The sequence below is a fragment of the Kitasatospora sp. NPDC048545 genome, assembly GCF_040651155.1.
Lineage (GTDB): Bacteria > Actinomycetota > Actinomycetes > Streptomycetales > Streptomycetaceae > Kitasatospora.
The window spans coordinates 1-51,191 of sequence record NZ_JBEZIQ010000066.1 but is presented as its reverse complement, the minus strand read 5'-3'; the positions used below and the strand labels follow the sequence as shown (position 1 = coordinate 51,191).

At 73.4% G+C, this 51,191-nt stretch carries 31 protein-coding genes; 7 read left to right on the top strand and 24 right to left on the bottom strand.

The window, feature by feature from the left end:
- Positions 1-543, top strand: a 543-nt coding sequence (locus AB0D10_RS39225; protein WP_360265558.1) for an Hsp70 family protein, incomplete at its 5' end; no start/stop codon positions are given.
- A gap of 249 nt (positions 544-792) precedes the next feature.
- Here the strand turns inward: AB0D10_RS39225 and AB0D10_RS39220 are convergent.
- The 7 genes from AB0D10_RS39220 to AB0D10_RS39190 form a co-directional block, all read right to left on the bottom strand.
- Entirely contained in the window at positions 793-1,002 is a 210-nt protein-coding gene (locus AB0D10_RS39220; protein ID WP_360265555.1) for a hypothetical protein, read from the bottom strand.
- Positions 1,003-1,240: 238 nt separating this feature from the next.
- The gene (locus AB0D10_RS39215) at positions 1,241-3,109 is read right to left on the bottom strand and encodes an APC family permease (protein WP_360265564.1); all 1,869 of its coding nucleotides are present in this window, start codon (positions 3,107-3,109) and stop codon (positions 1,241-1,243) included.
- A gap of 650 nt (positions 3,110-3,759) precedes the next feature.
- Positions 3,760-3,927 carry a hypothetical protein gene (locus AB0D10_RS39210; protein ID WP_360265552.1) on the bottom strand — a complete coding sequence of 56 codons (168 nt, stop codon included), beginning with the start codon at positions 3,925-3,927 and terminating at the stop codon, positions 3,760-3,762.
- 1,357 nt (positions 3,928-5,284) lie between these two features.
- Entirely contained in the window at positions 5,285-5,461 is a 177-nt protein-coding gene (locus AB0D10_RS39205; protein ID WP_360265561.1) for a threonine/serine exporter family protein, read from the bottom strand.
- 21 nt (positions 5,462-5,482) lie between these two features.
- Positions 5,483-5,629 carry a hypothetical protein gene (locus AB0D10_RS39200; RefSeq protein ID WP_360265550.1) on the bottom strand — a complete coding sequence of 49 codons (147 nt, stop codon included), beginning with the start codon at positions 5,627-5,629 and terminating at the stop codon, positions 5,483-5,485.
- A gap of 341 nt (positions 5,630-5,970) precedes the next feature.
- On the bottom strand, positions 5,971-7,893 hold the full coding sequence (locus AB0D10_RS39195) for an aminotransferase class V-fold PLP-dependent enzyme (RefSeq protein ID WP_360265548.1): 1,923 nt from the start codon (positions 7,891-7,893) through the stop codon (positions 5,971-5,973).
- 33 nt (positions 7,894-7,926) lie between these two features.
- The gene (locus AB0D10_RS39190) at positions 7,927-10,803 is read right to left on the bottom strand and encodes a BREX system ATP-binding domain-containing protein (protein ID WP_360265546.1); all 2,877 of its coding nucleotides are present in this window, start codon (positions 10,801-10,803) and stop codon (positions 7,927-7,929) included.
- A 194-nt stretch (positions 10,804-10,997) separates the two neighbouring features.
- Between AB0D10_RS39190 and AB0D10_RS39185 the strand changes: the two genes are divergently transcribed.
- Positions 10,998-13,796, top strand: coding sequence for an AAA family ATPase (locus tag AB0D10_RS39185; protein ID WP_360265544.1), 2,799 nt, complete (start codon positions 10,998-11,000; stop codon positions 13,794-13,796).
- Between the two features lie 135 nt (positions 13,797-13,931).
- Here the strand turns inward: AB0D10_RS39185 and AB0D10_RS39180 are convergent, their stop codons facing one another.
- The 3 genes from AB0D10_RS39180 to AB0D10_RS39170 all read right to left on the bottom strand — a co-directional run bounded on the left by AB0D10_RS39180 (position 13,932) and on the right by AB0D10_RS39170 (position 17,279).
- Positions 13,932-16,142, bottom strand: a complete 2,211-nt coding sequence (locus AB0D10_RS39180) for an MMPL family transporter (RefSeq protein WP_360265541.1) — start codon at positions 16,140-16,142, stop codon at positions 13,932-13,934.
- Between the two features lie 112 nt (positions 16,143-16,254).
- Positions 16,255-16,833: a sigma-70 family RNA polymerase sigma factor gene (locus AB0D10_RS39175; protein ID WP_360265538.1), complete on the bottom strand. Its 579-nt coding sequence runs from the start codon at positions 16,831-16,833 to the stop codon at positions 16,255-16,257.
- 302 nt (positions 16,834-17,135) lie between these two features.
- Positions 17,136-17,279 (bottom strand): hypothetical protein, encoded by a 144-nt coding sequence (locus AB0D10_RS39170; RefSeq protein WP_360265535.1) that lies wholly within the window; start codon positions 17,277-17,279, stop codon positions 17,136-17,138.
- Between the two features lie 56 nt (positions 17,280-17,335).
- Between AB0D10_RS39170 and AB0D10_RS39165 the strand changes: the two genes are divergently transcribed.
- From AB0D10_RS39165 to rocD, 3 genes are all read left to right on the top strand, one after another.
- Positions 17,336-17,839, top strand: a complete 504-nt coding sequence (locus AB0D10_RS39165; RefSeq protein ID WP_360265532.1) for an Lrp/AsnC family transcriptional regulator — start codon at positions 17,336-17,338, stop codon at positions 17,837-17,839.
- A 124-nt stretch (positions 17,840-17,963) separates the two neighbouring features.
- Positions 17,964-18,791, top strand: coding sequence for a dimethylargininase (ddaH, locus tag AB0D10_RS39160; RefSeq protein WP_360265529.1), 828 nt, complete (start codon positions 17,964-17,966; stop codon positions 18,789-18,791).
- On the top strand, positions 18,788-20,035 hold the full coding sequence (gene rocD, locus AB0D10_RS39155) for an ornithine--oxo-acid transaminase (RefSeq protein ID WP_360265526.1): 1,248 nt from the start codon (positions 18,788-18,790) through the stop codon (positions 20,033-20,035). Before ddaH ends, rocD begins: the two co-directional genes overlap by 4 nt.
- Before the next feature lie 130 nt (positions 20,036-20,165).
- On the opposite strand, the gene AB0D10_RS39150 is transcribed toward rocD, so the two are convergent.
- The 3 genes from AB0D10_RS39150 to AB0D10_RS39140 form a co-directional block, all read right to left on the bottom strand.
- Positions 20,166-21,815 carry a protein kinase gene (locus AB0D10_RS39150; RefSeq protein ID WP_360265523.1) on the bottom strand — a complete coding sequence of 550 codons (1,650 nt, stop codon included), beginning with the start codon at positions 21,813-21,815 and terminating at the stop codon, positions 20,166-20,168.
- A 559-nt stretch (positions 21,816-22,374) separates the two neighbouring features.
- Complete coding sequence (locus AB0D10_RS39145) at positions 22,375-23,703, bottom strand: HAMP domain-containing sensor histidine kinase (protein ID WP_360265520.1); 1,329 nt, start codon at positions 23,701-23,703, stop codon at positions 22,375-22,377.
- Positions 23,700-24,386 (bottom strand): response regulator transcription factor, encoded by a 687-nt coding sequence (locus AB0D10_RS39140; protein WP_360265517.1) that lies wholly within the window; start codon positions 24,384-24,386, stop codon positions 23,700-23,702. The genes AB0D10_RS39145 and AB0D10_RS39140 overlap by 4 nt, the downstream gene beginning before the upstream one ends.
- A gap of 317 nt (positions 24,387-24,703) precedes the next feature.
- Between AB0D10_RS39140 and AB0D10_RS39135 the strand changes: the two genes are divergently transcribed.
- Complete coding sequence (locus AB0D10_RS39135; RefSeq protein WP_360265514.1) at positions 24,704-26,554, top strand: alpha/beta hydrolase; 1,851 nt, start codon at positions 24,704-24,706, stop codon at positions 26,552-26,554.
- 382 nt (positions 26,555-26,936) lie between these two features.
- Here AB0D10_RS39135 and AB0D10_RS39130 read toward each other — a convergent pair whose 3' ends face one another.
- The 11 genes from AB0D10_RS39130 to AB0D10_RS39080 all read right to left on the bottom strand — a co-directional run bounded on the left by AB0D10_RS39130 (position 26,937) and on the right by AB0D10_RS39080 (position 49,578).
- The gene (locus tag AB0D10_RS39130; protein ID WP_360265511.1) at positions 26,937-28,838 is read right to left on the bottom strand and encodes a DNA/RNA helicase domain-containing protein; all 1,902 of its coding nucleotides are present in this window, start codon (positions 28,836-28,838) and stop codon (positions 26,937-26,939) included.
- A 726-nt stretch (positions 28,839-29,564) separates the two neighbouring features.
- Entirely contained in the window at positions 29,565-31,529 is a 1,965-nt protein-coding gene (locus AB0D10_RS39125; protein WP_360265508.1) for a hypothetical protein, read from the bottom strand.
- Positions 31,526-33,664 carry a hypothetical protein gene (locus tag AB0D10_RS39120; protein WP_360265505.1) on the bottom strand — a complete coding sequence of 713 codons (2,139 nt, stop codon included), beginning with the start codon at positions 33,662-33,664 and terminating at the stop codon, positions 31,526-31,528. Before AB0D10_RS39120 ends, AB0D10_RS39125 begins: the two co-directional genes overlap by 4 nt.
- Positions 33,661-36,210 (bottom strand): hypothetical protein, encoded by a 2,550-nt coding sequence (locus tag AB0D10_RS39115; RefSeq protein WP_360265502.1) that lies wholly within the window; start codon positions 36,208-36,210, stop codon positions 33,661-33,663. Before AB0D10_RS39115 ends, AB0D10_RS39120 begins: the two co-directional genes overlap by 4 nt.
- Positions 36,207-40,103 (bottom strand): tubulin-like doman-containing protein, encoded by a 3,897-nt coding sequence (locus AB0D10_RS39110; protein ID WP_360265500.1) that lies wholly within the window; start codon positions 40,101-40,103, stop codon positions 36,207-36,209. The genes AB0D10_RS39115 and AB0D10_RS39110 overlap by 4 nt, the downstream gene beginning before the upstream one ends.
- 112 nt (positions 40,104-40,215) lie before the next feature.
- The gene (locus tag AB0D10_RS39105) at positions 40,216-42,609 is read right to left on the bottom strand and encodes a vWA domain-containing protein (RefSeq protein ID WP_360265497.1); all 2,394 of its coding nucleotides are present in this window, start codon (positions 42,607-42,609) and stop codon (positions 40,216-40,218) included.
- Positions 42,610-42,697: 88 nt separating this feature from the next.
- Positions 42,698-43,303: a Pycsar system effector family protein gene (locus AB0D10_RS39100; RefSeq protein WP_360265494.1), complete on the bottom strand. Its 606-nt coding sequence runs from the start codon at positions 43,301-43,303 to the stop codon at positions 42,698-42,700.
- Positions 43,304-43,307: 4 nt separating this feature from the next.
- Positions 43,308-44,966 (bottom strand): hypothetical protein, encoded by a 1,659-nt coding sequence (locus tag AB0D10_RS39095; RefSeq protein WP_360265491.1) that lies wholly within the window; start codon positions 44,964-44,966, stop codon positions 43,308-43,310.
- Entirely contained in the window at positions 44,963-47,902 is a 2,940-nt protein-coding gene (locus tag AB0D10_RS39090; RefSeq protein WP_360265488.1) for a hypothetical protein, read from the bottom strand. The genes AB0D10_RS39095 and AB0D10_RS39090 overlap by 4 nt, the downstream gene beginning before the upstream one ends.
- The gene (locus tag AB0D10_RS39085) at positions 47,895-48,779 is read right to left on the bottom strand and encodes a hypothetical protein (protein ID WP_360265486.1); all 885 of its coding nucleotides are present in this window, start codon (positions 48,777-48,779) and stop codon (positions 47,895-47,897) included. Before AB0D10_RS39085 ends, AB0D10_RS39090 begins: the two co-directional genes overlap by 8 nt.
- A gap of 43 nt (positions 48,780-48,822) precedes the next feature.
- On the bottom strand, positions 48,823-49,578 hold the full coding sequence (locus tag AB0D10_RS39080) for a Crp/Fnr family transcriptional regulator (RefSeq protein ID WP_360265483.1): 756 nt from the start codon (positions 49,576-49,578) through the stop codon (positions 48,823-48,825).
- Positions 49,579-50,110: 532 nt separating this feature from the next.
- Here AB0D10_RS39080 and AB0D10_RS39075 point away from each other — a divergent pair.
- Positions 50,111-51,148 carry a DNA cytosine methyltransferase gene (locus AB0D10_RS39075; protein WP_360265480.1) on the top strand — a complete coding sequence of 346 codons (1,038 nt, stop codon included), beginning with the start codon at positions 50,111-50,113 and terminating at the stop codon, positions 51,146-51,148.
- The last annotated feature ends 43 nt before the right edge of the window (positions 51,149-51,191 follow it).

Genomic DNA, 51,191 nt, shown 5'->3' with positions numbered 1-51,191 from the left:
CCGCCGGCGCCGCGCGGCCTGCCGCAGATCGAGGTCACCTTCGACATCGACGCCAACGGCATCATGCACGTGGCCGCGAAGGACCTCGGCACCGGACGGGAGCAGAGGATGACCGTCACCGGCGGCTCCTCCCTGCCCAAGCAGGACATCGAGCGGATGATGCGCGAGGCCGAGCAGCACGCCGAGGAGGACCGTCGCCGCAAGGAGGCCGCCGAGACCCGCAACCAGGCCGAACACCTCGTCTACTCCACCGAGAAACTCCTCCAGGACAACCCGGACAAGATCCCGTCCGACGTCACCTCCGAGGTGAACGAGGCCCTGGCAGACCTGAAGGACAAGCTCAAGAGCGAGGACAGCCCGGCCATCCGCACCTCGATGGAGCGCGCGGCCACCGTCGCACAGAAGATCGGCACCGCCCTCTACGCCCAGGCCGGCGGCCCGCAAGCCTCGGCCGGCACCAGCTCGACGCAGAGCGGCGATGAGGAGGAGGTCGTCGATGCGGAGATCGTCGACGACCAGAGCCCGAAACGAGAAACCGGATGAACCAGCCCGCCGGCCCGGCCGGGACGACCACTCGCGGCGACATCCGTGACAGCGGCCACCCTCCAGTCACGACGACCCGGCCCCGCCCGGCAGGCCCGACCACCGGGGCGCACCGCCGGCTCGCGGGGGCGGGCCGGCGACCGTGGCCGAACAATGCGTCCCGCGGCGTGCTCACTGGCACGGCACGGGTGCCTCCGCGTGCGGCGGGGCGGCCGTGCTCTGCCCACGGCAAGGCTCGGAGCCTCGTATCTACGAAGCGTGCTCGCCCCAGTTGATGCGTTCCACGGCATGAGGCGGGAACGACACCCGAGATCCGTCCTTCTGAGTGACGTGCACCCATCCGTGCTCGTCGATACGAATGATGCCCCCGATCGACTCGCCGAGCGCAACGCCGGGGCTGACGTATCCCGCCCCACGGGCAAGATGCACTGTTCCGGGGTTCGCCTCAAGGCCTGCCATGACCTGATTGTCCAGGTTTGCAGCCGGGTCCACCATCGGAGCCCTGTCATGCCCGCCCAACGGCCCTGGTGTCCACCTCCGTGCCCTGGTCGGCTCGGGGTCGACTATCCGTTGCGCCCGCCCCTTGCCGAGTGCCGGCTTTTCCAGGGCGGACGAGGAACCGTCCCGGTGGCCCGACGAAACGGACGGGTCGCTGTGCGCGGTCGGACACGTCGGGTTGCTCGGTGCCGCCGCTGTCCTACACGTGGAACGGGACGGTCGTGACGACGACCTTCGGCAGGGGGCGCAGCGCTCTCCTCAGCCTGGCCGCGAGCCGGTTGTGCAGGAGGCGGTGGCGCCAGTGCCGTACGACGATCTCCGGGAGGATGACGGTCAGGGTGAGGTCCGGGCGCTGGTGGTGCAGCGACTCGATGTAGTTCACCAGCGGTGCGACGATCGCGCGATAGGGGGAGAGGACGATCTTCAACGGCAGGTGGTCGCCCCACAGGTTCCAGTACTCGCGGAAGCGTTGGGCCTCGTCCGCGCTGGGGCTGATGTGGAGCGCGAGGACGGGCTGCTGGAGCGAGGCGGCGTAGGCCAGCGCTCGCATGCCGGCCAGGTTCAGTGAGGCGATCGGCACGATCGACAGGGGGTGGATCTCCTCGGGAGTCTCCTCGCTCTCCGCATCGGCCGTGGTCTCGGGCGGCGCCCCGGGGGCGGCGCCCGGTGTCCGTGCGGTGGCTCGTGTTGTGCCGTCCCCCGAACTCGGAGGTGTGATGGTACGGCTGGGGACTTCGACGGCATGGGGATGCAGGGCGATCGCCGCGCCGACCGTGTCGTAGTGGTGCCGGATTCGTGTCGTCACCAGGATGAACAGTCCCACCGTGAGCACGGCGAACCAGGCGCCCTCGGTGAACTTCGTGATGCCGGCGGTGACGAAGACGATCGCAGAGAGCAGGGCGCCGGTGGCGTTGAAGGCCAGGCTCTTGCGCCAGTGGCGGTCGCGCAGGCGCCACCAGTGCACGACCATGCCGGCCTGCGACAGTGTGAAGGCGAGGAAGACGCCGACGGCATAGAGCGGGATCAGGGGGCCGGTCCTGCCGCCGAACGCCGTGTAGATCGCCGCCGCCGCGACGGAGAGCAGGATGATCCCGTTGCTGAAGGCCAGGCGGTCGCCCAGCCTCAGGAAGATCCTCGGTGCCTGGTGGTCGCGCGCCAGCAGGTACAGGACGCGGGGGAAGTCGTTGTAGGCGGTGTTGGCGGCGAGGAGCAGGACCGCGGCGGTGGCGGCCTGGGTGAAGACGTAGAGGAAACCCGAGCCGAAGGTGCGATGGGCGAGCTGTGACAGCACCGTCTCGTTCGCACGGGGCACGACGCCGTCGAGGTGGACGAGTGCGATCGTGCCCGCGAACAGTGTGACGAGCAGGCCGACCATCCAGGTCAGTGTCGTGCGGGCGTTGCGCCACTCGGTCGGCTGGAAGGCGGGCACCGCGTTGGAGATCGCCTCGATGCCTGTCATCGCCGTCGAGCCGGAGGCGAAGGCACGCAGGACCAGGAGCAGGCTGATGCCCTCGGTCGCGGTCAGCTGCGGTGTCGGCGTCGGCTGGAAACCGTGGCCGGCCGCATCGGACAGACCCACGGCGACGAGTGCGAGGACCGCGAGGACGAAGGCGTACGTCGGTGCGGCGAACAGCGCACCCGCCTGCCGCACACCGCGGAGGTTGCCGGCGAGCAGCACAGCGATCACGACGACGCCGATCGGCACGATGTCGGGTTCGAGCGAGGGGACCGCGGACGTGACCGCCGCCATCCCGGAGGCGATCGAGACCGCGACCGTGAGGATGTAGTCGGTCACCAGACCGGCAGCGGCCGCGAGCCCGGGAAAGCGGCCCAGGTTGGCGGTGGCGACGATGTACGAACCACCGCCGTGCGGATAGGCGCGGATCGTCTGACGGTACGACACCCCGACCGCGAGCATCAGGAACACGATCGTCACGGCGATCGGCACCGAGTACCGCAACCCGGCGGCACCAGCGAGGACGAGGACGGCCAGCATCGCCTCAGGCCCGTACGCGACCGAGGAGAGCGCGTCGGCGGAGAGCACCGGCAACGCCACCAGCTTGCGCATCCGCTCGTGCGCGATCGCGGTGCTCCGCAGCGGCGCCCCGAGCACCACGTGTCGGACCCTGGAACCGACCCGGCCGAGCCGAGAAGGCCGGGTGTCCTCGCTGGTCGCCTCAACCGCCGGCGGTCGTCCGCCGACCGCGGCGACCCGCACGAAACGACCGAGGCGGACCGGCAGGATCTCCGAAGGAGCGGGATAACGACCGAGATCCGGATCCACCGGCAGCGCACGCCGCCATGCCTGCGGATCCCCGGCGACCCGACCCCACTCGAGCCCCACCCGGCGCAACACCCCGAGCTGCTCCGCGTCGAGCGCCGACAGCAGGGCGTCGGGGCTCGACGCGGCGCCCCCCTGCGCGCCGTCCTTGCCACCTCTACTCGTATCCGACACGGCACACAGTGTTACGCATGGCGCCCCCTGTCGGATCAAGGCGCACGCCGGGCTGCCTCGTGCTCTGAGCGGAGGGTCGTGCGTCCCTCGCCTCATCCGGGCACGGGTGCCGGCCGGCCTGGTGCCTTCGTGCAGGGCAGTTCGCCGGTACCCGGTCCAGGACGGTCCAGGACAGGTCCAGGACCGGCGGCCCCGACTCGGCGCGTCGCGGGCACCTACTGCGGAGCGGTTCCCAGTACTGATCGGCAGACTTCCGGCGGGTCTCAGCGGTTGGAGGAGCGGCCGCCGTGCCGGAACCGGACGGCGGAAATGACCACGGCGATGATCAGTACGGCGATGCCGATGAACAGAAGGTAGATCAGGCCGTGGGTGACCACGCCGACGATGCCGAGCACGATCGCCAGGATGATCAGGAACAGCACCAGTGCCATTTTCGGCCTCCTTCGGTTTGCGAGGGTCCTGTCGGCGTGCCAGGCGGCGTTCACCGCCCGCGACCGGCGCGTAGTCCAGCTCGTGGTGGGCGAAGATCGCCGCCTCGTCCTCGGCCGGCAGTACGCCGTCGGTGCCGATCGCCGGCGCCTTCTCGACCCGGCTCCTGGCCCCGGGCGATCAGGGTCCGGGTCCGGGAGGGACGGCACACGGTCGGCGGGCCTCAGGCCGAGACCGAGTGGTCACGCGAGTAGCCGGACCAGCCGCGGGCGGCGGGGGCCGGCCGGGGTCGGGGCCGGCGATGGTCGGTGTGTGTCCTTTGGCGACCGGCGTCATCCGCCTGCCCGTGGGTCTGCGGTCGGCGTGCCCGCGGCCGTCAGGCGGTCGGTGCCGCTGCGCGTGTTGGCCGGGTCGGACGCCGCTGTCATCAGCCACTCGGCGGCGGAGGCCTCGCCTGCCTTGGGCTCGCTTGTGGACGGCCTCGACCCGCCGCCAGGGCACCGCAGCAGGCCGCAGGCCGTGGACGATGCACTCCTCCACCGTACTCCGGCCGCAGCCCCGGCCTCCGGGGTGAGCAGGGGCGGTCGGTGGGTTGGCGTTGGTCGACCTTCGTCTCGAACTCCGCCACGGGCACCCCGGTCTGCCCGCAGCGGTCCTCTCCGTTGGCCGGCTTCCTCGCCTGGCTTCCACGTGGATCGGCGTACGACTCACCGACGCTTCCCTGTCCCGGCACGGCGCCGGCCCCCACCCTGCGACACCTCGGTCAGGGTGGATCTTGCGACTGTGAGTGAGGCGCAGGAGATCTCTCGGGTGGATTTTCTGCTCAAACGTCACGCGAGGGAATTTTCACATATCGAACTCGTGCGCACGGCGGGCTCGAATTCTCGTATCAAGGAGTATCCTGGAAATTACCGGGAGAAGTTACCGGTAGGACGATCGCGAGGAGGCGAATATGGAGATCACTGAGGCAGGATTCCTGACTCTGCGACTCGTGGTCGAAAAAATGTCCGTCTTTTCGGCGGGCAAGATCACAGGGTGAATTGGGGTCAGGGGGGCGTGGATTCAGATCCTGTTGCCCCGGTCGGCGCTAAGTTCATGCAGGCCGGAAGGCCGTTCCCCGCAGCGATGCGGGGAACGGCCTTTTTCTGGGGCGGGGCCGTGCGACATGGTTCGGCGGAGGGCGGTCGGCGTCGGCGGCATGCGTGCGCAGGCGCGGTCTTCCACTCCGATCACGGGTCACGGGTTGTGGGTGTTACGAGTGCTGGTGTCCGGCTCTGGGGGCGAGCCGGTCGGCGGTGGTGTAGCCGAGTGCGAGGCCACCTGCGATGGCCAGGCCGATGGCTGCGGCTTGGCCGATGGTCAGCAGGCAGGGGTGAGTCGGCCGTGGCTGAGGCAGAGCATGCCCTGGTAGATGGTGTAACCGGGGGCGAGCGGTGCGATGCCCGCGACAGTGAGCAGTAGGGCCGGGGTGTCGGTGCGGTGTGCGAGGGCCTGGGTGCCGAGGCCGACGAGGGTGGCCGCGACCGCCGCGGCCAGTGGCGGCGGGAGGTGGTACTCCTACCAGAGCACCAGGTGGACGGTCCAGGCGAGGGCGCCGGCCAGGCCGGCGGTGAGCAGGTTCCACCGGGTCGCCTGGAGGCAGAAGGCGAGGCAGCCGGCGGTGACGTCCGCCGCGCAGCCGTGCAGTCCCAGGGCTGCCGCCATCGCGGTCGTCGTCGCCACGACGTCGGCCGCCGGCCAGCAGCAGTTCACCGGTGCGCAGGGCGAGGAGCAGAAGTTCGCCGGCGTCCTCGTGCGCCGGGGGAGTGCGGCGGGCGAACTGGCGGACGGTCAGGGGCTCGTGCATGGTGGTCATCGGGTCGTGTTCTCGTCGAGCAGCCGCAGGAGCGGCTGGAATCCGTTTCGGCGCTCTGCCGGTCGCCGGTCACCAGGAAGTCGATCAGCGGGTCGCGGAGGGCGGCGTTGATCGGTTCGGCCCGGCCTCGCGCGGTCGCCTCGTCCGGCCCTCGGCGATGTCCAGTGCGCGAACGGGCCCACCCACTGGTTCAGCGGGCTTCCGTGTCACCGGGGTGTGGCTGCAAGCAGGCCTCGGCGATGGGGAAGTGACGGAGGGCCTCGAAGCCTTCGGGAAGGTCGAGGTGGCCTTCGGCCATGCCTCCGGGGCGGTCGGCGACGAGGCGACGTGCGTGGGCGAGGTAGCCCGCCAGGGACTTCTCGCCGTGGCGGGCCGGTCTGTCGGCGCGGTTCCAGTCGGGGCCGTCCAGGGTGTAGAAGCGGAAGTCGGCCAGGCTCAACGGGGCTTCCACCGGGCCGCCCTTGTGGCGCCAGAGGCCGGCGTCCGGAGTGAAGCGGTAGTCGGCGAGCAGGCGATGGCCGTCCGTGGCTATGAAGTCGACCGCGTCGATGATGAAGTCCCGGACGGTGTCGGACATGAAGTACGGAAAGCTGACTCGCGTCCAGCCGGGCTTGATGCCTTCGTGGCCCTGTGTGACGATCTCGTCGCGCAGTGCCGCCGAATGGTCGTCGTCGATTCCCAGCAGACGGTGCCCGTACGGGCCGGCGCAGGAGCAGCCGCCGCGGGCCTGGATGCCGAACAGATCGTTGAGGAGCGCGACCACGAAGTTGTGGTGAAGGTAGCGGTCGCCGTGTCGGATCAGGAACGAGACGATCGGCAGGCGCGGCACGTGGGTGGCGCCGAGGATGACGATGTTCGGGTTGTTCTGCCAGCGGGCCAGGACCGCGTTCCAGGATCGCTCCTCCCTGGCGTGGATCAGCTCGGTACCGACCATCTCCTTGACCCCGAATGCGAGGCCGGCGCGGATCGACTCGACGATGGCCGGCGTACCGCCTTCTTCCCGGGCGACCACGTCGTCGAGGTAGTACTGATGCCGCGGATCCACGAAGGCCACGGTGCCGCCGCCCGGCATGGTGGGTACCCGATTGCGGACCAGGCTCCGCCGAACGATGAGCACTCCCGGGGACTGCGGGCCTCCGACGAACTTGTGGGGTGACAGGAAGACGGCGTCCTTGTGATCGATGCGGCCCGGTGCCGACTCGGTGACACGGATCGGCACGTATGGCCCCGCCGTCGCGAAGTCCCAGAAGGACAGGGCTCCGTGAGTGTGCAACAGGGAGGCGATGCGGTCGGTGTCGGTGAGGATGCCGGTCACGTTGGAGGCTGCCGAGAAGCTGCCGATGCGTAGTGGCCGGTCCGCGTAGCGGCCGAGTTGAGTACACAGATCGTCCTCGTCGATCCGGCCGTTCGAATCCATCTTGATGACCACGACATCGGCGATCGATTCCCGCCAGGGCAGTTCGTTCGAGTGATGTTCGTAGGGGCCGACGAAGACGACCGGCCGCTGCTCCGCTGCCATGGCGTGCGCCTGGCTGTGCTGTTCGGCCAACCCGACCGGGCTCTGCAGTTCCAGAAGGCCGACGAGTTTGTTCACCGCGGCCGTGGTTCCCGAACCGCAGAAGAGCACGACGTGGTCGTCGGCGCCGCCGACCGCGCGGTGGATGAGCTCGCGGGCCTCCTCGCGCAGGCTGGATGTCTGCAGACCGGTGGCGGAGCTCTCCGTGTGGGTGTTGGCGTACTGGGGGAGGACTGTCGCGCGGAGCCAGTCCTCGATGAAGCCCAGCGAACGCCCGGAGGCCGTGTAGTCGGCGTAGGTGATGCGCCGCGGCCCGTAGGGGCCCGGCAGCACGTCGCCGTCACCGATGAGGCCGCGCCGGATCCGGGTCAGGCGCGCCATGGCAGCGCCCGACGGTGCTTCTGCGTCCGACCGGTCGGCAGCCGTGCGTCCGGTCGCCTTGCTCCCGCCCGAGGCGTCCTGATGCATGCCCGGCTTGTTCCGGCGGGACCGGCCGATCAGCCCGAACGGTTTCCTGAGGGCCGTGATGACTGTGCTCTTTTCCACGCGAAGCCTTACGACGGTGTTCGGCCGTAGGTTCAACGTGACGCTGGTCACGGGCGCCGCGCACGGCGTGTTTCCCCGCGCTCGTCAGGCCTCCTGGCCGACACGGCTCTGCCGGGCGGCCTCGGCGGCGATCTCGACCCGCGACCGGAAGGAGAGCTTGGCGAGGATGTGGGAGACGTGCGTCTGGACCGTCCGGGTGGAGAGCATCAACTCGGCGGCGATCTCCGGATTGGAGCCGCCGTCGGCGATCCCCTGGGCGACGCGCAGCTCCGTCGGTGTCAGGCTCTGCCAGCCGGAGGCGGCCCGCGGCCGGGGGCCGCGCGCGCCGAGGCGCAGCCCGGCCGCGCGCAGCCGGGCCTGTGCGTGCCGGAGCCCCCAGGTGGCGCCGAGTCCGGTGTAGACGGCCGCGGCCTCGTCCAGTCGGCGCCTGGCGTCCGCCGCACGCCCCTGCCGGGCCAGCAGCTCGGCCGCGTCCTCCAGGGCGTTCGCCCGTCGCAGGGGGCGGGAGGACGCCGCGTAGTAGTCGGCGGCGGCCAGCAGCGGCGCCGGATCGGCCTCGAGCAATCCGGCGGCGTGTTCGGCGGTGTGCTCCCAGTAGGCGACGCGAGGCGCTCGGGACGAAACCGTGCTGGTGGCCGCGGCCGCGGCCGCGGCGGTCTCGGCGGTCGCTCGGTCACCGACCGCCAGCGCCAGCCGGACGACGGCCGGCAGCCAGGCGAACCGGTCCTCCGGTTCCGTCGCGATCTGCCGGTCGAGGACGGGCAGCAGGGCCGCCAGTGCCTGGTCCGGCCGTCCGGCACGTTCCGCGGCGATCGAACGCGCCATCGCGAGCCACTGTGCTGCCCCGGGGTCGGCGGGAGTGCGCAACGGGTGGTTCCGTAGAAGCCGCAGCCGTGCTTCGGACGCGGACGTGTCATCCCGGAGGCCGGCCACCAACGCGGCCAGGCCGTGTACGTGGACGGCGGCGGGCGGGAGTTCCTCCCCGGCGAGGTGCTCGGACGCGGCCAGATGCTCGACCTCGGCGAGTGCCTCGTCCCACTGGCCGGTGCGGAAGAGCTGGGCGGCGATCGCGACCGCCGAGTGCTGACCGTGCGACCGGGGGCTTTCGCCGAGGCGGCGAAGTTCGGTGATCTCCGTCTCGGCCTCGGGGATCCGGTCCCGGAGGCCGGCGATCACGAGTCGTTGGGTCCGGAGCAGCCGTTCGACCCGGGGATGCGCGCCGTCCACGGACAGGGCCAGGCCACGCTCGCTCAGGTCCACGGCGCCGTCGAGGTCGCCGTCCCGGGCCCGGGCGATCACCGTCCGCATCCAGGTGGCGTAGGCGACGGCGAAGGCTTCCCCCGAGCGGCCACCCGCGGCCGCCGCGCCGACCGCCGCCTCGGCGGCCTCGTCGAGCCGGTCCGACCGGAACAAGTAGAAGGAGCCCTCGGCCTGCAGCCGTGCCCTGGACCGCTCGCTGATGCCGTCGATCCTGGTGGCGGAGGCCACCAGCTCCGCGGCCTCCCGGGCCCCGGCGCCGGTCGGCGACCGGGCGTACAGCGCCTCGCCGAGCAGCCAGAAGGCCTCGGCCGCGGCCTCGGGTTCGACGGAGGATGCGGCCAGGAGCCGGCGCGCGATCACCTCGGCCTCGTGGGGTCGGCCCAGTGCGTTGAGTGCCTCGGCCGTGCACAGCCGCAGGCCGGTCCGGTCGGCTTCCCGACCGGCCCCGGCGTCGGCTCGGGTCAGGATCTCCAGGGCGGTGGCCGGCGAGCGGGTGACCAGCTCGCGGGCGTGGCGTGCCACCCATCCGTGCAGCCAGGGGTCCGTGGCCGCGGAGGTGGCCTGGGCCACGTGGCCGGCCACCTGGTCGAGTGGTGCACCGGTCAGGTCCAGCGCCTCCGCCACCTGGCGGTGCAGCGCCCCGCGCAGAGCCGTCGGGGTGCTCGTCACGAGCGCCTGCCGGACCAGCTGGTGACGGAACCTGAGCCGCTCTCCGACCGGGTCCAGCACCGCCCCGGCGAGGGCTTCCTCAAGCACCGGAACGAGGGCGACGAGCGGACGGCGCGACACCGCGGCGAGATCGGCCGGCCGGAACTCGGCGCCCAGTACGGCGGCGATCCGCAGGGCCGCGCGCAGCTCGGCGGACAGCCGCTGGATCCGGTCGGTGATCGCTGTCCCGAGCGAGAGGTCGCCGTGGTCGGGTGTGACCTCGAACCCGTGCGGCCCCCTCGTCAAAGCACCCTGGCGGTGCAGCAGGGCCAGCATCTCGGTGAGGTGGAGCGGATTGCCACCGGCCCCGCCGAGTGCTTCCAGCAGGGCCGGCCCCACCGGGCCGCCCAGTTGACGGACCGCGAGGGCCGCCACCTCGTCCGGGACCAGCGGCTCCAGATCCACGATGAGACCGCCGCAGTGTCGTAGTGCCCTCGCCGCGGCGGCCTCGGCTTCCCCTCCGGAGCCGGGCGTGACGGCTGCTGCCACCATGAGCGGAAACCGTTCGGCATGGTGGGCCAGGCGCGTCCAGAGCGCCGCCGAGGTCTCGTCCGCCCACTGGAGATCGTCCACCACGACGAGGACCGGGCTCGTCGCGCACTGCCGTTCCACCACCTGGAACAGCCGCCCGGCCGCAGCCGACACCGGATCCGTCATGCCGGCGGCCGTGCGCCGTGCCGGGGCCGCCACCGCGGCCCGGTACTCCGCCCGCAGTTGCCCGGAGTACGGCCGGTCCCGTTCCAGGAGGTCCAGGAACGTCCCCAAGGGGAAGTACCGCTCCGACTCGTTCGCTGCGCCCCGGAGCACGGCGAAGCCCGATTCCGTGGCGCGGTCGGCGCAGGCTCCCAGCAGGGTGGACTTTCCGCTCCCGGCTTCACCCCGGATCAGGACGGCGCGTCCCCGGCCGGCTGCGGCTCCGGACAGTACCTCGTTGAGCTGCGACGACTCGGTCCTCCGGCCGATCGGCGCCGCTCCCGCCCGGGTGGTTCTCATTCGCGGGATTATCGCATTGGCGATCGTCGACGACGCACCGGCGAGATGTCGGCTGGTCCCGAGCCTCCGTTCCCGGAGTCCGGGTGTCCGCCGGCGGTCTGGGATACTTTGTCCGGCACCGGGATGGCCCGGCGAGCGCCGGCCCGAGGCGCTGAGCAGCTGTGATGGCCGGGCGACGGGGAAAGTGAAGCTGGATGGCAATGACGGTTCAGGGCCGTGAAGCCGAGCGGACGCGCCTTGAGCTCATGGTTCGACAACTGGCGGCGGGCACGGGCCAGGCGATGGTGTTCCGTGGTGAGCCGGGCATCGGGAAGTCGGCCGTGCTCGACCTCGCCGAGGCGCTGTGCCGGTCCGCCGGGATCACGGTCCTGCGCGGTGAGGCCGGTGAGATCGACCGGTCGGTGCCGTTCGCCGTGCTGAGCGAGTGCCTCGACGTGGGTGCCGCGGAACACCCCGGGGTCGCCCGGATCCGCAGCTTGCTCCGGGGCGACGAGCGGGTCGGTGCACCGGCGGGGGCCGTCGGCCAGGAGTTCCTGATCGCCGAGGCCATCCTCTCGACGCTGGACGACTGGTGCTCGGCCGAGCCGCTGGCCCTGCTGCTGGACGACCTGCACTGGGCGGACCTGGCCAGCGTGGCCGTCGTCCGTCGCCTGGCACGCGCGTTGGACCAGCTGCCCCTCCTCGTACTGGTCACGTGCCGTCCCGCACCGGACGGTGCCGCCATCACCGGACTGCTGCGCGACTTGGAGGAGTCCGGCGTCCCGACGACCGATCTCGCTCCCCTTGCCGACGCCGGGGTCGCCGCCTTGGTCGCCGACCTCGCCGGCGGCCTTCCGGGTGACCGGCTGCGGTCCCTGGTCGCGGGCGCGGCCGGCAATCCGCTCTACGTGACGGAGCTGATCAGGGACCTGTCGGGCACGGGCCGCATCGAGCTCCGGGGATCGACCGCCGAGATCAGCGCGCAGACACCCCTCGTACCGGATTCGCTGAGTGCCACGGTCCTCCACCGGCTCGAAACCCTGAGCGCGCCGACCCGCGAGATGCTCCGCGTGGTGGCACTGCTCGGCCGCGCCTTCAGTGCGGCCGAGATGACCGCCGTCCTCCGGCTCCCGGCCACCGACCTGGTGGAGCCGGTGGTGGAGGCGCTCGCGGCGGGAGTGCTGGAGGAGCGTGGGAGCGGGCTGGCGTTCCGGCACGACCTGATCCGACGGGCCGTGGTTCAGAGCCACTCCCAGGCGGTCCGGACGGCTCTGCACGAGCAGATCGGGGTCTGCCTGGCCGAGGCGGGCGCGCCCGTCGAGCGTGTCGCGGAGCACGTGCTGGAGGCCGGGCCGTTGGGCCGACGGGACGTGGCGTGGTTGCGCGCGTCGCTGGATCCGCTCCTGGTCCGGGCACCGGCGCTCGCGGTCGAGCTGTTGCGCCGTGCCACCGCCACCGCGGGCGACGACGTCCGGGACCTGGACGTCGAACTCGCCCGGGCACTGCTCTGGGCCGGTCTGCCGGCGGAGGCCGAACACGCCGCCAGAGCCGCACTCGTACGGTCCCTCCCGATCGATCGTGCGGGTACCGTGCGCGGGTGGCTCGCGCAGGCCCTCATGGAGCAGGGGCGGCTGGACGACACGGTGGCGGAGGTCCGTTCGGCGCTCGCCCTGGAGGGACTCCCGCAGAACCAGGTGGCCCGGTTCCACGCCGTTCAGGCGCAGGCGCTCCACTTCATGAGCCGCATGGAGGAGTCGGAGGCCGCCGCGCTCCTGGCGGTGCGGAACGGGCAGGAGAGCGGCGACGGCTTCGCGACGGCGTACGGTCTCACGACCCAGGCTGCGGTCCTGGTGGTCACCAGGCGGGTCGAGGAGGCCCTCGTTCTCACCACTGAGGCCCTCGACAATCTCGGGGCGACGGGGATCTCCTCCGATTTCCAGCTCTCCCCGCACCTGGCCCGGGCCTACTGCCTGGCCGACCTGGACCGCCTGACGGAGGCCCACGAGCACCTGTGCACGGGCGCGCGCGAGAGCGAGCGGGCCGGTGTGGCGTTGCTGACCGGGTACCAGTCCGCCATCGCCAAGGTCGAGTTCCTGCGCGGAAACTGGGACGACGCCCTGGTCGCCGTCCAGAGCGGCCTGGACTCCATCGACCCCCTGGGCATCGGCCCCGATCTGCACGCGGTCGCGGCGCTGATCGAGGTGCGCCGAGACCAGCGGTCCGACCACACCGACGCCGTCGTCAACGCGTCCGAAGTCCGGCCCGTGCGCTCCCACACGGAATTTCTGCACTGGTGGGCTCGGGCCCTGGTGCTGGACGCCGAAGGCGACTGCGCGCGAGCCTTCGACCTCCTCGAGTCGTACCTGTGGGCGTCAGGAGGACTGCGCACGGTGGTGAACCTCGACCACCTCTTCCCGGACGCCGCCCGGATGGCCTTCTGCCTGGGCCGCTCGGACCGCCTGGCCGCGATCGCCGCGTATGCCCAGGAGATGGCCGACTTCCAGCCGTCCCCGAACAGGCGCGGCACCGCCGCGCTCTGTCGGGGGCTGGCCGACGCGGACGGCTCGTTGCTCGCCGAATCCGCCACGGCGTACGACGCGGCGGGGCGCCCGCTGTTCGCGGCGTTCGCCCGCGAGAACGAAGCGGTGCTGTCGGCCCGCGCCGGCTTGTCGGACCGAGCCGCCGCCGCCTCGGCCGAAGCCGTCGACGGCTACCTCGCACTCGGCGCCTCGTGGGACGCCCGCCGCACCCGGCAGCGCCTGCGGGAGGAAGGGATCACCGTCAGGAACCGACGGACGGCTGCCAGGAGTGAGACGGGCTGGGAGGCCCTGAGCGCGACCGAGCGCACCGTGCTGACCATGATCGCGGAGGGCTGTTCCAACCCGCAGATCTCCGAGCGCCTGTACATGTCCCGCCGGACGGTGCAGGTGCACGTGTCACGCATCATGGCGAAGCTCGGCGAGTCCTCGCGGGTGGGGCTCGCCGTGGCGGCGACGTTGCGACAGCCTTGCTGAGCAGCGGGGCCGGGCGCCGATCCGTCTCCCGTCGGGGGGACGGATCGGCGTTGCGCCGCGCGAGGCCCGGGGGATCGTCCTCCTGTCCTGCCGGGTCTCGGCTGCGGTCCTGATCCGCGTCGGTCCCGATCCGCGTCAGTCGTGCGAGAACCGGAGGCTCGGCAGGATCCTGCCGAGCCAGGCCGGGGTCCACCAGGCGGCCCGGCCGGTCAGCCGGAGCAGGACGGGCAGCAGGACCAGCCGGACGAGGGCGGCGTCGAGCAGGACGGCCAGGCCCAGGACGATGCCCATCTCCTTCGGGGGCAGCGGGCCGGAGAGGGCGAAGGTGAAGAACACGGCGACCATGACGGCGGCGGCCGCGAAGACGACCCGGCCCGAATGGGTCAGCGACGCGACCATGGCCGTGCGGGGGTCGCCGCTGCGCTCGTAGTGTTCCTTGGCCGAGGCGAGGAGGAAGACGGTGTAGTCCATCGCGATCGCGAAGATCATGGCGAAGAAGAAGACCGGCGCCCACCCGTCGAGGAAGCCCTGCGGGGTGAAGCCGAGCAGTCCCGCCCCGTGCCCGTCCTGGAAGACGAGACGGGCGGCGCCGAAGGCGGCCGTGGTGGCGAGCAGGTTGGTGACGGTGCCGATCAGCGCGACCAGTGGCGCTTGCAGGGCGAGCAGGAGCAGGACGAATCCGAGCGCCAGGATGACTCCGACGACCAGGGGGGTCTTGGCGTTCAGGACGTCCTGAAGGTCGAGGTTCTCGACGGCGGCACCGCCGACCAGCGTCTGCTGGGGCAGGTGCCCGCGCAGTTCGGCGACGGTCGCCCGCAGGGCGGGGTCCGCGGGGTCGGCGGCCGGGACGGCCTGGATGAGCGCGAGGTCGGTACCGTCGGCCGCGTTCGTCGCCGGCATCACGGCCGCGATCCCGGGGTTGCTCCTGAGGACCACGGCGGCGGTCTCGGCCTGGGAGATCGGCGTCACGATCTGGAGGGCACCGGGAGCGCCGGCACCGAACGCCTCCTGAACGGCCAGGTAACCCGTCCGCGCGGAGGAGTCCGCGGGGATGACGGTGACGGACGGCATGGCGGTCCGGAGCCCGATCACGGGCACGGCGAGTGCCAGCAGGGCGACGAGAGCGGGGACGCCGTACCGCAAGGGGTGCGCCCACAGACGTTCGGCCCAGCCGGCGAAGCGGGGCGAACCGGCGGGGTCCGTGGGACGGGTGAACGGCAGGGGCGCCGCGTTGACCCGGAGGCCGAGGCTTCCGAGGACCGCCGGCAACAGCGTCAGGGTCGCGGCCAGGACGAACGCGACCGCGATCATGATGCCCAGCGCCATGGACCGGAACGCGGGTGACGGGACGAGCAGAACCGCGGAAAGGCTGACCAGGACGGTGGCGCCGGACAACGCGACGGCCTTGCCGGCGGTGTCCATGGTCTCGCCGACGGCGTGCCGGGCGGCGCCGTGCCGGGCGAGCGCCCCACGGAAGCGCACGACGATGAACAGGGCGTAGTCGATGCCCAGGGCGAGGGCGAACATCATCGCGAAGTTCATCGCCCAGATGGACGTCGGTGTCAGGTGGTTGAGCAGCACCAGGGCACCCGCGGAGGCCGCCAGTCCCGCCATCGTCAGCAGCAGTGGGAGCCCGGCGGCGACCAGCGAGCCGAAGGCCAGCACCAGGATCGCGAGGGTCACCGGCCACGACAGCATCTCCGAGCGCATCATCGCGTCGTGGTTGGCGGCGTTGAAGTCGCTCCACAGGACGGAGGCGCCCGTGGCGCTCACCCGGACACCATCTCCGGACAGCGCCCCGAGCGGACCCTTGAGGTCGTCCGCCGCACGGACCATGGCGTTGGTGTCGGCCTTCGCGCCGGCCAGCACGACCGCGGTGCGCCCGTCGGGGCTGATCGTGGCGCCGGGTTGGGGCGGCACCACCTCGCTGATGCGCGGGTCGGCCCGCAGCAGCGCCATCGCCCGGTCGACGACCTGCTGAACAGCGGGGTCGGTCACCGGTCGGTCGGCGGCGATGACGACCTGGAGAGCCGAGGAGGCGTTGCCGTCGAAGTGCTGCTCGGCGAGCTCGCGGACGCGCACCGACTCCGAGCCGTTGGCCTGCCAGCCCGCGCCGGCCAGCGCGGACGTCACCTGCGGGGCGAAGGCGCCGAGCCCGGCGACCACGACGAGCCAGAGCACGGCGACCAGCCGCAGGCGGCCGGCAGCCCAGAGACCGAGCCGGCCCAGGAGACCCGGCGGTCCGCTCCGTTCGGGATGAAGGCGCTCACGCCTGCCCTCCGCCGGGCGGGGAGGGTGGTGCACCGGGTCGTGGTGCGGCGCGTGCGGGTGGTCGGTCGTCGTCATGCGGGGCCTCCGTGGGGGCAGCCGAAAGCGGGTGTGGGCAGGTGTGGTTCTCGGCACGGCGGCGTGCGTTCCCGATGCCCACCGGTGGGCCGTACGCATCGCGCCGGGTCGGCTATGCGACCGACCGGTGCTCTCGCAGGGTCGTCCGAAGCGAGCGGAGCGCGTAGTGGCAGCGAGACTTGACGGTGCCCGGGGGCACGCCGAGGATCTCGGCGGCGGCATTGATGGAGCGGTCCTCGAAGTAGACCTGCGTGACCACGGCGCGGTGCTGATCGCTCAGGGACGCCAGCGCCGAGCGAACCGACCAGGCCGTCAGGAGCAGGTCGATCTCGTTCGTGGCCGCGCTTTCGTCGAAGAGCGTGTCGGGGGCGTCGAAGCCGACCTCGACGGGCCGGTACCGGCGCGAGCGCAGGTGATCGATGAGCAGGTTCCCGGCCACCCGGTAGAGCCACGGCAGCGCGCTCCGGTGGTCGGACGACAGCACCTCGGGATGGTGCAACGCGCGGAGGAAGGTCTCCTGCGTGAGGTCCTCGGCCAGCTGCGGATCCCCGAAGGTGCGCTTGGCGAGGTAGGAGAGGACCGCGGGGCGGTGCATGGCGCTCAACCGGCGGAACGCGACCTCGGACATCCGGGCCCGGACGGCCGGGGAGCCGTTCACCCGTGTGGGTCTGCTGTGGGTGAGCGTTCTCATGAAGGTCCTCGCGCGTCGATCAGGGAGTTGTGCCGGTCGTGCCGACGGTCGAGGTTTGCATGGCGGAAAAGAGGGAAACATCCGCCAGCTAGGCACGTCTGGGCAGTCGGTCGGTTGGCAGGCGGGGACACGGCCGGGGCGGTCGGCCTCGACATCGGCTACACCCGCAGCACCCGACGACTCCCCGGTACAAGCCGTCTGACCTGTGCTTTTGTGCCGACTGGCGGATATCTCTCCAGCCACGAGAGCGGCGAGTACCGGCTCACTGCGGCCGGGCGGAGCCGCAGTGAGCCGGGAGGGGCTCAAAGCTTCGCGATCGTCGTGGTGGTGCGGTGGGCCGCGCCGGCGGTCTTGATGATCGAAGTGGCGCCGATCGGCACGATCTGCCGGTCGGCAAGCGGCCCGGCGCGCGTCCGTGGCCTCCCGCTCGGCAGCCGTGCCGGCATCCTGTTCCGGCTATCTTCGGGGCCGAACGCCCGCCGAAGAGAGGGAACGACCCGCGATGACCAGCCAGGCAGCACCGTTCGACGACCTGGACCGCAAGATCGTCACCGCCCTGATCGACAACGCCAGGGCCAGCTTCGCCGAGATCGGCGCGGCGGTCGGCCTGTCGGCCAGCGCGGTCAAGCGCCGGGTCGACAGGATGCGGAAGGACGGTGTGATCACCGGCTTCAGCGCCACCGTCAGACCCGCTGCCCTCGGCTGGCGCACGGAGGCCTACGTGGAGGTGTACTGCGACAGCGCCGCGCCGCCCAGACGCCTCGCGGAAGTCGTGCGCGACCACCCTGAGATCACGGCTGCCATGACCGTGACCGGCGCCGCCGACGCACTGCTGCACGTCCGGGCCACCGACGTCGAGCACTTCGAGGAGGTGCTGGAACGGATCAGGAGCGAGCCGTTCGTCCGCAAGACGATCAGCTGCCTGGTGCTGACCCACCTGCTGCCGGAGAGCCCGGAAGCCGGGATCGGCCAGCCGGCACCCCGGGGCGCAACGAACGTGCGCTGATCGCCGACATCACGCAGCGTTCCGGCGCATTCGAGCAGCTGTTGCGCCTTGTCGTGCGGTGCGGTGGGTTCCTACCGTTGGGGCATCCCCTGATCGTCACTCATCGGAAGCGGAGGACCCCTCTGTGCTCACGAGCCACTCTGCGTCCACGAACGGCGTGCGCCCCCGGCGCTACCTGACCTGCGAACCCACCCACTTCGACGTGCGGTACGCCATCAATCCGTGGATGCGTGAAGACACCCAGGTCGACAGCGCCCTCGCCCGCGCCCAGTGGGAAACGCTGATCCGCGCCTACCGCGAGCACGGCCACACCGTGGAGACGGTGGACCCGATGGAGGGACTGCCCGACATGGTGTTCGCGGCCAACGCGGCCCTGGTCCTGGGCGGCCGGGTCTTCGGCTCCCGGTTCCACGCTCCCCAGCGCCGGCCCGAGTCCGTCGCGTACGGGAGCTGGTTCAAGGCAGCGGGCTTCGACGTCACCGAGGCGGAAACGGTGTGCGAGGGCGAGGGCGACCTCGTACCGGCAGGCCCCTTCATCCTGGCGGGCACGGGTTTCCGGACGACCACGGCGGCCCATCACGAGGTGCAGGAGTTCTTCGGCCTGCCGACGATCAGCCTGCACCTGGTGGATCCCCGCTTCTACCACCTGGACACCGCGCTGTTCGTCCTGGACGACCGGAACATCGCCTACTTCCCCGACGCGTTCTCCCCCGAAAGCCGCGCGGCACTGGAGCGCCTCCACCCGGACGCGGTGATCGCCACCCTCGAAGACGCCCTGGCGTTCGGCCTCAACTCCGTCTCGGACGGACGCCACGTCTTCGTCGCCCCACAAGCCGAAGGCCTCATCGGTCGGCTCGCCGACCACGGATACGTTCCCGTCCCCGTCGACCTGTCGGAATTCCACAAGGCCGGCGGAGGCATCAAGTGCTGCACCCAGGAGATCCACGCATGACCACCCCCACGAGAACCCACCGGACCACCCCCGCACCGCACTCGTCGGCCGAGCTGATCAGGGCGGAAGCGCCGGTCCTCGCGCACAACTACCACCCCCTGCCCGTGGTCGTCGCCCGGGCCGAGGGCGTCTGGGTCGAGGACGTCGAAGGCCGCCGCTACCTCGACCTGCTGGCCGGCTACTCGGCCCTCAACTTCGGCCACCGTCATCCGGCGCTGACCGCGGCCGCGCACGACCAACTCGACCGGCTCACCCTCACCTCGCGGGCCTTCCACCACGACCGCCTCGGCGGCTTCGCCGAGGGGCTGGCCCGACTGACCGGCCTCGACATGGTGCTGCCGATGAACACCGGCGCCGAGGCGGTGGAGAGCGCCATCAAGGTCGCTCGCAAATGGGCGTACGAGGTCAAGGGCGTCGCCAGGGACCGGGCGACGATCGTCGTGGCCGCCGAGAACTTCCACGGCCGCACGACCACCATCGTGGGATTCTCCAGCGACGACACGGCCCGGGCCGGATTCGGCCCCTTCACCCCGGGCTTCCGCGTCGTTCCCTTCAACGACCTCGCCGCGCTCGAAGCAGCCATCGACGAGACGACGGCGGCCGTGCTGATCGAACCCATCCAGGGCGAGGCGGGCGTGGTCATCCCGGACGACGGATACCTCACCGGCGTCCGTGACCTGACCCGGCGTGCGGGCTGTCTGTTCATCGCCGACGAGATCCAGTCCGGCCTGGGCCGCACCGGCCGCACCCTGGCCGTCGACCACGAATCCGTCGTGCCGGACGTCCTGCTCCTCGGCAAGGCCCTCGGCGGCGGCATCGTCCCGGTCTCCGCAGTCCTCGCCCGCCGCGACGTCCTCTGCGTGCTGCGCCCTGGCGAGCACGGCTCCACCTTCGGCGGCAACCCCCTGGCCGCGGCGGTCGGTTCGGCCGTCGTCGACCTGCTGGCCACCGGGGAGTTCCAGCGCCGTGCGGCCGAGCTGGGCACCGTACTGCACACCGGCCTGGCCGCCCTGGCCGGGCGGGGGATCACGGGCTTCCGGGCGCGTGGGCTCTGGGCGGGCGTGGACATCGATCCGGCCATCGCGACGGGCCGTGAGATCAGCGAACGGCTCATGCACGAGGGCGTCCTGGTCAAGGACACCCACGGTGCCACGATCCGCCTCGCCCCGCCCCTGACGATCACGCGCGAGGAACTGGAGTCGGCCCTGGCGTCGCTGGAAAAGGTCCTCGGGCAGAGCAGTTAGCGCAGACCTGTGCCGCTCGACGAGGATGCGGCCGAGGACTTCGCGGCGGATGCTGCCGATGACGCGCTCGCAGTGGGCGCAGGTCCTCGCACGAGTCGGCCGAACGTCGGTGCTCACCGGGCTTCGGCCGTCAGGTGTTCCGGCGGTAGTAGTCGATCGAGACCTTGACGGGCCCGTCGTCCGGGGTGGCCGAGAGCAACCGGACGACGGCCAGGTCGCGGCCGTCGTTCCCGCGGACACAGAACGCCCGGTCGTTGAGGGTGGTGAAGTCGAGCCGGCGGGTGGGCCGGCTGCCCAGGCCCTTGAGGCAGTCGGCGGTTCCCAGACGGTTGTCCGTGCCGACGTAGGCGTCGTTGTTGTCTGCGAGGAGGAACTCGTTCGAGGTCCGGGCGATGAACCAGGGCGCCGTCTCCTCCGGTACGACCTTTCCGTTCGTGAGGTCGAACTCGTAGCTGTGGTCGGACGAGACGAGTGTGGTGCCGGTGTACACGGCGGTGTACTCGGGAGCGGCGGTCGCCGGGGCGGGGGAGGTGAACGGGGTTTCCGGGGCGGTATCGGTTGCCGTCGTGTCGTCGGCGGTGGCCGGGTTGCCCTGGTCCGACGTGTGGAGGAGGAGGAACATGCCGGCCGCGCCGAGAACGAGAGCGACTGCGGCGATCAGGGCCGTCCGGCGGCGGGAACCCCGGCGGGCCCAGCCGCGGCCCTTTCGGGCTTCGGGCGCCGGGACCCTGGTGGAATCGGTGGCTTCGGGGGCCGGTGGCCCGGGGTCCAGCACGGTTGCGACGGGTGCCACCGCCGTTGCCCCGTCGTGCGGTGGGGGCGCGATGAGGACCGTCTGCGCCTCGGAGGGAGCCCGAGGGAGGTCGCTGCGTCGGGCGATCTCGGCGTTCACCTGCGAGGGGAGCCAGCCGTCGGCGAATCGCAGGTGCCCGACGAGGACGGGGTGGGCGTGGACGGTTTCGATCACCTGCGCAGTGGTCGGGCGGCTTTCGGGCTGCTTCGCCATGCACCAGCCGACGAGGCTGCGCAGGGAGGCGGGGACGAGGGAGAGGTCCGGCTCCTCGTGGACCGCGCGGTACAGGGCACCGGAATCCGAACCGCCTCCGAAGGGAGGCGTGCCCCCGGCGACGTAGGCGGCCAGGGCGCCTAGGGCGAACATGTCGGTGGCGGGCGTGGCGGGCAGACCCCGGGCCTGCTCCGGGGCCATGAAGCCGGGGGAGCCGATGCGCAGTCCGGTACCGGTGAGGGCGAGGGCGTCGGCGGCGCGGGCGATGCCGAAGTCGATCACGCGCGGGCCGTCGGCGGCGAGGAGGACGTTGGCGGGCTTGAGGTCGCGGTGGACGACACCGGCGGCGTGGATCGCCTGGAGCGCTTCGGCGATGCCGGCGATGAGGAGCAGGACGGTCTGCTCGGCGAGTGGCCCGTTGTGCTTGACGACCTGGTGGAGCGAGGGACCGGGCACATAGGTGGTGGCGAGCCAGGGCATGGCGCAGTCCACGCCGGCGTCGACGACCTGGGCGGTGTAGAGCCCGTGGATCAGACGCGCGCTGGCGACCTCCTGGGCGAAGCGCTGCCGGAACTCGGGGTCCTCCGCGAACTCGGGCCGGACCACCTTGAGAGCCACCGGCCGGCCGCCGCGGGTGTACGAGAGGTAGACCCGTCCCATCCCGCCGGATCCCAGCCGCGCGAACAGACGGTAGCCACCGACCATGGCCGGGTCGTCGTCGGTCAGCGGCCGAAAGGCGGCGGGCGCGGTGGTGTCGGCTCGGTGTACGGACATCTGGGGCTCTCTCGGCGGGGCTGGGACACGCTGGGGACGGTCACCGAACGTGAGGAACATTCCGCCGGATGCTCCTCACGTCCGGTGGCTCGGGCGGAAGCGGCGCGCGACCCCCGGGGGGACGGGGTCGCGCGCTACGGAAGGACAGTCTTCCGCCGCGATGATGAGGTTTTGATGAGGACGACCCGGGCCCGGCCCGGTGCGTCTTCAGGAGCCGCGGCGTACGGCGGACGATCACCTGCCGGCGGTCCCGCCGCGGTCGGCACGAGCACCCCGCCCGAACCTCGTGCCGGACCCGCGATCGCAGCCCGGGGCCGACAGCGCTCGCCGTGCCGGACGTCGGCACCGGAGCGGTGAGCACCTCGATGGCCCCGGCTGGACGCGGACAGCGGGCGGCCGGCTGACAGCCACCGACCACGTTCGCCGCGCACGGCTTCTCCGCCGCCACGAGCCGGCCCCCGGGCCGCCCGGCAGGGTTTCACCGACCCCGGCGGCAGAGCGGGTCACTGTGCCGGCCGACGATGATCGTTCCCGTCGGGAACCGCTGCGTGGAGCGCGGCTACGACGGGGAGGCGGCCTTGGCCCGCGGTGGGAGGCGGAGGGTGAAGCGGGCGCCGCCGCGCGGGCTGGTGCCGACGTCGAGGGTGCCGCCGTGGGCGTGGGCGACCCAGGAGGCGATGGACAGTCCGAGGCCAGTGGAGCCGGAGCCGCTGTGGAAGCGTTGGAAGAGCGAGTCGGCCAGGGCCGGGGGTATTCCCGGGCCGGCGTCGTCGACGGTCACGGTCCCGTCGGCGGCGACGGTGAGTTCGACGTCCGCGGGCCGGCCCGGGGCGTGGCCGTGCAGGAGCGCGTTGCCGAGGAGGTTGGCCACCGCTCGCCGGATCAGGTCGGGATCGGCGTCCACGACGACCGGTTCGGTGCGTACGGTCACACGGTGCCCGCCGGTCTCGGTGTCGTCGGCGACCACCTCGACGAGCTGGTCGAGGCGCAGTGGCTGGCGGGCCAGGGTGCCGACACCGGCCATCAGCCGGGCCCTGGTGAGCAGGCCGTCGATCAGGTCGCCCATCCGGGTCGCCAGCCGCACGGTCCGTTCCAGTGCGGCTGCGCGGTGGGCGTCGTCGCGCAGCGCGGTCTCCGCGAGGCTGCGCAGCGAGGCGGTGGGGGTGCGCAGGTCGTGGGCGGCGTCGGCGAGGAACTCCTCCTGCTGCTGCAGTGCCGTCAGGGCCGGCCGGATCGCCCTTCCGGAGAGCAGGTGCCCGGCCAGGGCGGACAGGGCCACCAGGACCGCGCAGCCCGTCACCAGCAGCAGTACGAGTTTGCGGTGCTCGGCCTGGCCACTGGTGGTGTCGCCGACTGCGACCACCGCGCCGGCCGACGATTGGCCGCCTGCTCCGGTGTAGGGCTGGGCGAGCAGCCAGATCTGGTGGCCGTTCTCGCTGCGCGCCTCCACCTCGGTGGCCGATCCGTCTCGCATCGCCGTGGCAGCGACCGCTTCGAGGTCTTCGACGCCGGCTCGTACGCAGGGTTGGTGCGGGGTGTACGCGATCGTGGGCCGGTCGGCCGTACCGGTTACCACGGTCACCGGCGGGCACGAGGTCTCCACGGCGTCCAGCAGACTCTGCGCGTCGAATCGGCCGTTGTCGTCGAAGCTCACATACGGGATGGCCTGGCTGGCCTGGAGGTTGAGCGTGTCGTCGAGCTCGGTGCGCCAGGAGTTGTCGTCGGTGCGGATGGCGAACGCCGCCAGGGCGATCAGTCCGACCGCGCTGGTCAGGGCGAACAGTGCCGTGAGCCGCCAGCGCAGCCGGCGGATCCGGGCCGCGGCCGTCATCGCCGGCCGCTGTCGCCGACGCGGGCGCGGGCGCAGGCGCCGGGCTGCGGCGCTCATCGCCGGCCGCTGTCGTCGGCGGTGGGTGGTGCCAGCCGGTAGCCGACCCCGCGGACCGTGTGGATCAACGGCGGATCGCCGAGCTTGCGGCGCAGCTGGGAGACCAGGACCTCGACGACGTTGGAGTTCGGCTCGGCCATCTCGTCCCAGCACTTCTCTATGAGGTCGGCGCGGGGCACGGCCTGGTCCGCCCGGGCCGCGAGCAGTTCCAGCACGGCGAACTCCTTGCGGGTCAGGACGAGCAGCACGCCACCGCGGTGCACCTGGCGGCGGGCGGTGTCGATCTCCAGGTCGGCGAAGCGCTGCACCGGAGGCCGGAGGGTCGTCGCCCGTCGGCACAGGCTGTGCACCCGGGCCGCCAGCTCGGGCACCGCGAACGGTTTGACCAGGTAGTCGTCGCCGCCGACGGCGAACCCCTCGACCCGGTCGGCGACCGTGTCCCGGGCGGTGAGGAACAGCACCGGGACGGTGTGCCCGGCGCGGCGCAGTTCATGGACGAAGTCGACGGCGTCCCCGGAGGGCAGCATCCGGTCGAACACCGCGCAGTCGTACTCGGTGACGAACAGCGCCTCGTCGGCGGCCGGAAGATCGGCGACCTCGTCGACGGCCAGCCCCTCGCCGCGCAGTGCCGCGGCTACCGCGAACCGCAGGTCAGCGTCGTCTTCGACCACCAGTACTCGCACGGCGGTCAGGATAGCCCGGCCCGGCGTCCGGCCTCGTGGCGGACCTCATCAAATCCTCAGCCTCCCTCCGGAATCCTCCGGTGACGTGACAGCGGAATCGAACAGGAGGAGCCGGGCAGTGCGGCGGTCGGTCCGAGAGACACGTGGGCGCGCCGGTGTGCGGCGACGCGGGACACCCCCGGGCGTGGGCCCCAGCGCCCCCCGGGGCCCGGCCGGGCCCGGCCGGCGTCCTCGCTTCGGCTGCGGTGGGCCGCCGGGGCGCCGGCGCTGCTGGCCGTCGCGGGCGCGGCGTCGGACGTGAACGGCCCGGACCGGCGGTGGGCGGTCCGGACCAGCAGTGGGCGGTCCGGCAGGTCCGCAGGGCGGTCAACGCCGCGGGCCTCTCCCAGGCGTCCGACGCCGCGGATTCGAAGCGCCGGTTCAAGGAGGCCCGAGAACACCGCGGGCACCTGGCCGGCCACGTGCTCGACGCCACCGGCCCGCCCGCCCGCGCCCTGCGCGCCGTGAACAGCTCTGACCAGAACCGACGGAGTACCCCCATGAAGCACCCGACCATCAAGCGCGGCAGCCTGATCCTGGCCCTGGCCGTACTCGGCGCGACGACACTCGCAGGCTGCCACGACGCGGCAGAGGACACGCACGCGCCGCCCACCGCTGCCGCGACGGCCGACCCCGCCGAGCAGAGCGCCCTGCAAGCCTTCTACCAACAGAAGCCCACCTGGACACCATGCGGTGAGCTGCAGTGCGCCGCACTGACCGTTCCCATGGACTACGCACACCCCGAGAACGGCCAGACCTTCACCCTGCCGCTGGCCAAGAAGGCCACGGCGGACCCCGCCCGGCGCATCGGCTCCCTGGTCTTCAACCCCGGCGGCCCGGGCGCCTCCGGAGTGGGCCAGCTGAAGGACGGCGGCGTCTCGTCCTTCACCGAACGGACCCGCGCCCGCTTCGACATCGTCAGCTTCGACCCACGCGGCGTGGCCGGCAGCAAGCCCGCCATCGACTGCGGCCCCTCCGACGCCACCGACCAGGACCAGCCCGCCTCCGACGACACACCGATGAGCGTGTACCCGAAGACCGAAGCCGAACGCAACGCCGCGCTCGCGGACGCCGAGAAGCAGGTCGCCGCCTGCAAGGCCCACAGCGGGGCGATCCTGCCGCACGTCGGAACCTTGGACGCCGCCCGCGACCTGGACGTGCTGCGCGCCGCCCTCGGCGACCGGAAGCTCAGCTACCTCGGCTGGTCCTACGGCACCTACCTCGGCACCGTCTACGGCGAACTGTTCCCCCACCGGGTGCGCGCACTCGTCCTCGACGGAGCGATGGACCCTTCACTCACCTGGTCCGAACAGACCCTCCAACAGGGCAAAGCCTTCCAGAAGTCGGTGGACGACTACGCCCGGCAGTGCGCCACCGTCGTGCACGACGCCTGCCCCGCCACCACCCCGGACGGCATCCGCAAAGTGATCACCGACCTGTACGCACGGACCTCGAAACACCCACTGCGCATCAAGGGCACCACCCAGCGGCTCGACGAGAACCTGCTGCTCACCGCCATCACCATGTCGATGTACACGCCCGAAGCCCAGTGGCAGGACCTGTCCGAGGCGCTCCGCGCCGCACGCAACGGCGACGGGACGAAACTCGCCGAACTCGCCAGCCCCGGCATATCCACCCAGGACAACAACCCCGCGAGCACCCCCGACAACGGCCCCGACGCCGGATCCGACCCGAGCGCCACCACCGAGCAGGCCCCCGACAACTCCTCCGTCGCCATCACCGCCGTCAACTGCCTCGACCAACCACACCCCCGGGACCCGCAGCCCTACTGGGACCTGCTGGAGCGCGCGAACAAGGAGGCCGGAGCCATCGGCACCTCCACCGTCCTCGCCGAACTCACCTGCAAGGACTGGCCCGCCGGACAACAGCAGCCGCACCGCGTCCACGCCGACGGCCTGCCCCCGGTCCTGGTCGTCGGCACCACCGGCGACCCGGCCACGCTCTACCCGTGGGCTCAGAGCCTCGCCACCCAACTGCCCGGCGGCATGCTGCTCACCTACAAGGGCCTGGGCCACACCGCCTACGGCCGCAGCAACGCCTGCGTCACCGACGCCGTGGACGCCTACCTCACCGACCTCAAACCGGTTCCGGGTGGAACGACCTGCTGATCCGCGTGTGTTCCGGACACGACGCCGCGCGGCCCCGGCGCACCCGACCGCCTCGGTGACCTCCCCCACCGGGGACGTCCGGACGAACCGCTCGGAAGCGCCCTGCGTACGACGCTGATACCAGGACGAGTCTCCGGGTGGGGAATTGACGCCGAGGTGGTGTCGGTGTCCCGGAATCCGCCGGGAGGCCATGGGCCGGCCGGAGCGAGTGACGCACCCGAGACGGTGGACGAACGACGACCGGCGGGACCGGTAACTCGACCTGGCCGCCCATGAGTTCCGGTGCGCCTTCGGCTGGTCATCGGCCCGCAGGCAGGGGGGCGGTCCCAACCGTGCGGACCGGTCAGCCTCGTGTGCCTCGCGTGGAATCGGTGAGTGGTGTTCAGCCGCGGCGGCCATGCTCCATCTCGACCTGGCCTACCTGCTGCCCGGTCACCAGATCCCGCAACTTGGCGCGCGTCTCCGGGTCCGTCGAGTACACGACGGTGCCGATCATTCCCCGCGTCAGCAGCACCTTGTAGGTGTTGCGGATCAGGCGGTCGATGTCGGCGTCGGTGGTGGACTTGCGGAAGACGGGGTCCTTGGACGCGGTCCGGTCGGTGATCCACTGGTCGGTGCGCCAGACGAGGTCCGGTCCGAGGATGACGCCGCTCCAGTCGTACTCGAAGCCCTGGGCCGTGTACACGCAGCCGACCTGGCCGAAGCCGGCCGGGTCGGTGGCCCACAGCGCGGCCGGCGGGGCGCCGGCGACCGAGCGGTCGCCGTACACGTTCCACGGGCGGGCCCAGTCGCCGATGTGCACGTCGAGGGGGAGCGGGTCTCCTGGGGCGACCTTGGTGGTCCACTTCCAGCAGTACCCGGCCGACATGCGGGCACCGTACCCCTCCGCGCGCCGGGCATCGAGGAACGCCTCCAACTCCTGGGGGCTGTCGACCACCTCCAGGGCGACCTTGCCATCGGGCTCCCACCCGACGGGGCCGCCGGCCTCCAGGCCCAGCAGGCGCACCACCCAGTGCAGGTAGGCATCGCTGCCGCCGCAGCGGAACTGGCTGTCCAGCTCGACCACTTGGCAGTTCAGGCCCTTCACGGCGGCGGCGGCCCTGATCTGGGCCACCGTGCCCATCTCGCCCGGCCGCACTACCTGGTGCTCGTCCAGCAGGAACACGGGCACCCGGGCGGCGTCGATCAACTCCTCGATCTGGGGCTTGCCGGTGCGCTGGGCGGCCCGGGTGTAGCGGTTCGCCGACGTCTCCCGGATCCGGTGGGCCTCGTCGCAGATCAGCACGTCCAGCCCGTTGCGCTCGGCGGTCATGAAGCTGTTGAAGTACTTGAACAGGTCCTGGACCGCACGCTTCCGTGCGCCGGCGACCCGACGCATCGTGGTGGTGAACGAGCTGGAGCCTGTCGCGTGCAGGGCCGTGACGCCACGCCGGTACAGATCACCCAGGAGAGACAGCGCGATGACGCTCTTCCCGGTACCCGGGCCGCCCGTGATGACGACGACCTCCTTGTGGTCGGACTGCTGCGCCTGGCGGACTGCGCGCAGCACCAGCTCGTAGGCGACGCGCTGCTCGTCCAGCAGGACGAACTGTTCGCGCTCGCGGACCTCTTCGGCGGCGACCGCCATCAGCTGCTTGGACGGGGCCACCTTGCCCGCGAGCAACCGGTCCGCTGCCTCCGCGCCGGAGACCGGCTTCAGCCTCGTTCGGAGGTACTGGATGAACTCCCCGCGGCGCTCGGCGGTGAAGAGCCGGCCGCGGGCGTCCTGCGGGACCTCGTAGAGGCCCTGGACGCCGAACTCCGTCGCGTTGTGGAGGAAGGCCACGCCGGACAAGCGCTCGGGATGGGCGGCGAGTGCGCCGTTGAAGGAGATGAGGTAGTCGCAGTAGCCGCGGACCTGCTCGATGGGGTTCAGCACCGGCCGGGTGTACGCGTCGACCCGGCAGAGCAGCGGCTCGCCGTCCTCCGGCAGGGCGCTGCTCCACTGCTTGAGTTCGACCACCACGTACGACGGTTCGCCGGTGCCCGGGTGGACGCCGGCGAGTATGACGTCCGCGCGCTTGCTGTTGAGTGGCAGCGAGTACTCGAGGAGTACCTCGACCATGCCGAGCCCGGCGTCCAGGAGCGCGTTGGTCAGGACCGGGATGCTGCGTTCCCAGGAACGCACCTCGGACGGGCTCGGCTTGTGGCCGTGCTTGTGGACGAACTGGTCGATGAGGCGTACGAACAGTGATCCGGCCAGGCTCTCGGCGGCGACCGCGGACGCGGAGTCGCGGAACAGCAAGGAATGCTCCCAGGCAGCACGAAGTGACTCGTGCGGGTGGGGGCATGTCCCTGAAGGGAAGCCCGGCGGGCCGCGCTGATGACAGGGCCAAACCTACAACGGAGAGTCTGAGCTCGTACCCGAACACCTGAGCCTTCACCAACGCACGGCGGACCGGGAACGGGGGCGGGGACGGCTTGCGCGGCCGACAGAGTCCCGGAGCAGCCCGGCCTGTGCGGGGAGAGAGGCGCTCGTAGGGACGGGGCTGCTCCGAGGGCTTGGGCCACGACAGCTGCGACGGAGTCAGGGAGTTTCCGGAGCGGGGAAATCCGGGGATTTGCCGGGGACTACGTGCCGATCACCATGACGGTCGGACAGCTTGAGTCGGCCGAAGGGCCGGGTGAGGTCGTCGTGGTCGTGGTGGCGGGCGTAGGTGGGGGGCTTGAGCACGTCCTCCTCGGTCCGCGGCCGACCGGTCGGGTATCCGGCCTCCGTCAGGTCGTCGTCGGGATCCGATCCGGTGCGCTCGCGTTCGACGGCGCGCTCCAGCGCCTCGTGGCCGGACCTGCGGGTGCGGAAGCCGCTGCGGCATCGCTGCCGACGGCGCCCGCCCGCCGAGGGCGCGTCGGAGGTGTGGGCCCAGGAGCCCTGGTGCGTAGGGCGGTTGGGGCTCGGGGTCGGTGGCGGCGCGGGCTCCTGGGGCCGCGCCGCTGTGCGTCGGGTCGGCTGGGTCGTGGGTGTCGGGGGTCAGGCGAGGGCGAGGGCGATGACGAGGATGGCGATCAGGGCGGCTGAGATGCCGAGGACGAGGCGGACGTTGCGGGTCTGGGGGTCCGGTGGGGTCGTGGGGCGGGGGGACCTCGGTGGGGTGGCGTGGCGGGGGCCGGGGGGTGGAGTGATCGGCGGGGGGTCGGGTTCGGTGGGTGCGGGCGGGGGGCTGGTGGGTGGCTGTGGGGTGGGAGCGAGGGGAGGGGTTTCCGGTTCGGGGTGTGGCTGTGGCTTTGGTGGCTGTGACTGGGGCTCGGGCTGGGCGCGGGGCGGGGTGGTGGGGGGCGGGTAGACCAGTCGTTGCCAGACCCGGGTCGGGAGGTCGGGCGCCGGGTCGTTCGACTCGGGTGGGGGGACGAGCCGGCGGAGCAGGTCCTGTTCGACGGCGGAGTTGTCGCGCTGGAGCTGGTCGAACAGGGTGATGAGGGCCTGCTCGTGCCGGGGCTCCCGGGTGTACGGGGCGACGGCCCAGTCGAACAGCCAGACGGCGCGTTCGACGAGCTGGTCGTCGGGGGCGTCGTGCTCGCCTTGGGGCGCCCGGTCGGACCGGTAGAGGTAGAGCTGCTGTCGCAGGACCTCGGCGCAGAGCAGGTGGCAGTCCTCCGGGGTCCGCGAGCCGGTGAGGCTGCAGAGGACGAACAGCAGGCGCTTGGTGGCGGTGCCGGAGAGGTCCTCCTCGCGCAGCAGGTCCAGCAGGGGCCCGTCACCGATGCCGGTGGACAGGCCGACCAGGCGGGGGAGGACGTCTTCGGTGGGGGCGGGGTCGTCGAGCTCCCGGCGCAGGGACGGCGGCGGGCGGTGGTCGGCGGGCGGGTCGGTGTAGACGCCTCGGTCGTCGGAGTCGTCGTGGCGGTCGGCATCGCCGTCGGGGGCCGGAGACGGCGGCTCGGGATCGTGGTCGAGTGGGCCGTGGTCGAGCGGGTGGTGTTCGGCGGGCCGGTGGTCGGCGGTGGGCCGGCGGTCGTCGTCGCGGCGGCTGGGCCGGGTGTCCTCCGGCCGGGGTGGTTCCGTGCGGCCGGGCCGCGGGCGGCTGCCGCGGTCGACGCCGAGGACGTGGGAGAGCCGGCGCAGGCGTTCGGCGGTCGACAGGGTCGCGGCGTCCCGGAGGTCGTTCGCGTGGAGTTCGGACAGCCCCGGGGCCCGTACGGGGCGTTCCAGCACGAGCTCGACCATCCGGGCGGCCAGGGTGTGGGCGAAGTCGCTCTCGGACCGCCGTGGGTCGACCCGCGACCGTGCGCCCTGGTGGCCCGCGTCGGTCGTCCAGTCCGTGACCCAGGTGACCGCCAGGTCGTGGCGGTCCGTCACGTCGTAGGTCGCGAAGGTCCAGGGCTGGCCGAGCCAGTCGCGGCCGAAGATCTCGTACAGGCCCCTGATCACGGCGGCGGAGCGGTTGCGGTCGGGCCAGCCGGGCAGGGAGTCGGCGCGCAGCGACAGCCGGGCCCCCGGGCGGCGCAGCAGGGCCGCGACCGCGACCGTGAGCGCGTCGGTGACCTCGCCGATCCGGCCCGGGGTGTCGGGCCAGGCCTCCTTGGCGGTGTCCGCCAGCAGGGAGTACTCGACCCGGCCGCACCGGCCGGTGGTCGTCTCGGCGAACTCCTGGGAGCCGAACGGCCAGCCGTACAGGGCCAGGGCGAGCCGGGGGCCGAGCAGGTCCTGGTCACCGAGCAGCAGGTGGCAGGCGGTGTTGGGCCGCCCGCCCGCGTCCGTGGTCGGCCAGCGCCGGATGACGGCGGCCTCGCCGCGTTTGGTGAGGGTGCGGACCAGGCTGGGCCGCGCCGCGCCGTCCACCCGGAGCAGCGGGGCGAGTTCGCGGGAGAGGTCGTCGGCGCGCTCCGGGGAACAGGACCAGGCAGTGGCGGCCATGCCGGAGCTGCGGCGCCCCTGGTTGCCCTTCCAGCGGAACACGACCTGGTCGACCGACTCCTCCGGGCCGCCGGCGCTCATCGGGCCACCTCCGGGCCGGCGGGGCCGTCGGCCAGCTCGATGATGCCGTGCATCGCGAGCAGCGAGATCAGCGGTTCCAGCACCCGCTGCGCCCGGACGCCGCGCGGGTAGCGGCTGTCCTCCTGCCGGCCGCCGGTGGCGGAGGCGATGTGCATGGTGCAGTGCAGGGCGGTGTCGAAGGGGCGCAGCCAGGCCTTTCCGGCGTGGCGGTGCAGCAGCGCGTACACGTCGCGGCTCTCCTCGTAGAGCCGTCGGCGGCTCAGGGGGACGGTGCCGGGCTCGGTCAGCCAGCGGTCCACCGGGGGCTCGGAGCGCAGCAGGTCGGCCTTGGCGACCACGACCGCCGACGGGACGGTCAGGTACGGGCCGGTCCGCGGGATGCGGTCCAGGGCGGTGGCGAACGCGGGGTCGCCGTCCCGGCTGACGTGCAGGTCGAGCGCGGTGCGGATCTCGTCGAGCTGGGGCAGGGGCATGGCCAGGGTGGGGTCGACGACGAAGACCAGGGCGTCGATGCCGAGCAGGAAGCGCAGCAGCGCGTCGGTGCGCAGCAGGTCCTCGCCTGCGAGGTCGAAGAAGGCCAGCGGGCGGACCCGGCCGCGGGCGTCGGTGATCAGCAGGGACTCGACGAAGCGGGCGGACTCGCTGTCGCCCAGTCCGGCGGTGTGGGCGATCACGTTGCCGTCGCGCAGCGGCACCACGCGGTCGTTGAGGAAGCTGGCGTGCTGCTCCGGGTTGACGGACTGCCAGCTGACGCCGTACGGCTTCAGCCGGTCGTCGGCGATCTCGGCGATCATCTGGGTCAACAGGTGGCTCTTCCCGGTGTTCGACTGGCCGATCATGGCGACGGTCAGCGGACGCCCGTTGGTCAGGTAGGGCACCGGGATGTGGTGCGGCGGCGTCGTCTGGTTGCCCTGGCAGAGCTGGAAGGCGCCGCGCAGTTCGTCGGCGAGCAGCCGGGCGCTCTGGCGCTCGGAGAACGCGTACGGCTGGAGTTCCTGGACGGCGTCGGGGACGTGGAGCGCGTTCGGGTCGAAGCGGATGTACTCCAGGCAGTAGGGGCAGAGCACGCCGCCGGAGTCGTCGGCGGCCCCCGCCGTGCCCGGCGTCCCGTACGGGCCCGCGGGCGCGGCGGTGCCGTCGCCCGGGACGTCGGGTCCGTGCGGTGCGCCGTCCGCGCCGGGGCCGCCGGGCGGGTCGCCACCGGCGGCGCGCTTCAGGGAGACGGCGTGGTCGAACGCCGTGCGGTGCGCGGCGAGGCCGTCGCCGCCGACGGCGCGGCCGGCGGCGTGCCGGTCGGGGGAGAGCAGGCCCAGGAGCGCGGCCGGGGTGGGGCGGTCGACGGCGCGGGCGGCGAACGAGCTCCGCATGGTGTGGGCGAGCGAGCGGTGGTCGCCCAGGTCGGCCGGTGTCCGGTCGGAATCGCCGGGCCGCCCGGTGACCAGGCGGTACATCACCTGGGCGGTGCTCCACAGGGCGTCGCGGGGGTCGCTGTGCCCGGTGCCTTCGCGCAGCTCGGGGGAGGCGTACGGCGCGGGGCCGCGCGGGGTCCGCGGCCGTCCGGTGTGGGCGACCGCGTCCAGGCCCCACAGCTGGACGGAGCGGCCGTCCCAGCGGACCGTCGAGGGGGTGAGGCCCTGGTGGACGAGGCCGAGTTCGGCGAGCAGGGCGGCGGCGTCGACGAGGTCCCGCTCGATGGTGCGCAGTTGGGTACCGGCGAGGCTGTGCAGCCGGTCGGCCCGGTTGCCGCGCGGCGGCTCGTAGAGGACGAACGGCTCGGTCACGTCCAGGTCGTAGCCGATCACCACGGGGAAGAGCCGGGCGGCCTCGGTGCCGCCGAAGGTGCGGTGCAGTCGCAGGGCGGTCGCCGCCTCGCTGTCCAGCGCGTCCCGGGTGGCCTCGGTGACGCCGGCCCCGTCGGAGACGGCGGCCCGGACCTGGACGCACCGGAGGGTGCCGTCGAGCATCGCGTTGCGCATCCGGGGGACGCCGCGGTCGGGGCCGGACGGGTCGGGGCCGAACCGCGCGGCCGCGACCCGCCGCCGCCCGGCGGGGGTCAGGTACGGCAGGTCGACGCCCTTGCGGCGACCGGGGTCGTCGGGGCTCGGCGGGTGCGTGCCGGACCCGGTGGTGCTCACCACTGCTCCTCCTCCTCGTCGTACGGCGAGACGTGCCGTTGCCGGACCGTCTCGACCACCCCGGCGCGCAGCGCGGTCAGCCGCAGCCGGCCGGCGTAGCGCCCGGCGGCGGTCCGCACCTCCCGGCCGTCCTCGGCCGGATGGCCGGCCGCCGCGCTCCCGGCGGTGCCCTCGCGGGCGGCCTCGGGGGCGAAGCGGATCAGGGCGACCGCGTCGGGGTTGCGGCTGAGCAGGTCCAGCTGCTCGGCCGAGTTCAGTTGCAGGAGGCCTTGGCCGTCCTGCTCGGGGCCGATCGGGTCGGCGGCCCGGCGGATGTCGATGCCCAGCAGCCCGGACGGGCCGCTGCGCGCCCGGTGCGGGTCCGCGAACGGAGGGGCGGTCAGGACGTCGTTGCGGCGCAGGTGGTCGCGCGCCACGCCGAGCAGCTCGCGCACCCGTTCGGCGATCCGCTCCTGGGCGGCGTCACCGGCGTGGCCGCGTTCGACCGCCCCCCAGTACGGCTCCAGGGCGGTCAGGGCGGCGTCCGCCAGGTCACCGGCCAGGGTCGGCACCAGGTCCGGGCCGCCCTTGGCCTCCCCGCGCTCCAGCCAGCGCGGGCCGGGTCCGCCGGCGCCCGGGGTGATCGTGGGCGCGGCCGTGCGGGGACCGTGGGCGTCGCCGGAGCCGCGCGGGTCGGGCGTCGGGGCGCGGTCCCACCATTCCTCGTCGGCTTCGGCGGGGACGCTCGTCCAGTCGTCGTCCGGGGCGTCGTATCCGTCCCGGTCGTCCCGGCCGTACCCCCGGTAGGGGTCCTCGGACTCCTCCTCGGCGGTGCGACCGAGCCAGTCGTCCTCGCTCTCGGAGGCGGCCCCGGGCCGCTCGGCGGCGAGGTCGCGGGTGGCCTCCTCCTCGGCGGCGGCTGCGGTGGCCCGCAGCACGCCGACGACGGACAGCGCCGCGTCGGCGCAGTAGCGGCGCTCCTCGACCGCCCAGAACTCCCGCAGGGCACGGGCGAGCAGTTCGTCGAGGTCGTTCAGTTCGTCCTGCAGGGGCGTGATGCCGCGCTCCAGGCCCCACCGCTGCGCGTGGTCGTGCCAGCTGCGCAGCACCAGCCAGGCGGCGAGACCGAGACCGGCGAGCAGGCCGACCGTACCGGCCCAGACCGGCAGCCCGGTCCGGGCGGCCGCGGTGGCCGCGGCGGCGGCCCCGAGGACGGCGGCCAGGCCGAACCGGCCGGCGTCGGAGATCCGTCCGGAGCCGCCTGGCAGCCGGATCACGGTGGCCAGGACGCCCAGGACGAGCAGCGCCGGGACGGCGAGCGCGGCCGGCAGCGCCGGCCAGGTCCAGAGCCCGCCGGACGCACCGGCGAGCGCGGCTGCGGCCAGCACCCCGGGGCCGGGCGGATCGGGCGGCAGCGGACGGTCGGACGGGCCGGACGCCCGCAGCCCGTCCAGCTCGGCCAGGAGCGGGGCGTTGGACAGCGGCTGCACCTGTTCGGCGAGCAGCGCGAACCGCTGGGCCACCGAGCGCAGCGGCAGTCCGTCGCGGAGCAGCCCGACGGCGAGGCCGCGCAGGCTCTCGCCGATCCGCTCGCCGGTGGTGGTGGGCGGATCCACGGCGATGCCCAGCCGGGCCAGCCGGGTCGCGGACTCGGCGGCCGGCTGGGCGCCGGCGATGCCGCCGTCACTGCGCAGCACCTCGCCGACCACGCTGCCGTACCGGTCGAGCGCCTGCCGGCCCCGGCCGAGCGCGGCCTCCAGGGCGCGCCGGGCGGCGCCGGTGAACAGCCCGGCCGGGCCGCCGAGCCTGACCAGTTCGCCCTCCGCGGCGGCCAGCTCGGTGACCACCTCGTAGTACGCCCGGGACGCCGGGCCGCCGTCGACCCGCCGCCCGGGGGTGCCGGTGGTGGAGCCCTCGACCAGCCCGGCGAGGACGGTGGGGTGACCGCCGGTCGGGCTGCCCGAGGCCGTGCCGTGCGAGCCGGCGAAGCGGAGCAGTGCCTCGCTCCAGGCCTGGCCGCGGACCTCCGGGGAGAGGCCGTGCTCCATCACGCGCAGCGCCGGGGCCGCCACGCCGTCGGGCAGCGAGCCGAGCAAGTCCAGTGTCTCGTCGAACAGTTCGGTAACGGAGAGGAGGTCGACCAGCACCGCCAGGGCCTGCGGGTCGGCGGGCCCGGCCGGGTCGTCGGCGCCGTGCCCGGCCTGGAGGTCGCCGGCCCAGACCAGGCCGGCCTCCGGCGTGCGCAGGGTCGCGGGCCGCACCAGCCGGCGCTCCGCCGGGTAGCCCTCGGCGGGGTACGCGGGCAGCCCGCCCACCAGCAGGCAGACCACCCGCACCCGGCCGGGCGTGCGGTATCCCATGATCTGCTCGAACCGGGTGCGGTGCTCGCGCAGCCCGGCGGGGGTGTCGACCACCAGAAAGCGCTGGTCGTGCGGCTGGGCCAGGCCCTGGGCCGCGAGCCGGGTCGCGACGGCGCTGCGCAGCACGGCCGGGTCGTCGCCGGCGAGTTCGTCGGTGCGCAGGTCGAGGTGGACGACCGGTGGGGACAGCGGCAGGGGGGCGCTCACGCGGGCTCACCGTCCCGTCGCTCCGAGCCCGGGTGGTCCGGCTTCTCCCAGAAGGACCGGCCGCGCGGCTCGTCCGACGGGTCCCGGCGCGGTGGTTCGCTCCGGGGCGCCTCCCACGCGGCGTCGCGGTCGGTGTGCCGGGTGGGGCCCGGCTCCGCGGCCGGGGCGGGCGGGCGGTCCCAGTCCCACTCCGAGGCCCGGTCGTCCCTCCGGTCGGCGGGGCGGCTGTCGGCCCGGTCGGTGGCCGGGTCGTCGGTGCGGTCGACGGACCGCCGGTCGGCCCGGTCGGTGAAGCGGCCGGAGCCCGTCCTCCGGTCGTCGTGGCGCGGTGCGCCGGCCCGGTCGTCGTCCCGGTCGTCGGAGCGGTCGGCGGTGTCGGTGCGGTACCGGTCGTCGTGGTCGTCCGCGTGGCCGACGCGGCCGTCGTCGTCCCGGTACCCGCCCTCGTGGTGGCCGCGGTCCGTGCCGTACGCGTCGTCGTCGTACCCGGCGGCGCCCCGGCCCCGCCGGTCCGCGTCGTCGTACCCGTGTCCCCGCCCGGGACGGCGTCCCGCATCACGGTCGGTGCGGTCGGTGCGGTCCTCGCGCGGCGGCTCGGCCGTCGGGTCCCAGCCGCCGGGTCCCCGCGGGTCCGGCCCCCGTCCGTCGGGCCGGTCGACCGGGCGCGTGGTGCCGAAGTCGTCCTCCTCGCGCACCGGGGGGCGGGTGCCGGACCCGCCGTAGGCGTCGTCGTCGAGGTCCGCGGCGGCGCGCGGGGACAGTTCGCCGCGCAGGATGACGTCCAGCAGCGCCTCCAGGTTCGGCTGGACGGCCCGCTGGTCGTTGAACTCCAGCCGCAGCGCGGCCGGCAGGGTGTCCGCCCAGAACTGCCACAGCGGGCGGAACCAGCCGTCGACCCGTTCCCCGCCGGACTCCCGGCGGGACTTGAGCATCCGCAGCTGCTGGGGCGCGATCTCCTCGACCAGCTTGACGAACAGCGGGTCCGGCCGGCTCGCGGAGCGGGTCAGGCCCGCCGGGCGCGCCCCCATCAGCCGGCTGCAGTAGTCCTCCACCGTCCGTTCGTCGTCCAGCACCGTCCACCGCTCGTAGGCGCGCAGCAGCTCGGCCCAGCTGGAGACGCCGTTCTGCTGCTCGCCCAGGCGCAGCCGCACGCCCGGCACGTCCACCCCGCGCTCCCGGAACAACCGCAGCCGGATCACGTGGGGGGAGTGGTCGGGGCCCTCCAGCACGTCCACCTGCCCGTTCCAGAGGAGGGCCAGCAGCCGGTGCAGGATGAGCCGGCGGTCCGCCTCGGTGGAGACCAGCCAGTCGTCGCGGTGACCGAGGCGCTGGCGCCAGCGCAACACGTCCTCGGACTGTTCGTGGTCCTTCGCCTTCGCCCACTGGCGCAGCATCTTGCGGGCCTCGGGCACCTGGGTGAGGCTCATCTCGCTGCGGAACAGCACGACCGTGATCGACTGGGTCTCGACCCCCCGGAACTCCGCCCGGGCCTCCTTCGGCAGCCGCAGCGCCTTCCGCAGGAAGTCCTCCACCTCGTCCGCGGACTTCACCCGCGGGTACGTCACCAGGGCCTTCAGCGGCCCGGTGCCCTCCGGCACGAACCCGGCCGGCAGCAGCCCCGCCAGCTTGCGGCCGAACTGCTCCAGCGCCTCCTTGCTGACCTGCTCGGCGTCCTCCGCGCTGCCGGCCGCCGCGGCCAGCAGCACTCCCATCGCGGGCAGCAGCGGACGCTCCTCCAGCTGCTCCCCGCTCTCCGCGAACAGCCGCTTGACCCCCGCCTCGACGGCCGCCTTGACCTCGCCGACGGCACTGCCGGGGTTGCGCCGGCTGAGCGTGTTGGCGGAGCGCCACTCGTCGCCGCCGACCAGCCGCATCAGCAGGGCCGCCTCGTCCTCGGTGTCGGGCAGGCCCTCGCGGGCGGTGAGCCGGGCGACCAGGTCGTCGTAGAAGTGCTTCAGGTCGCGCTGCGGCGGCAGCAGGTACGAGACGCCGGTGCGGTCCTCGTAGAGCGTCTGGGACTGTTCGGCGAACGCCCGCGGCTCGTCCTTGGCGTGGTTGCGGAAGGCCGAGGCGAGCCGGGCGACCTCGGTGTCCAGCGCGCGGGCCGTCGGTTCCCACCGCTGCTGCTGGCTCTTCCAGCCCTCGTGCCACAGCTGCCGGCTGCGCCAGCGGTACCAGGCGTCCTGGGCGTGCAGCACGGCCTGGACGTCGTCGTCGCCCCAGCGCGGCTGGGCCAGGCCGCCCATCCGGCGCCGGATCCGGGGGACCGGCGGCGGCTGCTCGTGGGTGCCGGGCGGCAGCGGCGGGGTGTGGGTGCGCTGGTCGAGCATGCCGAGGAAGCCCAGGCGCACGAGATCGTCGGCGTCCTGCGGCTCGCCCCGCACGATCCGCTGGACGGTGAACGGGTCGACGGTCGCGAGCAGTTTGTCGACCGCGCGGCGGGGCGCGAAGTCCTTGGCCATCTCGGCCGTCCGGACCGCCACCTGCCTTGCCAGGTTGGCCAGTTCGGACTGCATGTCGACGAGTCGGGCGGCCAGCCCGGCCTCGATCGCCGAGCTGCCGCGCGGCTCGGGGACCGGCGGCTGGACCTCCAGGACGGGCCGCAGCAGCAGCTCCTCCAGCCCGGAGTCGGTGAACATCTGCTTCACCAGCTCCTCGGCGGCGCGGATCGGGCGGTGCGTGCGGTCGTCGAGCTGGTCGACGGAGGCGCGCAGGATGCGGCCGGAGACCAGCGAGGCCAGTTCGTCGACCGGCGCGGTCATCGAGGCGACCAGGCTGGTGGAGACTCCGCGCCGGCCGATCCCGGACGGTGAGTTGGCGGCCCGTTGCACACCGCGGTTGATGAAGCTCGCGGCGAAGGTCTGATAGTCGTCGTCGGCCCGGGTGCGGGCGGCTCGGCCGTCCCCGAGTTCGGTGCCGATGAGCGACATCACCAGCGACACCATGGAGCGGCGCAGGTCGTCGGGGCGGATGCCGGCGGTGCGGTTGAACAGGAAGGCGGTCGGCAGGATCCCGGTGCGCAGCCGGATCGGGGCGGTGTGCGGGTAGCGGATGCGCAGGGTCAGGTCCTCGTCGAGGTCGCCGAGTTCGGCCCCTTCGACAGGCGCGTTCTGCTCGTCGACCAGGCGGAAGAGGTCGACCAGGGCACGGGCCGAGTTCAGCTCCGCCTCCCGGCCGCCGCCGCTCGCCGCCGGGAACGCCGAGGGCATCACGACCAGCGGGTAGATCTTGACACCGTCGAAGCCCTTCTCCCGGAAGGCGTGGTTGATCAGGTACAGGTAGTCCAGGAAGATGCCGGCGCCGGTGCCGCCCGCGACGGAGAACGCCACGAAGACGTCGCAGCCGTTGACCGGGCCGCCGCCGAGCTGGCTGAGCGTCCCGCCCGAGCGGGCGAGCGCGTCGATGGCCTGCATCAGCGGTTCCAGGACCGGGTCCAGGCCGCCGCGCAGGGTGCCGAACAGACCGGCCCGGCCGACGGTCGGCAGCTGGCCGGCGCCGTTCTTCAGCGGGGTGACCCTGGGCTCGTTCTGCCGCGGCGGCAGCCAGAGGGCGGTCTCCTCGGGCAGGCTGGCCCGGAGCATCTTGGTGACGTCCGGCGAGCTGTCGAAGTTCGGCAGCAGGTCGTGGGTGGAGCGCGAGGTGCGGCTGAACGCGGGGCGCAGCGCCGGGGCGGCGGTGGCGTGCGGCAGCCTGGCCAGGTCGGTCTCGCTGAAGTCGGCGTAGACGAACTGCAGGCAGTCCGGCAGCTGGTAGGGGGCCATGGCGCCGAGGCCGGTCAGCGCCGTGCCGTCCGGTCCGCAGAGCTCGGCGCGCAGCCGCCGGTCGAGTTCCGCGCCGACCAGGCCGCCGGTGCCGCCCAGACCGACGAACAGCATCGGCTGGAAGATCTTCATGGGTTCCGCCTCCATCCGGCCGCGCGGTGCGGCCGGCTCGGGTGTCGGGTGGGACGAGATGGGCGTGGGTCGCGGGGTGGGCGTGGGTCGCGGTGAGGAGCAGCGGTTCGGGTCACAGGAGGTCGTTCGGCGGGGTGGTCCGCTCGGTCCGGCCCGGCCGGCTGCCGGACGCCGGTGGCGGCGTGCCCGGGCCGGGGCGGCGGCTCGCGCCGAGCGTCAGGCTCAGGCCGTCGGCGAGCTCCACCGGGGTGCCCGCGCCCAGCCGGTGGCGGGTGCGGCGGCGGACCTCCAGTACCGCGCCGCCGTCCTGGCTGCGCTGGACCCGGTACGTCCCGCCGGGCCGGCGGACGAGGCGCGGGTGCGGGCCGCCGACGCCGCTGACCTCGAACCCGTACCAGCCGCCGGACCCGCCGTCGGCGGTGAGCTTCCCGAGCTCCCGGCCGCGGCCGTCCAGCAGGACCAGCTCCAGCCCGGCCGGGGACGTCCCGGTCTTCCTGGCCCGGAACAGGACCAGCAGCGCCAGCACGGCGACCACCACGAGGATGCCGAGCAGCAGGAGGGCCCACCACCACTCGTCCAGGAAGCTGGGCGGTGGCGTGACGGTGACGGACAGCGGGCTGTCGGCGACCACCCGGTCGCGGTCGGAGGTGTCGACGACGGAGACCTTGCCGCCCACGGTGACGCCGTCGTGGCCGAGCAGGCGGCCGAACGCCTTGGCGTCGCCGGCGGTCAGCGTGATGCCGACGCTGCGGGACTCCTTGGGCGCCAGCGTGATCGAGTCCGGGGACAGCGTCAGCAGGCCGGGCGCGACGTCGGTCACGGCCGGGTGCAGGATGTGCGGCGCCGTGTCGTCGTTGCGCAGGTTCAGGGTGCCCTTGAGGGTGTCCCCGGGGTGGACGCGGTGGTCGCCGTCCAGCGAGAAGGCCGCGGTGACCAGCGGCACCGCGGGGGAGACCACCGAGCTGAACGGGCGGTTCTGGTCGGCGGCGAGGCCGGAGGCGGACAGGGTGCTGGACGCCGTGATCCGGCCGGTGGCACCGGCGGGGACGGTGACGGCGCCGGTGAACGTGGCGTCACCGGCCTTGGCGTCCGGGGCCGCACCGTCGTCGGCCAGGTCGACCCGGACGGCGGGGAAGCCCTCGCCCTCCAGGACGGAGGTGACGGCGAGGTCCTTGAGGTCCTGCTGGTCGGTGATCGCCAGGCCCTTGCGGGTCTGCAGCTTGACCGTCACCGTGGCCTTCTCGCCGGCCCGCGGCGACGGCGGGGTCAGGCTGATCGAGCTGTTCAGGGCGCCGCGCCAGAGCACGCTGACGCTGGCCAGCTGGGACCGGTGGCCCTCGGGAGCGTCCAGGTGGACCCTCCACTGGCCCGGCATGGGGTCGGTGATGCGCAGCGACTCGATGGCCTTGTCCCGCCCGGAGAACTCGAACGTCGAGTCCGGGTCGGACCCGGCGCCGGTGATCGGGCGTCCGCTCGGGTCGAAGTAGGTCGCGGTCACCGCCGGGTCGCCCTTGTCGACCACGATGCTGCCGACGGTGGCGAGCGGGGAGATCCGCACCGGCAGGTCGGCCGGCGGGCGGCCGGTCTGCACCCCCTCGCTCCGCAGGCAGTGGGCGGCGGCGAAGGCGGCCTCCAGTGCGGCGCCGACCTGGCCCGAGTCCTTCACCACCGAGGCGCGGGGCTTGGCACCCGGGAGGCTGACGCAGCCCTCCTGGAAGCCGCCGGCGGCCATCCGGTCCAGTGCGGCCTGGTCGGGCTCCGCGCCGAAGCCGAGCGGCCAGACCTGGATGCCGGCGGCCTTGGCGGCGGCCAGCGCCGCGGTCAGGGCCTCCTCGCCGGCGGCCGCCCGGTGGCCCGGATCGCCGTACGCGGGGCTGTCCTTGACGTCCAGCTTGCCGTCGGTGAGGACGAACAGCACCCGGGGGACGGCGGGGTCGGTACCGGTGGTGAGCCGGCTGATGCCCTGCAGGACGGCGCTCGGGAAGTCGGTGCCCTGGCCCTCGGCGGGGGTGCGGCTGTGCAGCCCGGCGACGCAGACGCCGATCCGGTCGCGGCCGGCGGCGTCCAGGGCGGTCGGCGGACAGACCTCGTCCACCGGGTGCTGGCCCGGCTGGTCGGCGCTCGCGAAGCCGAAGATGCCGACCGTCGAGGCGTGGTGGACCTCGCCGAGGGCGATCCGGACGGCGGCCGCGCGCTCGCGTTCGAGGTCCTCGGGCTTGAGGCTGCCGGACTCGTCGACGGCGACGGCGTAGTCGACCGGGCCGATCGTCGCCGAGGGCGTTCCGGGCGCGCCGGCCGGTGCCCCGGACGGGGACGCCGAGGTGGGGGTGGGCGGCGGGGTGTCGGCGCCGGCCGGAGCGGCGGGCAGGCCGGTGGTCAACAGGGCCGCCGTGACGACGGCTGCGGCGCGTCCGAAGCCGCGCCGTGGCCGGCGGGGCCGGGATCGGGGCCGGGTCGCGGCCGTCGCGGCGCGCCTGCGGTGGGGCGCCAGGGACAGGTGGAGCACCGTCATCTCCTCCGGATCAGGGTGCGTGTTCCCGGCCGACCGGCATGGCCGGCCGGGAAATCGGCGGGTGGGGGCGGACCGGGTGGGCTCAGGCGAGCAGCACTCCGGCGGTGGTGAGGACGGCGCCGGGCGCCAGGCAACCGACGCCCCAGCGGATCCAGCGGTACTTGGCGGCCAGGATGGTGCTGACGTCGACGGCCTGGACGAGCAGCCAGCCGACCGGGTCGCGACCGGCCGCCGAGACCCGGTCGGCCAGTGCCGTCCGGCCCCCGGCGGGCAGCAGGTCGCCGAAGTAGGTGACGCCCTCGTGATCGCGCTGGGTGCCGGTGCGCGGCAGTATCGCCCGCACCAGCGCCACGGCTCCGGCCGCCCAGAACACGCCGCCGAGGACGAGCAGGACGGCGGCGAGCCCGGCCGGGCGGCCGTCCGGCCAGCTGCGGCCGAGCAGCAGGGCCGGGAGGCCGAGGGCGGCGGTGAGCAGGATCGAGGCCTTGGTGTCGGCCCGGCCTATGTCCTCGCGGACGGCGGCCAGCAGGCGGTCCGCGACGAAACGGGTCTCGTCGGGGGCGTCCGGGGGCTTGGGGGCGGTCGGGGAGACGGGGGCGGTGGGGGCGGGCCCGGGCGGGGTGGTGGACCCGGCGGCGGACACCGGCCGCGGGGTCGGTGGCGCGGGGGCGGCAGGGGTCTCGGTCATGGCGTCACCACCCCCGGACCGGGGACCAGGGGTGGTCGTCCCGGTCGTCGTGACCATCGTCGTCGCGGTCGTCGTGAGCGTCGCCGACCCGGTCGTTCCGTGTCCCGCCCGCGTACCGGTCGTCGCGGTCCTGGGCGCGGTCGAGGTCGCGGTCGAGGTCGAGGTCGCGGTCCTGGGCGCGGGCCGGTCCGGGGGCGCGGTCGTCGTCGCGGTCGGACCACTGCGCGCGGTCGTCCCGGGCCGCGCCGGGCTCCCAGTCGTCGAACGCCTCGCTCGGGCGCCGGCGCGGCCGGGCGTCGGCCGCGGCGCGCCGGGGCGGCTCCGGCTCGGTGTCCAACCAGGATGGCGTGTAGGGGCGTTGGATGAGGTCGGGGGCGCCGGCGGCGCGGTCCGTCCGGGGGGCGGAGCGGGGGGCGTCCCGGCGGTCGCCGTCGTCCCACCCGGTGCGCCGGGTGCGGTCGGCCGGGCCGTCGCGGTCGGGCCCGCTGTCGGGGTCGTCGTGCCGAGGGGCTTTCCGTCCGGTGCGGCGGTCGTCCCCGCGGTCGGTCCCGCCGTCGGTCCCGCGGTCGGTCCGGTCGGTCCGGTCGTAGCGCTCGGACCGTTCGCCCCGGCGGTCCTCGCGGCGGTCCTCGGTCCGGTGGTCACGGCGGTCGTCCGGATCGTCGTGGTGCCCGCCGGCCGGGAGTTCCCCGCGCCGGGGTGCGGACCGCACCGGCGGCCGGCCGAAGCTGCCCTCGACCCGGTACACCCCGGTGCCGAGCAGCTCGCGGACCTGGCTCTCCAACTCGGCGGACTGGATCACCCCCTTCTCGACCAGGTCCAGGGTGTGTTCGAGCAGTTCGCGCTTGTCCGCGCGGGCCTCCTGGCGCAGCAGCTCCATGAAGGCGCGGGCCTCGCCCGGGTTGTCGGCGAGCATGAAGCAGATCTGGCTCCACTCCCCGCCGTCGAGCATCACCCGGAACTTCTGCATCCTCAGCTGCAGCAGCTCGCCCGAGCGGTGTTCGCCAGTCAGGGAGTGCACGTGCTCGCGCTCGGCCATCGTCCCCCGGTGGTCGTCGTCCCGGACCTCCTCGGCGTGCGTGATGGTCTTGCGGTCGACGGCGAAGCGGACGAACAGCTCCGCGCTCAGCCCGAGGTCGTACCCCAGGTCGTCCCACTGGCCGTTGCGACAGGCGGCCTTGACGGAACGGTCGGCTTCGGCGGCGGCCGAGACGGGGTAGCCGGCGCAGATGCCCCGCAGACGCTCGGTGAGCGGGGCCCGCAGCCGGACGGCCACGTTGGTCACCTGCTCGTCCACCACCTTGAGGTAGTCGGTGGCCGTCCACTGGACGTCCACCTCGACCTCGAAGAAGGTGGTGCCGCCGGCCGCCGGCACCTGGAGCGACATCCGGGTGACGTGCGTGCCGCGCGCCACTTCGCAGACCGTCACCGGGCGGGCCAGGAAGGGGCGGTCGACGTGCTCGTTGCCCCTCGCGGTGACGACGCTGTGGCCGCCGTTGCGGTAGAAGACCACCAGTGCGACACCCGGTCCGGGCCGGCGGATGCCGGTCTCCGGGCGCGGGTACTCCTTCAGCAGCGGACCGGCGGGGTGCGTCGTCGCCGGCCCGGTCCCGCCGGGGGACTTCCGGGCGGGTGTCGGGGTGGGCTTGGGGGTGTCCGTCATCGTCCGTCCTCCTCCGGGTCCTGGTGGCGGTGGTCGCGGTGGTCGCGGGCGGACCTGTTCCGCTCCGGCCGGCTGTCGTTGTGGCGGCCGTTGTCCCGGTCGCGGTCGTCCCGGCGCCGGTCGTCCCGGTGGCCGCGTTCCGGGCGGGACCGGGCGACGAGCTCCTCCCGGCGGTCGTCGGGGGCGGGTCGGCCGCTGGTGGCGAGGTGCCAGAGCCGGCGGGCTGCGGTCTTGTCCAGCGGGTCGTCGGGGTCGTTCATCATCCGGCGCAACAGCCAGTCCAGGAGCTGTCGTTCGCGGTCCTCGGCGATCAGGTGGGGCAGCAGCGCGGCCAAGCCGCGCCGGGTGTCCGGCCCGTCCTCCGGTCCGCCGTCCTCCTCGGGGACGGCCCCGCGCAGCCAGTGCTCCAGGCAGTCGACGGCGGCCTCGTGCGAGCGCGGGGTGCGCAACGCCGTCCACATCAGGTCGGCCAAGGCCCCGGACCGGTCAGGGCGGGTCGCCGCGATGGCCAACGGCAGTGGCCAGTCGAGGAGTTCCGCGAGGTCGGGCGAGTCCTCGCCGTCCCACACCTCGCCGACCGTGGTCAGCGCCAGCCGCACGGTGGTGAGCAGGCCGAGGTCCTGGTAGGGCACCCGGCGGTCGGCCGTCCACTCGGCGATCCGGCGCAGCACCGCCCGGTCGTCGGGGCCGGACAGCAGCCGGACGGCGCTGTACGAGGCGAGCGGTGCCTGGTCGTCGTCCTCGTCGGCGCCGATCCGGGCGAGCCGGTCCAGTGCCTCCTCGACCGGGGCGATGCGGCCGAAGCCGAGCGCCATGGCGGCGGTCCAGCGCAGCCGGGCCGAGTCGGAGCCGGCCCAGTCGCGGACCAGGGCCCGGACGGTGGGCCGGTGGCTCTCGTGCCGGGCGGTCTGGTCGAGGACGGTGGCGGCGAACGCGCGCCGCTGGGTGGCGGGCGCGGTGGCCATCGGGCGGACCAGCTTCTCGTAGCCGGTGGCGAAGTCCCGGGCGCACAGCTCGCCGGAGGCCAGCGCTGCCCGCACCCAGACCTCGGGCCGCGGGTCGTCGGCGAGCAGCCGCATCCAGCGGACCACCGGTTCGCGGGCCGGGTGGTGGCGGTCCCAGACCTCGGCGAGGACTGCGGCGGGCAGCGCCGCGCCCCGGTAGCGGACGATCCGGGCCGGGGCGCCGATGCCTGCGGTCTCCACCTCGCCGGTGGTCAACTCGGCCCGCAGGAAAGCCAGATCGGAGGTCGGGTCGTCGCAGAACAGCGGTCGGGCGGGTGCGTTGGCCGGGTCACGGGCGATCGCGAGCTCCCAGGTGAGCAGGTGCGCGGCCTCCGCGACGGTGCTGTGTGCCGAACCGTTGAGGACGGCGAGGGCGATCCGCGACGCGGTCGGGTGCAGCACCGTGGCGGCCGAGCGTTCGCTGGTGTCCGTGGTGTCGGCGATCTCCCGGTCGGCGCCGGCGAACCACTCCTGGGCCTGCTGCGGGGCCAGGCTGGCGCAGCCGTCCAGCAGGTCCGCGCGGCCGAGCCGGCCCAGCACGTGGGCCGCGATCAGGTCGGCGAGCAGTTCGGCCTCGGCGGGCCGGAGATCCTCCAGGCCGACGGCGGCGCGCAGCTCGGGGTCGTCGGCGAGTTCCTCGGCGCGTGCGGACGTCCGGGCGCCGGGGCCCCGCCCGAACGTCTCCCGGTGGTCCGCGCCCGGGTCGTCCTCGAAGGCCCGGTCGGCCTCCTCCGCGAGCCGTTCGGCCAGCCGGGCGCGCAGCAGTTCCTCGGTGGGCGCGGGCGGGCAGATCAGCCCGTACCGCCCGGAGAGCAGCGGCGCCGCGGTGGGGCCGGCGGCGACCACCAGCACCGCGAAGGAGTCCCGGGCGGCCAGGGCGGCGGCGAGCGCGTCGAGTTCGAGCTCCTCGGGCGGCAGGGCCGGGCGGCCGCCGCCGGACGGGAGTTCCAGCAGGTAGCCGCGGTGCCGGTGCTCCTGTTCGCGCACCACGGCGGTCAGCCGGCTCACCGGGGTGTCCGGCGCGACCCGGGAGACCCGGGCGGGCGGCTCCTGGCCGCCGTCCGAGGAGGGCGTGTCCGTGGTGTCCGCCGTGCCCGCCGCGTCGTCCTCGGCCGGCTCGACGTCGGTCAGTTCGTCGAGCAGGGCCAGCGTGGTGCAGGTCCGGCCGGTGCCGGGGGCGGCGGCGAGCACCAGGACGTGCTGGTGGCGCAGGGCCCGCTGGAGGCCGACGTACCCGTCCGGTTCGCGGTAGATCCGGCGGACCCGTCGCAGTTCCGACTCCGGCACCGGGCCGCTGACCGCGCCGACCGCCTGCCGGCTGTCCAGGCGCAGGTGCACGTCGCCGATGTGGGCGCTGTGGAACACCGAGCGGTCGAAGAGGGTGTGGTCGCCGCCGACCTGGTAGGAGGAGCGGGCCGAACGGTGGGCGCGGGAGGTGGCGGCCATGCCGGTGGCGGCGCCGCCCTCCTCCTCCTGCTCGTCCAGCAGCCGGTCGCGGCTGCGCTCGCGGAAGCGGCCGGCGGCGCGCTCGTGCTCGGAACGCTCCTGCTCCTCGCGGTCGTGCTCGGGGCGGTCGTGCTCGGGGCGGTCGTGCTCGGGGCGGGCCGGTTCGTCCCGGTCGGGGCGGTTCGGCCCGTCCTCGGGGCGCCCCGGCTCCTCGCCGCCCGGCCGCTTCGGGTCGCGGTCGCGGTCGGCACGGTCGCTGTCCCGTTCACGGCCGGGGCGGTCGCGTTCACGCTCGGGGTGGCCGCGGTCGGCGCGGTCACGCTCGTCCCGCGCACGGTCCTCCCGCCCGGGCCTGTCGCCGCGTCCGCGGTCGTCCCGGCGGCGGACGTCCCGGGCACGGTCGTCCCGGGCACGGTCGTCCGGGCGGCGGGGTTCCTCGGTACGGCGTTCCGGGGCGGCGTCGGGTGCCCTGTGCAGTTCAGCCACGGCGGTCTCCCCCGGTGGTGCGGCCGATGTGGACCGGCGCGCGGTAGGTGTTGTCGCGGTGCACGGAGAAGTCCCCGCCGACGTTGACCGAGCCGGTGAGGCCGGTGAGGCCGGTGTCCGTTGCGCCGGCCTTCGCGTCGGCGCGGTGCGGTGGTGCGTCGCCGGGCGCCCCGCCGTCGGTGCCGCGATCGTCGGACGTCCCGCCGTTGGCCGGCTCCCCTGTGGTCGGCCCGTCGGCGGGCGGTTCGTCGTGGTCGGGCACCGGGGCGGGCCGCGGCCGGCCCGGAAGCCTGATCCAGGCGGGCACCTCGCCGTCCTTGAGCCGCAGCCGGGCGGGCGCGTAGTGCTCGGGGTCGACGAAGCGGCCGCCGTGGCGGACCACCTCCCGGTACAGCGAGTCGGAGACGACCACCACCAGGTCGGCACGGTCGCGTTCGAGCAACCGGCGTGCGGTGTCCGCGTCGGTGAGGCGGCAGGCGAGGTCCACGGCGTGGCCGCTGACCCCCTGGGAGTCGTGGGTGACCGGCCCGACGTGCAGGCCGATCCGCAGCCCGAGCGGCGTGCGCAGGTCGCGGTTCTCCTGGCGCAGCTGCTCGTGCACCTCGGTCACCCAGACGCCGATGATCCGCGCCGGCGGGACGGTCGAGGCGATGGTCGCCAGGACGCCGTCGCCGCGGTCCTCCCGGTGGACGACCCGGGCCGGCACCCCGGCCCGGGCGAAGGCCCGGTCCAGGACGGCGTACAGCTGCCGGCGCATCCGGGTCTTGCCCGGATCGTCGTAGGCGCCGGACCTCCGGACATCCACGCCCACCACCAGCTCGTACACCGCGTCGACTGCCTGGTCGTCCACGTTCTCCCCCATGGTTGTCTTCGACACGCCGTCAGGATCCGGCGCCGCACGCCGGGTTGTCTGTGGCGGTTTACACGCGCCGGGCGTTCGGTCCGGGCGCGCCTCCCGCGCGCCGCCGCGCCTCCGGGCGCTGGTCGTACGGCCCCCGGGCGAGCAGCAGCAGCGGCGCGGGGGCGAGGATCTCCACCTTCCGGGTGCCGGTGCGCACCAGCCCCTGGTCGCGCAGGAGCCGGAGCGCCTTGGCCACCGCCTCCCGGGTGGCGCCGACGGTGGCGGCGAGTTCGTCCTGGGCCAGGTGGACCACCGCGGCGACGTCGTCCCGGCCCGGCCGGGAGGTGGCGTCGGCGTGGGAGAGCTCGACCAGGCGGCGGGCGAGCCGCTGCACCACGGTGAGCGAGGCCAGAGCCGACCGCTCCCGGTCCGAGTCCCTTAGCCGGGAGGCGAGTTGGGTCATCACCTGACTGCCGACCCGGGGACTTTCGGCCAGGAACCGGCGGAACCCGTCGCCGGGGATCACCAGGGCCTCGACCGGGCCCAGCGCCTGGACCGTCGCACTGCGCGGACGCTGGTCCAACGCGGCCAGTTCGCCGATCAGTTCGCCCGGCCCGCGGAGTCCGAGGACGAGCCGGGTGGCTCCCCGGTCGATGGCCGTGAAGACCATCGACCAGCCGGTCAGGACCAGCAGGACGTGCGTCGAGCGGTCCCCTTCGGAGAGCAGGTGCTGCTCCGGTGCGAAGGTCCGCGGGGCTCCGAGTGAGGTGAGGGCTTCGAGGTCGTGGGCCGTGAGTGTTCGGGCGAACGGCAGGTCGCCGCCGAGCAGGCCCATGCCACCCCCTGGTGATCACCGACGGCCCTGGTCCGGTCTGACGTTGGGAGATCGTAGACCCGCCGGGGCCGGATTTTGGCCGAATTTCTCACAATGGAGGCGTTGTGGTGCCAGAGGGTCGGATGTGACTGGTGGGGCGTCTTCACATATACCCGCCGGGCCGCACTACGGGTGGTGATTTCGCAGGTCAGAAGGGGTTCTGTGGCGAACTCGGGGATTTTTCGGACACGATTCGGATATCTCTTGGCAACAGTGTGGTGTACACATTCGATGCGCCGGAGTGCGCCCCCGCGCGCGAATTCCGGCTGCGTGCGCCGTATCCGCTCCGGCGACCGGCGCACACGCTCCGGCTGCGCCGTCCCGCGAGTTCGGCCGTTTCCGCCGCGCGGCGGAAACGGGCGGTCACGGCGCGGGTGCGTGCGGACCCGCGTTCTCCGTGCCGTACGCATCCTGACCATCGACTCGTCCCATGGGGGATGCGATCATCGATGCCTCGGGGCGTCAGCCCTCGCCGAGTACCCGACGAGCGCAGATGGTGATCATGAAAGAGTCCGGTTCCGACCGTTTGAGCTGCCTCGCCGTGTGTGCGGGGGCGGGTGGTCTCGCACTCGGCCTCGAACAAGCCGGGTTCGATCCCGTACTGCTCCTGGACAACCGCCCCGTGGCCTGCGAGACGCTCCGGCTGAACCGCCCCGACTGGAAGGTCCTGGAGACCGACCTCCTCGACTTCGTTCCGGAGGAGCACCAGGAGGTCTACGACGTGGATCTCCTGGCTGCCGGCCTGCCCCGGGTGAAGGCGAGTGCCGCGGTGAGCCGGGAGGACAGCGACGAGGAACTCCGTCTGCTCGACGCCACCGTCATGCTCCTGCACGGTGTGCAACCACGCGCCCTGCTCGTCGAGAACGTCTCCGAGTTGGCCGTCAAACCCGAGTACCAGCCCATTCGCTCGGCAGTCGAGGCCGAGCTCGACCATCTCGGTTACGAGTACGACTGGTTCGTCGTCAACGCTAAGTGGCACGGCGTGCCCCAGGATCGCAAGCAGGGGGTCCTGGTCGCGCTGAAGGGTGGTGCCATGCGTGACTTCGTACCCCCGTCTCCGGGCGGTGAGCCGCCGTTGACGGTAGGGGAGGCGCTCGGCGAATCGATGGCCGCCCGCGGGTGGCCGCACGCCGCAGCCTGGGCCGATCAGGCCCGGGAGCCGGCCCCGACCCTGGTCGGGGGTTCCTGGAACCGAGGCGGGCCCGACCTGGGGCCGACCGGGTCGAAGCGTTCCTGGGCCCGCATGCGGGTCAACGGCGGGACCGTCGCCGACGAGGTCCCCGGTCCCGAGGACCGTTGGGACCCGTCTCCCGACGGCACGGACATGGTCAAGCTGACCGTCGAACAGGCGGCCCGGCTTCAGGGCTTCCCCGAAGACTGGTCCTTCGCCGGTGGGAAGACGGTCCGGTACCGGCAGGTGGGCCACGCATCGCCGCCCCCGGTGGCCCGGGCGCTCGGGCTCGCGATCCGGGCCGCGCTGGGCCGGCCCGCCCCCGCACTGCGGGACCGGCGGTGTGGGTTGGTGACATGACCGAGATCGACACCGGCGACGGCAGGCTCTACCTGGCCACGGT

Bases quoted from the DNA above. Each gene is read 5' to 3' on its own strand.
- AB0D10_RS39125 (WP_360265508.1), bottom strand. From the start codon at position 31,529: ATGAGCGCCGGCGGCCCGGAGGAGTCGGTCGACCAGGTCGTGTTCCGC.
- AB0D10_RS39180 (WP_360265541.1), bottom strand. From the start codon at position 16,142: ATGACGACGACCGACCACCCGCACGCGCCGCACCACGACCCGGTGCAC.
- AB0D10_RS39165 (WP_360265532.1), top strand. From the start codon at position 17,336: ATGACCAGCCAGGCAGCACCGTTCGACGACCTGGACCGCAAGATCGTC.
- AB0D10_RS39210 (WP_360265552.1), bottom strand. From the start codon at position 3,927: ATGGCACTGGTGCTGTTCCTGATCATCCTGGCGATCGTGCTCGGCATC.
- AB0D10_RS39095 (WP_360265491.1), bottom strand. From the start codon at position 44,966: ATGACGGACACCCCCAAGCCCACCCCGACACCCGCCCGGAAGTCCCCC.
- AB0D10_RS39145 (WP_360265520.1), bottom strand. From the start codon at position 23,703: ATGAGCGCCGCAGCCCGGCGCCTGCGCCCGCGCCCGCGTCGGCGACAG.
- AB0D10_RS39185 (WP_360265544.1), top strand. From the start codon at position 10,998: ATGGCAATGACGGTTCAGGGCCGTGAAGCCGAGCGGACGCGCCTTGAG.
- AB0D10_RS39190 (WP_360265546.1), bottom strand. From the start codon at position 10,803: ATGAGAACCACCCGGGCGGGAGCGGCGCCGATCGGCCGGAGGACCGAG.
- AB0D10_RS39170 (WP_360265535.1), bottom strand. From the start codon at position 17,279: ATGCCGGCACGGCTGCCGAGCGGGAGGCCACGGACGCGCGCCGGGCCG.
- rocD (WP_360265526.1), top strand. From the start codon at position 18,788: ATGACCACCCCCACGAGAACCCACCGGACCACCCCCGCACCGCACTCG.
- AB0D10_RS39200 (WP_360265550.1), bottom strand. From the start codon at position 5,629: ATGGCGGCAGCCCTGGGACTGCACGGCTGCGCGGCGGACGTCACCGCC.
- AB0D10_RS39100 (WP_360265494.1), bottom strand. From the start codon at position 43,303: ATGACCGAGACCCCTGCCGCCCCCGCGCCACCGACCCCGCGGCCGGTG.
- AB0D10_RS39175 (WP_360265538.1), bottom strand. From the start codon at position 16,833: ATGAGAACGCTCACCCACAGCAGACCCACACGGGTGAACGGCTCCCCG.
- AB0D10_RS39215 (WP_360265564.1), bottom strand. From the start codon at position 3,109: ATGCGCAAGCTGGTGGCGTTGCCGGTGCTCTCCGCCGACGCGCTCTCC.
- AB0D10_RS39110 (WP_360265500.1), bottom strand. From the start codon at position 40,103: ATGAAGATCTTCCAGCCGATGCTGTTCGTCGGTCTGGGCGGCACCGGC.
- AB0D10_RS39075 (WP_360265480.1), top strand. From the start codon at position 50,111: ATGGTGATCATGAAAGAGTCCGGTTCCGACCGTTTGAGCTGCCTCGCC.
- AB0D10_RS39150 (WP_360265523.1), bottom strand. From the start codon at position 21,815: ATGTCCGTACACCGAGCCGACACCACCGCGCCCGCCGCCTTTCGGCCG.
- AB0D10_RS39220 (WP_360265555.1), bottom strand. From the start codon at position 1,002: ATGGCAGGCCTTGAGGCGAACCCCGGAACAGTGCATCTTGCCCGTGGG.
- AB0D10_RS39080 (WP_360265483.1), bottom strand. From the start codon at position 49,578: ATGGGCCTGCTCGGCGGCGACCTGCCGTTCGCCCGAACACTCACGGCC.